Origin of the sequence: Ventrimonas sp. (assembly GCF_048380235.1) — a bacterium.
Classification (GTDB): Bacteria; Bacillota; Clostridia; order Lachnospirales; family Lachnospiraceae; genus Brotaphodocola.
Genome location: NZ_DBFCCJ010000028.1, coordinates 1 through 45,064, shown reverse-complemented (window position 1 = coordinate 45,064; position 45,064 = coordinate 1). Strand labels below are relative to the sequence as shown.

39 protein-coding genes are annotated in these 45,064 nt (G+C 47.7%); 5 read left to right on the top strand and 34 right to left on the bottom strand.

The features are described 5' to 3' along the window. Nucleotides 1-703: 703 nt before the first annotated feature. Nucleotides 704-1,453 (bottom strand): Sir2 family NAD-dependent protein deacetylase, encoded by a 750-nt coding sequence (locus tag ACMP1L_RS04895; RefSeq protein ID WP_418452186.1) that lies wholly within the window; start codon nucleotides 1,451-1,453, stop codon nucleotides 704-706. A 760-nt stretch (nucleotides 1,454-2,213) separates the two neighbouring features. Here ACMP1L_RS04895 and ACMP1L_RS04890 point away from each other — a divergent pair. Continuing rightward, a complete protein-coding gene (locus tag ACMP1L_RS04890) occupies nucleotides 2,214-3,467 on the top strand; it encodes an ATP-binding protein (RefSeq protein WP_418452185.1) in 1,254 nt (417 codons plus the stop codon). A gap of 319 nt (nucleotides 3,468-3,786) precedes the next feature. Here ACMP1L_RS04890 and ACMP1L_RS04885 read toward each other — a convergent pair whose 3' ends face one another. Genes ACMP1L_RS04885 through ACMP1L_RS04875 form a run of 3 tightly spaced genes read right to left on the bottom strand, consistent with a single transcriptional unit; the run spans nucleotide 3,787 to nucleotide 7,822 of the window. Beyond that, nucleotides 3,787-5,124 carry a M20/M25/M40 family metallo-hydrolase gene (locus ACMP1L_RS04885; RefSeq protein ID WP_418452184.1) on the bottom strand — a complete coding sequence of 446 codons (1,338 nt, stop codon included), beginning with the start codon at nucleotides 5,122-5,124 and terminating at the stop codon, nucleotides 3,787-3,789. 25 nt (nucleotides 5,125-5,149) lie between these two features. After that, a complete protein-coding gene (locus tag ACMP1L_RS04880; protein WP_418452183.1) occupies nucleotides 5,150-6,238 on the bottom strand; it encodes a M24 family metallopeptidase in 1,089 nt (362 codons plus the stop codon). 9 nt (nucleotides 6,239-6,247) lie between these two features. After that, nucleotides 6,248-7,822 (bottom strand): AbgT family transporter, encoded by a 1,575-nt coding sequence (locus tag ACMP1L_RS04875; RefSeq protein WP_418452181.1) that lies wholly within the window; start codon nucleotides 7,820-7,822, stop codon nucleotides 6,248-6,250. 159 nt (nucleotides 7,823-7,981) lie between these two features. Between ACMP1L_RS04875 and ACMP1L_RS04870 the strand changes: the two genes are divergently transcribed. Further along, nucleotides 7,982-9,412, top strand: a complete 1,431-nt coding sequence (locus ACMP1L_RS04870) for a transposase (RefSeq protein ID WP_418452179.1) — start codon at nucleotides 7,982-7,984, stop codon at nucleotides 9,410-9,412. A 599-nt stretch (nucleotides 9,413-10,011) separates the two neighbouring features. On the opposite strand, the gene ACMP1L_RS04865 is transcribed toward ACMP1L_RS04870, so the two are convergent. After that, complete coding sequence (locus ACMP1L_RS04865; RefSeq protein WP_418452178.1) at nucleotides 10,012-10,656, bottom strand: TetR/AcrR family transcriptional regulator; 645 nt, start codon at nucleotides 10,654-10,656, stop codon at nucleotides 10,012-10,014. Nucleotides 10,657-10,826: 170 nt separating this feature from the next. Here ACMP1L_RS04865 and ACMP1L_RS04860 point away from each other — a divergent pair, with 170 nt between their 5' ends. Next, nucleotides 10,827-11,684 (top strand): DMT family transporter, encoded by an 858-nt coding sequence (locus tag ACMP1L_RS04860; protein ID WP_418452177.1) that lies wholly within the window; start codon nucleotides 10,827-10,829, stop codon nucleotides 11,682-11,684. A gap of 192 nt (nucleotides 11,685-11,876) precedes the next feature. Here the strand turns inward: ACMP1L_RS04860 and ACMP1L_RS04855 are convergent, their stop codons facing one another. From ACMP1L_RS04855 to ACMP1L_RS04765, 19 genes are all read right to left on the bottom strand, one after another. Beyond that, entirely contained in the window at nucleotides 11,877-12,686 is an 810-nt protein-coding gene (locus tag ACMP1L_RS04855; protein WP_418452175.1) for an ExeA family protein, read from the bottom strand. After that, nucleotides 12,679-13,101: a Mu transposase C-terminal domain-containing protein gene (locus tag ACMP1L_RS04850; protein ID WP_418452174.1), complete on the bottom strand. Its 423-nt coding sequence runs from the start codon at nucleotides 13,099-13,101 to the stop codon at nucleotides 12,679-12,681. Before ACMP1L_RS04850 ends, ACMP1L_RS04855 begins: the two co-directional genes overlap by 8 nt. A gap of 72 nt (nucleotides 13,102-13,173) precedes the next feature. Continuing rightward, complete coding sequence (locus ACMP1L_RS04845; RefSeq protein ID WP_418452172.1) at nucleotides 13,174-13,416, bottom strand: type II toxin-antitoxin system Phd/YefM family antitoxin; 243 nt, start codon at nucleotides 13,414-13,416, stop codon at nucleotides 13,174-13,176. A gap of 209 nt (nucleotides 13,417-13,625) precedes the next feature. Beyond that, a complete protein-coding gene (locus ACMP1L_RS04840; RefSeq protein WP_418452187.1) occupies nucleotides 13,626-14,270 on the bottom strand; it encodes a zinc-ribbon domain-containing protein in 645 nt (214 codons plus the stop codon). Between the two features lie 153 nt (nucleotides 14,271-14,423). Then, on the bottom strand, nucleotides 14,424-14,948 hold the full coding sequence (locus tag ACMP1L_RS04835; protein ID WP_008119059.1) for a flavodoxin family protein: 525 nt from the start codon (nucleotides 14,946-14,948) through the stop codon (nucleotides 14,424-14,426). A 222-nt stretch (nucleotides 14,949-15,170) separates the two neighbouring features. Continuing rightward, complete coding sequence (gene lysS, locus ACMP1L_RS04830; RefSeq protein ID WP_475544516.1) at nucleotides 15,171-17,114, bottom strand: lysine--tRNA ligase; 1,944 nt, start codon at nucleotides 17,112-17,114, stop codon at nucleotides 15,171-15,173. Between the two features lie 235 nt (nucleotides 17,115-17,349). Next, on the bottom strand, nucleotides 17,350-17,835 hold the full coding sequence (gene greA, locus ACMP1L_RS04825; protein WP_118733576.1) for a transcription elongation factor GreA: 486 nt from the start codon (nucleotides 17,833-17,835) through the stop codon (nucleotides 17,350-17,352). Between the two features lie 110 nt (nucleotides 17,836-17,945). Further along, complete coding sequence (dusB, locus tag ACMP1L_RS04820) at nucleotides 17,946-18,950, bottom strand: tRNA dihydrouridine synthase DusB (RefSeq protein ID WP_418452169.1); 1,005 nt, start codon at nucleotides 18,948-18,950, stop codon at nucleotides 17,946-17,948. Beyond that, on the bottom strand, nucleotides 18,947-19,288 hold the full coding sequence (locus ACMP1L_RS04815; RefSeq protein WP_418452168.1) for a DUF6145 family protein: 342 nt from the start codon (nucleotides 19,286-19,288) through the stop codon (nucleotides 18,947-18,949). The genes dusB and ACMP1L_RS04815 overlap by 4 nt, the downstream gene beginning before the upstream one ends. Nucleotides 19,289-19,478: 190 nt before the next feature. After that, nucleotides 19,479-20,453, bottom strand: coding sequence for a 6-phosphofructokinase (gene pfkA / locus ACMP1L_RS04810; protein WP_118733579.1), 975 nt, complete (start codon nucleotides 20,451-20,453; stop codon nucleotides 19,479-19,481). A gap of 136 nt (nucleotides 20,454-20,589) precedes the next feature. Further along, nucleotides 20,590-24,057 (bottom strand): DNA polymerase III subunit alpha, encoded by a 3,468-nt coding sequence (locus ACMP1L_RS04805; protein WP_418452167.1) that lies wholly within the window; start codon nucleotides 24,055-24,057, stop codon nucleotides 20,590-20,592. Between the two features lie 114 nt (nucleotides 24,058-24,171). Beyond that, nucleotides 24,172-24,429, bottom strand: a complete 258-nt coding sequence (locus tag ACMP1L_RS04800) for an HPr family phosphocarrier protein (RefSeq protein WP_118733581.1) — start codon at nucleotides 24,427-24,429, stop codon at nucleotides 24,172-24,174. A 46-nt stretch (nucleotides 24,430-24,475) separates the two neighbouring features. Then, entirely contained in the window at nucleotides 24,476-25,441 is a 966-nt protein-coding gene (whiA, locus tag ACMP1L_RS04795; RefSeq protein ID WP_118733582.1) for a DNA-binding protein WhiA, read from the bottom strand. Between the two features lie 63 nt (nucleotides 25,442-25,504). Further along, nucleotides 25,505-26,362, bottom strand: a complete 858-nt coding sequence (gene rapZ / locus ACMP1L_RS04790) for an RNase adapter RapZ (RefSeq protein WP_177303466.1) — start codon at nucleotides 26,360-26,362, stop codon at nucleotides 25,505-25,507. A gap of 16 nt (nucleotides 26,363-26,378) precedes the next feature. Then, nucleotides 26,379-27,287 (bottom strand): UDP-N-acetylmuramate dehydrogenase, encoded by a 909-nt coding sequence (gene murB, locus ACMP1L_RS04785; protein ID WP_418452166.1) that lies wholly within the window; start codon nucleotides 27,285-27,287, stop codon nucleotides 26,379-26,381. Nucleotides 27,288-27,344: 57 nt separating this feature from the next. Continuing rightward, nucleotides 27,345-28,268, bottom strand: a complete 924-nt coding sequence (gene hprK / locus ACMP1L_RS04780; protein ID WP_118733585.1) for an HPr(Ser) kinase/phosphatase — start codon at nucleotides 28,266-28,268, stop codon at nucleotides 27,345-27,347. Between the two features lie 100 nt (nucleotides 28,269-28,368). After that, the gene (gene uvrC, locus ACMP1L_RS04775) at nucleotides 28,369-30,252 is read right to left on the bottom strand and encodes an excinuclease ABC subunit UvrC (protein ID WP_418452164.1); all 1,884 of its coding nucleotides are present in this window, start codon (nucleotides 30,250-30,252) and stop codon (nucleotides 28,369-28,371) included. Between the two features lie 66 nt (nucleotides 30,253-30,318). Continuing rightward, nucleotides 30,319-30,861, bottom strand: a complete 543-nt coding sequence (locus tag ACMP1L_RS04770; protein WP_118733587.1) for a DUF1653 domain-containing protein — start codon at nucleotides 30,859-30,861, stop codon at nucleotides 30,319-30,321. A 67-nt stretch (nucleotides 30,862-30,928) separates the two neighbouring features. Next, nucleotides 30,929-32,389, bottom strand: a complete 1,461-nt coding sequence (locus tag ACMP1L_RS04765; protein ID WP_418452163.1) for a putative glycoside hydrolase — start codon at nucleotides 32,387-32,389, stop codon at nucleotides 30,929-30,931. Between the two features lie 244 nt (nucleotides 32,390-32,633). On the opposite strand from ACMP1L_RS04765, the gene ACMP1L_RS04760 reads away from it, so the two are divergent. Then, nucleotides 32,634-34,112 (top strand): DUF1846 domain-containing protein, encoded by a 1,479-nt coding sequence (locus ACMP1L_RS04760; RefSeq protein WP_177303464.1) that lies wholly within the window; start codon nucleotides 32,634-32,636, stop codon nucleotides 34,110-34,112. A gap of 181 nt (nucleotides 34,113-34,293) precedes the next feature. On the opposite strand, the gene ACMP1L_RS04755 is transcribed toward ACMP1L_RS04760, so the two are convergent. From ACMP1L_RS04755 to ACMP1L_RS04715, 9 genes are all read right to left on the bottom strand, one after another. After that, nucleotides 34,294-35,244 (bottom strand): bifunctional riboflavin kinase/FAD synthetase, encoded by a 951-nt coding sequence (locus ACMP1L_RS04755; RefSeq protein ID WP_418452162.1) that lies wholly within the window; start codon nucleotides 35,242-35,244, stop codon nucleotides 34,294-34,296. A 2-nt stretch (nucleotides 35,245-35,246) separates the two neighbouring features. Beyond that, nucleotides 35,247-36,224, bottom strand: a complete 978-nt coding sequence (gene truB, locus ACMP1L_RS04750) for a tRNA pseudouridine(55) synthase TruB (protein ID WP_418452161.1) — start codon at nucleotides 36,222-36,224, stop codon at nucleotides 35,247-35,249. Continuing rightward, nucleotides 36,224-37,192 carry a DHH family phosphoesterase gene (locus ACMP1L_RS04745; RefSeq protein WP_418452159.1) on the bottom strand — a complete coding sequence of 323 codons (969 nt, stop codon included), beginning with the start codon at nucleotides 37,190-37,192 and terminating at the stop codon, nucleotides 36,224-36,226. The genes truB and ACMP1L_RS04745 overlap by 1 nt, the downstream gene beginning before the upstream one ends. 17 nt (nucleotides 37,193-37,209) lie before the next feature. Next, nucleotides 37,210-37,575: a 30S ribosome-binding factor RbfA gene (rbfA, locus tag ACMP1L_RS04740; RefSeq protein WP_118733592.1), complete on the bottom strand. Its 366-nt coding sequence runs from the start codon at nucleotides 37,573-37,575 to the stop codon at nucleotides 37,210-37,212. Between the two features lie 136 nt (nucleotides 37,576-37,711). Then, nucleotides 37,712-40,582, bottom strand: coding sequence for a translation initiation factor IF-2 (infB, locus tag ACMP1L_RS04735; protein WP_418452158.1), 2,871 nt, complete (start codon nucleotides 40,580-40,582; stop codon nucleotides 37,712-37,714). Next, nucleotides 40,569-40,904, bottom strand: a complete 336-nt coding sequence (locus ACMP1L_RS04730; RefSeq protein WP_118733594.1) for a L7Ae/L30e/S12e/Gadd45 family ribosomal protein — start codon at nucleotides 40,902-40,904, stop codon at nucleotides 40,569-40,571. Before ACMP1L_RS04730 ends, infB begins: the two co-directional genes overlap by 14 nt. Then, complete coding sequence (gene rnpM, locus ACMP1L_RS04725; RefSeq protein ID WP_118531989.1) at nucleotides 40,897-41,166, bottom strand: RNase P modulator RnpM; 270 nt, start codon at nucleotides 41,164-41,166, stop codon at nucleotides 40,897-40,899. Before rnpM ends, ACMP1L_RS04730 begins: the two co-directional genes overlap by 8 nt. A gap of 81 nt (nucleotides 41,167-41,247) precedes the next feature. After that, nucleotides 41,248-42,402, bottom strand: a complete 1,155-nt coding sequence (gene nusA, locus ACMP1L_RS04720; RefSeq protein WP_418452156.1) for a transcription termination factor NusA — start codon at nucleotides 42,400-42,402, stop codon at nucleotides 41,248-41,250. A gap of 23 nt (nucleotides 42,403-42,425) precedes the next feature. After that, complete coding sequence (locus ACMP1L_RS04715; RefSeq protein WP_118733596.1) at nucleotides 42,426-42,890, bottom strand: ribosome maturation factor RimP; 465 nt, start codon at nucleotides 42,888-42,890, stop codon at nucleotides 42,426-42,428. A 197-nt stretch (nucleotides 42,891-43,087) separates the two neighbouring features. On the opposite strand from ACMP1L_RS04715, the gene ACMP1L_RS04710 reads away from it, so the two are divergent. Further along, the gene (locus tag ACMP1L_RS04710; protein ID WP_118656522.1) at nucleotides 43,088-43,852 is read left to right on the top strand and encodes an ABC transporter ATP-binding protein; all 765 of its coding nucleotides are present in this window, start codon (nucleotides 43,088-43,090) and stop codon (nucleotides 43,850-43,852) included. Here ACMP1L_RS04710 and ACMP1L_RS04705 read toward each other — a convergent pair. After that, on the bottom strand, nucleotides 43,806-44,834 hold the full coding sequence (locus ACMP1L_RS04705; protein WP_118656524.1) for an MBL fold metallo-hydrolase: 1,029 nt from the start codon (nucleotides 44,832-44,834) through the stop codon (nucleotides 43,806-43,808). The genes ACMP1L_RS04710 and ACMP1L_RS04705 overlap by 47 nt on opposite strands. Nucleotides 44,835-45,064: the final 230 nt, after the last annotated feature.

The window sequence follows — 45,064 nt, the reverse complement described above, 5'->3', positions numbered from 1 at the left end:
CATAACACTCGCCATATCGCATTACATGATATTGTCTTCCGCACCAGTTAAGACGTCGACCGACTGAAGTTAACGTTTCGAAGCTCAATCACTATTCAACCCTGCTTTCTTGCTGTCTACGCTTGTCAGATGCCGTTACCGACATCATCCCAAGACTCGCTATTATCTGGTTGGCTAAACCTTGGATAAACCGGAATCCCACCGGCTTGACTACACACCCTTAGCTGGGCGCACAACTGGGATTGAACAAAATTATGGGCACTAAATATCCCAACGAAACCTCAAGGAAAACCCTTTAAATATTGGACTTTTGACATAACGGCTTTTATATTTATTAGCTATTGTACGGATTTTAGGTTATATTTCAAAATACTTGTTTGAATCTTCCGGAGCATCAGACCGTTCTGTCATCGTATAACTGCGCAGAGGAGTTACAACCGTGATCTTATAATCCGCAAAGTCATTCATTCTACCGCTGGCCTGCGCCATCCTATGAGCGGCAAGATTGCGCCACTTTGTCACGCTTTCTTCATCACGCCACTCAGGATTTACTCAAAATCTTATCAGGAACGGCAAGCGATGTAAAACGTTCCGATCCTATAAATCCTTCAGTCTTTGATAGTTCTTCCTTTAATCCTGCGGCAAGTTTCAGATAATCATCCCTCCTTCTGACTGTACTGATATAGAACTCTCAGTATCTTATTCAAGCTGAGATAGCGTCAGCTGCTGCCGGATAGAGCTGAGGCAAGATATCCCGCGGTTTTCCATAATATGTAAAGTCAGCCATCCTGTCTGACAGATGTTTGCTCTCATTGACCAGAATCACCAGATTGCCATGGAAATAGGGAAGCATGTTGGAAACAAGCGGTGTTTCCATATGCCCTCCCAGAATCAGCAACGTATCAGCCTTTGCCAGTTCTGCTGCAGCCATGGCAATCCGGGCGCTGCTCATCCTGTCTCCGATCAGGTTCACTCCGGGCCGGATGGGAACTTTGCACTCCGGGCATAGGGGAACCCCCTCTGTCTCAAGCATATATCCGATGTCAAATGCTTTTCCGCACCTGGGACAATAATTTTCATAGATGCTTCCATGAAGCTCTACTACATTCTGGCAGCCTGCCCGTCTTGGCAAGCTGAACAGTTCTCTGGTGATGACCGCTTTCAGTCTGCCATCTGTCTCCATCCGGGCCAGCGTCTTCATGCAATCATCCGGCATTCCTGTTCTTTTCAAAATCTCCGTTTTATAGAAATCAAAAAACTGCTGCGGGCGTGTGCTAAAGAATACAGAAGAGAATATCTCCTCTGGTGCATGGCCGTACTTCTGTTCCAGATCATACAGCCCATCTTCCTGACGGTAATTCAGACATCCGCAGTCCATGCTGGTACTGATTCCCAGCAGACATACCAGATTAGAGGCCTCTTCGATCCGTTTCCTTACATAAGTCATTTCCATGAAAATACCTCCCATAAAACACAGAAAAGGGCATAGCTCAGACGACTATGCCCTGGTTTACATGAAATAATATGAAATTGTACTTCAATAACACTTATATGGAAAAAGTATACCACCCGAATTCTGTTTGTCAAGTATAGTGGTTCAGTTGTCAAGACAAAAATTTAAGCATTTTATGGGTATCCGAATTTTTAGGTTGAAAAACGCCAATTTGGATACAAACTCACTAAGGTAGAATTCTCAATATTTGGTTGAAACTTTGGTTGAGCTGGGTACTGATTATGTAGAAATGTCATCTGATTAGCGCTAATTCATAGGTTTGTCGGCGATGCTGTTGGCTGCTGCAAAGGTTGTAAATACAGCATATTCATGCATGTGGTCAAATACTTGACATCTTACCTTATATCAATAGAGCAGATAGTTATGCCAGTTCCATACAGTATACTTTTCAACCAGTATGTGCATTTTCATACCAGCAAGGGCTATGAATTTTCAACCAGATATTGCGAATACCCCTTTTTACTTTCCGAGACGGGCATTGAGGATATTGTGAACGTATTGTTCCATTGGAACTCTACAGCTCTGGCTCTCAGGATTCCATCCATGGATGCAGCTACGAGGTTCGCTCCTTTTTTGTTTTCGTGACATAAAAATGTGCAGTTGCACATAAAATAGGAATGAATATTGAAAAGTAATCCGTTCTGTGTTAGAATGATATTACTAAAAAATGTGCAGTTGCACGAAAAAAGGGAGCGATACCATGGATATTAAGAGAGACGCTTATCTGCAGCAGCTGATTGAGCGAAAAGATAACGGCATGATAAAGGTAATTACAGGCATTCGCAGATGTGGAAAGTCCTTTTTGCTCTTTAACATTTTTAAGAGATACCTTTTGGAAAATGGTGTTGATGCAGAACATATCATTGAGATTGCGCTGGATGGTATTGAAAACGAGGAACTGCGAGATCCGAAGGTGTGTTTCCGCTATATCAAGGATGCAATGAAAGATTCCGGTAGATATTACCTGCTTCTGGATGAAGTTCAGTTTATGCCCCGTTTTGAGGAAGTGTTGAACAGCCTGCTTCGTATCAGTAACATTGACGTTTATGTGACTGGCAGCAACTCCAAATTTCTTTCCAGCGACATCGTGACTGAGTTCCGTGGCAGAGGTGATGAAGTCAGAATTTACCCGCTCTCCTTTGCAGAGTTTTATTCTGCTTATGATGGTGACTATGATGATGCCTGGAATGATTATATGACCTACGGCGGACTTCCGCAGGTTGCAGGCTTTCAGAATGATCGGCAGAAAGCAGAATATTTGAGAAACATCTTTGCCAATGTGTATCTGAAGGATGTTATTGAAAGAAATAAACTTCAAAGCGTAGATGAAATTGGTATTCTGGTTGATGTGCTTGCTTCTGCAATCGGCGCACCGACCAATCCGTCAAAAATTGCAAACACTTTCGCCAGTGAACGTCAGATGAATTATACCAATAAGACGATTTCTCACCATATCGACCTATTAGCTGAAGCATTTCTGATTTCCAAAGCAAGCCGATATGACATTAAAAGCAGAAAATATATCGGAGCAAACTTGAAGTATTATTTTACCGATTTGGGCCTCAGAAATGCCCGTCTGAATTTCAGACAACAGGAATCGACCCACATCATGGAGAATATCGTTTATAACGAGTTGCTTCTCCGTGGCTACAATGTGGATGTGGGCGTTGTCGATGTGTATGATAAGGACAAAGAGGGAAAGCGAATCCGTAAGCAGCTGGAGGTCGATTTTGTTGTAAACCAAGGAAGTCAGCGTTACTATATCCAAGTAGCCTACGATATGACTTCAGAAGAAAAACAGACGCAAGAGTTCAATTCTCTGCGTAACATTCCAGATTCATTCAAGAAAATTGTCATTGTCAATGGCACTAAGAAGCCTTGGCGTAATGATGAAGGGTTTGTCATTATGGGAATGAAGTATTTTCTGTTGAATGCAGATAGCCTGGAATTTTAAAGAATTAAGAAAAGTTCAGCTGCAGAAATGATAAGGGAAAGAGTAGGGAAATCGTTGACTGTTGATTATTTTTTCGAAAACGAGCTTTGAATCAGGGGAAGGTTCCACAACTTATAATCTTGATAAAATAACCGTGAAAGTATATATATCTAAAACATAACCTAAATAAGGCTGGGAGCGCTTAAACTCTCAGCCCTTTGTCTTAATACGTGTTATAAATTTTTGAAGCGTTAGCGGCTCATTTTTGGCTTTTAACTGCTTTACTATACGCTTAAAATGGCTCTGTGTGGCATACCATTATTAAGTAAAAAAACACAAATCAATAATTCTTCAAATAGCTATAAATGAATTCAGGAACCGCCCGAATAGTGCCTAATGAAATTCGTTCATTTATGCCGTGAGCCGGACCGTTTTCAGGAACTCTGTTTTCCCCTGAAAAGCGAAATACATAATCAGATATATCATAGTAGTAATAAGCATCTGTCCCGCCAAGACAAATCGATGGAAGAACATGGATTTCCGGATACAGTTCCTCTATCGTTTCCTTAAGACACTGGTACTGAGAATTATGACAATCTGTCACAGGCGATGGATCCCGTCCTCCCAGAACCAGAAGTTCTGTTCCAAACTCCTCTGTCAATTCTCGCAAAGCTTCTGAGGCGCTTTCAATCGTTTCTCCCGGTATCGGACGGCAGTTAATCCTGACACTGACCTTATCCGGCATAACGTTGGGACGGTAACTTCCTTCTGCCATTGTCATCGCCGTTGTTGTATGGAATTTTGCCGTCACACTAGGGTCGTTACCCAGCGAAGCAAAAAATTCCTTGCGATTATTTGTAATATCCTCATACAAATGCTGTTTGCCTGTGGCAAAGGGAGCAATCAGCTGATACTGCTCTGCTAACTCAGGCAGGATCCGGTAAGGGAACGGATTCTCTTCTATTTTAACCACTGCTCTTGCCACCTCTGACATCAGGCTGGGTGTATAGGGACGGGCCGAATGACCCGCTTTTCCAGTCTTATATAGCAGAAAATCTCCGTAACCCTTTTCAGCTAAACCAATATTTGCCACCAAGCCTTCCATTCCCAATGGCTTTGCCGGAACAATACAACCTCCTTCATCCAGAACCACGCCTAATCTGACCTGCTTTTCCTTCAGCTTATTTACAAGTAACTTTGCAGAGGGATGTTCACTTGAAACGCTGATTTCTTCATTATATCCATAAGCAAGCCAGATGTCATAATCCGGCTGAAAGCCTTCTTTTATCAGCGCTTCCAAAGCTTCCATATGTCCCATAATAGAATTTTTACAGTCCAGCGCTCCTCTTCCCCACACAAAACCATCCGCTATTTTTCTCTCATAGGGAGGATATGTCCACTTCTCTTCCTCTCCCGGCGGAACCACATCCTGATGGGCCGCAAGAAGCAACGGTTGTTTTTCGCTCTTTTTACCGTTTTTCCAGTGATAAAGCAGCCCTGCCTTCCCAACAACTTCCCGTTGAAAAGTTTTGTGCACCATTGGATATGTTTCTTTCAGATACTGATGCAGCCTGAAAAAAGGTTCAAAATCCATCTGCTCCTCTTCCTCCACAGAAACTGTGGGACAGCGCACCATTCCCGATAAATGCTCCGCTAAAATATTCCTATCCGGTATCATGCCAATACCCCCCTTTCAATCTGTTTTACCCTATAATCTCCAAGTCCTTCGGATAATTATTTAAACGCTCCATTCCATTTTCAGTTACCAGGATCAGATCCTCTATGCGCACCCCAAGCCTTCCTTTCAGATAAATTCCAGGCTCGCAGGAGAATATATTTCCCGCTTTAAGCATTGTATGGTTCGCCGGGTTTACATCTCCCGGCTCATGTACTTCAATTCCAATGGAATGTCCCAGACGGTGCGTAAAATTTTCCCCATAACCAGCTTTCTCTATAAGATTTCTAGCTGCATAATCCACCTCACAGAAGCTCTTTCCTGGTCGGATAATTTCTTCCGCGGCAAGATTTGCCTGTTTCACAATTTCATATATTTTTTTTGCTTCCGGGGACACTTTCTTGTAAAAGAAGGTTCTTGTCATATCCGAGCAGTAGTAATCTTTCCGGCAGCCTACGTCAAAGAGTACGCAATCCCCTTCCTTTAGAACTGTATAATCCGGCTTATGATGCGGATCTGACGCATTTGCCCCAAAGGATACAATCGGTTGAAATGACACTCCATCTGCTCCCAGGCTGCGATAAATCGGCTCAATATGTGCTGCCGCCTCTTTTTCAGTAATTCCAGGCCCGATTAATTTTTTAAATCGTTCCATTGCCAAATCATTTATCGCTGACGCAGCTTTCATCAGTTGCTGTTCTTTCTCATCTTTTTGCGAGCGAACCTGTTCAACACAATAGGATGTGTTCAAATAGCTTTCTGCTGCTCCAAGCCTTTGCAGATCGATTAAATAACCAGCCGGCATCCTACGATCAATCCCTAACGGCTGCTTCTTCGCTATATAGCTGGAAACAAGAATTGTAATATCATCCGTATCCGAAAAGCCGGCCAGCTCAACCCCCTTTATATCCGGTTCAGAATACAGGCGGTTAAGAAACAATACCGGCTGTCTCCCCCTCCGAATGAAAAGAGCCATAAACCTTGAACCGCAATAAAGCATACATCCAGTAAGATAAAAAATTGCATTTGCATCCGTAATGAGCATCTGATTCGTGCCGCATAAGCTTAAATTATCATATATTCTTTCCAGTCTATTGAAATTGAGCTGCAAATCCATACCTCCATTCTATAGCAACGCAGATACGCCTGGTCCTAAAGGTAACCCAAATATTCCCCAGATAATAAGCAGTGCTGTCCAGAATATTAAAAATGACATAGAATACGGTAGCATGCAGGATACAAGAGTGCCAAAACCGCTGTCTTTTTCATATCGCTTCATAGAGGCGAGTATGATTGGAAGAGAGGACAGTACCGGACAGAGAATATTCATACTGCTGTCAGAAATACGATATGCGCACTGTGTCAGCTCTGGAGATATTCCCAAATTCATAAACATCGGAACAAATACAGGAGCAAAAATTGCCCATTTTGCAGATGCCTGAGGCATCATTAAATTAATAAAGCCGCAGAATATAATAAATACAATAAGAAGCGGAATCCAGCCCACATTAAGAGCATTCAATACCTCAGAGCCTTTAATTGCAAGTACATTTCCCATTAAAGTATATTTAAAATAGTTTGTAAACTGGCTTGCGAAAAAAGCCGTTGCCAGGAAACCGGAAATAGTGCGGAAGGAGCCTGTAAATGCATTTCCCAGCTCACGCTGCGTCTTAATATTACCGCTAAGTTTACCATAAACAATTCCTGGGATCAGGAACAAAATGGTAAAAATAGGAATAATTGCGTTAATCAGAAGAGAGTTATTAATCAAACTTCCTGTTTCTTCATTTCTCATAAAGGAATTAGAAGGAATACAGCTTACAATCAAAAGAACAACCATACCTACAAAAAGCCAATTCGATACTTTAAGTGCTTTCTCTTCTTTTTCCGTAAGATATTCTCTTGTTTCAACTAAAGAGCCATCTCCGTTTCCTTCTTTGTAGGAACCAAGCATGGGAATTACAATCTTTTCCGTAACAAAAGTGCCAATTCCAACTACAAGGGCAACGGAAGTAAACATAAAGAACCAGTTACAGGTTGGATTTACTATATAATCTGCATTCATTGTCTGCGCTGCCGACTGAGTCAATCCCGCAAGGCTTGCATCAATGGAACCCATCAGCAGATTCGCTGAATATCCGCCTGAAACACCTGCAAAGCCAGCTGCGATACCAGCAATCGGATGCTTACCGCAAGCCTTAAAAATCATTGCGGCCAATGGAACAAAGACCATATAGCCCGCATTTTCGCAAATATTGCTCTCTACCCCGATAAATACAACTAACGGGGTTACCAACATAGAAGGCGTAATGGATACCGCCTTACGAATCAGGCCATCCATCCAGCCGGACTGTTCCGCAACACCAATTGCCAGCATAATAGTACAGGTAGAGCCTACCGATGGAAAGCTGGTAAAGTTGCTTGCTACATGGGTTAGCATATACTTTAATCCATCAATACTTATCAAACTTTTTACATTCAATGTTGTTTCCGCTAATTCCTTTGTTTTTGTGTCAAGCACCATTCCTGTGGCGCTCCACCCTAAAAGCCCTCCGATGCCTGACAGCAAAATAATGAATGCACATAGACAGATAAAAATAATTGACGGAGGTGGCAACCGATTTCCCACAGCCTCTACCTTTCCTAAAAAGATCTGGATTACTGACCTTTTTCCTTTGTGCACTTCCTTGTTCTTTTCCATACTCTTTCTTCTTTCATAATCCACTTATAGGCATTTGTTAAATGCCAAAACCCATTGATTTTATTGGGTTTTCTTGCTTGATTTATATAAATTTTCTCTCCGCTCATGGTAAAATAGAATCACGACAAACCACCTTACACACAAACGAGGAGAAAATTTATGGCTACTAAATATCATCAGATTTCCTTAAAAGAAACCTTTGATTCCTGTCAGGATATGTTCATTGACGATACCCCTTCTTTTTTCAGACTTTTATCTGAGCACATGAATCTTCATGATTTTATTCCGGTAGAGTTCTTTTCTGCTTTTTATCAGTCTCTCGGTCGGAAGCGCATCTATCCTTTGCATGGTTTTCTCTGTGCGCTTATTCTACAGAAGATTTTTTCCTTCCCTACCGATTCCCTGCTTATCCTTCTGCTATCTATTTGCAGGGAATTACGGGATTTCTGCGGGTTTTCCAAAGTTCTTGATGCTCCGCTCTTCACACGCTTCAAACAGGACTTTTTCCCTTTTCTGGAGTTGATGTTTGAACGCATGGTCGATTATACAGAGCCCATCTGCCACGCTATCGATGCTTCCCTTGCTCAGATGCTTACTTTTGACACCTCTGGCATTGAACTCTATGTTACCGAAAATAACCCCAAAACCCTCAATGCCCTCATCAAAAAGCTCAAAGCCTATTACAAGGACAATCCCGATGTCGATCCTTACAAGATGGCTTACGCTCTTATGCCTTCGCAGGCTGCCGCCTGCCCGGATGCTAAACAGCTCTATATCAATGGACATTTCTGCTATGCTGATAAATTTGCCATACTCACCAACGGGCTTGGTATCATCCGACATATCGCTTTCTTAGACGATGATTTTAAACAGCAGCACCCTGAACTCATCGTAAATAAGAAGTCTGACTCTCCGGACGTGGATAAATCCATTGGCGATTCCTCTTCACTTAAGCCGGTTCTTTCTGATTTTTTTGCCCGGCATCCTGATTTTCATCCAGTCACTTTCCTGGGGGACTCCGCTTTTGACAGTTATGACATCTATGGATTCTTAAAAGATGAATTTCATTTCTCAAAAGCCCTGATTCCTTACAACCCCAGAAATGAAAGCACACTTAAGGAAGTCGGGTATAACGATTATGGCTATCCGACCTGTCCGAACGATAATTCCCTCGCCATGAAGCATCTGGGAGTCACCAAAGAATCCGGTCGTTCTGACCGCATCAAATGGGGTTGCCCTAAAATGCAGTACAAAAACGGTCAATGGCATTGTCTCTGCAAGGAGCCATGCAGTACCGCAAAGAAAGGCCGCACTACTTATACAAACGAAAACATGAGCTTCCGCATGTTCCCAGGTCTCCAACGGGATACGGAAGAATGGAATCGGCTTTACAAAATCAGAACCATCGTAGAACGTGCCATCAATCACTTTAAAATCAATATGTGCGTAGCGGGACGAAAAACCCGGAATCACATCACTACAAAAGCAGATGTCTTTCTGGCAGGCATCGCCAGTCAGTTTACTGTCATCATCGCAAGCCGAATGAATTGTCCACAATACATCCGGAGTCTCAAACCATTAATTGCCTGAAAAAGTATTCAATTGTCATAGTTCTTTTCGAGGCTTAGTAAAATATACTCTGAAATCGAATGTTGTATGTCAATTCAGAAACAATTCTGAATAGTGACCTTTTTTCTCCTTATATAGCGGATGAGTTATCCACATTCCAGGAGAATTTTATTTAACAATTACCTATAATCCACTTAATTTTTATACATTTGTAAAATGTAATAAGGTACATAGAACTTTACAAACCATTTCACCGTAAAAAATACAAAGCATATTTAATTTTATGAAAACCCCAAGCCGCTAATCCCAGTGCAACAATAATTCCTTTTTACTGTTTCAGCATGTAATCATAGCTGACTTATAATCACGATTTTGTTATATTCATGATTGTAGTCTAATATATACTTTTTGTCAATCCATTTTTATATCTGTTAATAGTATCTTTGACAATGTATAAAAAACCGCTAACTTCCTGTTACTCCTGAAAGTTAGCGGTTATCAGTATATTTTTAAATAATCGAATCTTATGATTCCGAAAGTTCCGGATTTCCGCGATTCAAGTTCTACATTGCTTTGCCAAAGATGCTAAATATTTATAAAAAAATTCACCCTTTAACCACTTACTTTGCAGCCTCCAAAAGATATTCAAATAATTGATTAAACTTCTGTTTGTGTTTCTCAATATCCAACTCACCGTTCTGAATGTATGCCTGATAAAGAAAACTTTGATGGACTGCAATTATCAGATCCAGTGTCATATCCTTTTTCTCCAAAGCCACAAATCCATCCTCTACCATTGCCTGCATTGTCACAGAATCTCGTTCCCGCATAGTACCTGCAACCATCATCCTTTTCATCGGTTCGCCAAGTCCATCTAATTCATCCGGAAACAATTCATAGTAATAGGTGTGCAGAACTTCTCCCAGCAATGAGCTGTAGCGACCAAAAAACATATGATAAAAAATATCCGGGTTTTGAAAAGCAATTTCATTAAAGCAATGATAAATTGTTTGAAAACGCTCTTTAGAAGTCATCTCCGAATTAAGTGAGCTTGCCAAAGCTAATACATACTCTCTCAGATAGCATACTGAACCAAACATGATCAGATGCTCCAAATCATAAAAATAATTGTATAGCGTAGCACTGTTATAGCCTGCGGTATTCGCAATTTTTCGTATGGACAGGCTATCCATCCCTTCTGTCCGGATAAGTTTCTGTGTAGCCTCGATAAAATAAATCATGATTCGCTTGCGTTTGATATCCATAAAATATGCCTCCTCGTATTATATAGTTATAATTATCCAAATAAAAAACCATTCCATTTTTCAGGTTCACAATATACATGTAAGAATACTGTTGACAAATTTATCCTCTTTCATTACAATCTAATCACGATTAATTTGCAATCATGATTTTAAAAATAAGGAGGGATTTTATGTTCAGCTCAGTTTCCGGAAAGACTCTTGTTTTCCTTGGCGCACTCTTCTGGAGTTTGAATGCACCTATTGTTAAATTTCTCAATCTAGATTCGCTGCTTATTGTTAGTGTACGCTCCATTATCGCGTCCATAGCTCTAGCAGCCTTTATCCGGCCTAAACAGTTGAACTGGAATGGTTGGATGCTTTTATATGTATGTTCTTATGCAGCGCTATGTTTGGCTATAATCGTATCTCTGGGTCTGACTTCCTCTCCAGTAGCTCTTGGAATGCAGTACACCGCTACAATCTGGCTATTTATACTTAATTGGATTAAAACTAAATCTTTCGCTTGGCAACATTTTTTTCCTATCTGCGTAATCATAATAGGCGTAGTTTTTTTTATGAGTTCAGGAACAAATTCTGATACCTTTACAGGCAATCTGATTGCCCTGAGCGAAGGAGTGTTTTTTGCTGCTATGACAGTTAGTTCAAAAAAGGCGGCTGGAAATAATCCTCTTGGTCTCACTGCTATCGCCAATATCTTTACCGGCCTTCTATTTTTTCTGCTCTTTCCCGCCTCCTCAATCCAAATTACCCAGATGAGCCTAAGGGATTGGGGGTACATGCTGCTTCTCGGGAGCGTTCAGACAGCATGTGGATATGGTTTTTATAATCTCGGTGTTCAGCATGTATCTGCCCAAAAAGCATCTATCTTTTCACTATGGGAATTGATTCTCGGTCCTTTATGGGTATTCCTATTTTTAAACGAATACCCTTCTGTTCCAGTCCTGATCGGCTTAATCATTATTCTTGTGGGGATGTATCTGGATGCTAAGTTCTCTGCAACATGCACTAAAATTACAAAAAATGCTTAACCTTCAAAGAGGTTTTATTATTGAATCATCACAAAGCAATCGTACATCCTAACCTAAAAACGGTTATGCTTATATTATTGTTGCTGATTTCATAAGCTGTCACTGGCTTGCTTTTCCGACTTGTCACTGACCTGCTCTTATTGTTGTCATCCAGATGCTTGTGGATGCCGGGGCGCATGCCCCGGCCAATACCTACCCATTAATGAGTTCATGCTCTGCAACGTACTTCACCATGTAATCATCAATCAGGCGGTTTTGCTTCTGAAAAGCATACATGAGCGTCTTTTCGCAAACACGGTTGATCATTCTTGGGATACCGGTTGAAATGCGATGGACCTCATCAAGTGCTTTCTCGGTAAATATCGTTTGTGTACATCCTGCGTATTCTAGATGGCTGTTTATGTACCGCTCTGTTTCAGCTCGGTCCAGATGTGGCAACGTACAGTACATGTCGATGCGCTGCCGGATTGCTGAGTACTTTTGAAGTTTCAGCTTGTTGTCCCAAAGTTCTGTCTGGCCGACTAGCACCACGACCATTGGACTCATGGAATCAAAACGGTAATTCAGCAGGAAACGGAACTCTTCCTGTGTTTCTTTCTCCAGCAGATGTGCTTCATCAAGAATGCAGACCACCTTTTGATGGCGCACACCACGGATGATTTCAATCTCCTGTTGAAGCTGCCGCTTGGAATCACCACGATAAAAGCGGGATTCCAGGCCAAGCTGATCTAGCAGACCTTTGTAGAACCATCTAGGTGTCAGCTTTGAATCCGACAGGTACAGCACGATATATTTTTCCTTGGGAAGTTCTTCGTAAAACCTCCTGATCAAAGTGGACTTTCCGCATCCAGGCTCTGCAGTTACAACGGCAAAGAGCTGTCGGTCAGCAGCATAACAGAGGCGCCCCAGGGTTTCCCTCATAGCCTGACTTTCGAACAACTGATCTGCGGGTACGTTTCTCGTGAAAGGCGTGTGCTTCATGTCAAAGAACTGCTCATACATGGCTCTGTTCCTCCTTCCTCAGTGATGCATAGGAAATAGCATCTGCCAGTCGTTCTTTCGATTCCTGGTGTCTCTTTTCCAGTGCGTCCAGAAGGCGCGACGTTTCCGGCTGCACCGGAAGCATGCTTGCCGGTATTGCCTGTTCCTGACTGCAATAAGAGCCTATCTGCAGTGGTGCGGCGGCAAATGGTTCCATACCTGGATATCGTATTGTCAGTGTATCCGGAGCCATTGGATCGTAGGAAATCTCTACGGTATGTCCAATCAGAGCTGGCTTTGTCTCATACTTTTTGCCGCGGAAACTGATGCATCCGCCATTATCTACTTTGCGGTTCTCATGATGCAGAAATGCCTCCGCGACAACAGACACATCAAGGAAGGTCAGTGGTCTGGTATCCCGGTTGAATTCCTGCAATGCCGTTGCTGCCGCCGGTTACTTCGATCAACTTTTCGTGAAGCATAAGAATCTGCGGCTTACTCAGGGTTTTCATTTCGCAAGCACCTCATACGCTTCCATATTTTTCTGAATCAATCGTTCTGATACAGAAAGGACATCTTCTGTAGACGCTACTTTCGTTTGTTCTGCTTTGCTGAAATCAATAACCAGATATCTAGGAACATTATTCTTCAAAATTACAGCCGTTCCATGTTCGTCTACTACTCTAGCTACTTTAGAAAAATTCTGATTCGCTTCTGTGATAGAAATCATTGTGTTTGTATCGATTGTCATAGTTATAAACACCTCTCTTTCATTTATATTATATTACTATTCTAGCTAGAATACAACCTATTTATTTTTCGTTTTTTCGATTACCGTAACGAAATTCCATCTTTTCTGATATTTGCAAAAAGCAGCCCTTTCTCTAATCTCCATTCATCTTTTGTAACTAAAAGTGGTAAACCAGCATTTAACAAGGCTAATAACACAAGTGCAGCTATCTACGAAAAAATATAAATAATAGGGCGGTATGAAATACCGCCTTTTCTATTATTCATGTTCATACTGAAACGGGTAGAAATAAGGGTGTTCCATTCTCTGTCGCAATCCTTACACTTCCACCAAGCCTTACGATTGGCAAAGACCGTAACCTGAGTTGGAAGTAACGGATAATTTCTGTCCGACCACTCGGCTGCTATATCCGGCAGAAGCGTTGCAAGGTCATTAAATCCTGCCAACACTTTATTATGGGAACAATACGGGCAACCTGTTTTATTTATTGTTCTGCTCTTAACGGCAGTTTCCCACTCGTGTCCTTTCTCACATCTCCAAATCACTTTCTTATGAGAACCAATAGAAACCTCTGTCGGTTTTATCTTATTCTTTTTCGACCACTGCTTTACCAATAATGTCTCTAATGTCGCCAAATCGTTAATCCCTGCAATCACTCTCGCACCGGAACATATCGGGCATTTTTCTCCATTGGAACGAGCCTTAACGCTTGTCTGCCATTCGTGACCACAAGCACCTTTCCACCATACTTTTTTATTTGAACCGAAAGTAATGTCATTAGGTGTAAACGGTAAGTTCTTCTCCGACCACTCCGAAACAAGCTCCGGATGTACTTCTGTTAAACTGTTGTTCATAGCCAAACCTCAACCTCCTTGTGCTTAGAGTATATGAAGTTTTGGCTTTATCTTGTAGTTTGCGAATATCCGTATAAATAGAAAAAGCCCTTTGAGAAAAGGATTTCTCCTCTCTCAAAGGGCAAGTTGACAAACTTGAATTTGGAACGTGCTTTATAAATTTTTTCCGATCCCCTCAAGTTCGTTCATGGAATCCTTGTTTTTTTCAAGTTCATCTCTGGCTGTTGCGTAATATGATTTTTTGAAAAGCATATCCCATGAAAGATATTTTGCCATACAGTCAAACTGCTTATCAATCAGCTCATACTGGATACTGTCTACGGGAGAACCGCCTACAACAATCGTGCCAACTTTTTTATTTTTTAACTGCAATCCACGGCAGTAGCACTTATCAATGATAAGTTTCAATTGTGCTGACATTCCCCACCAATAAACTGGTGTAGCAAAAAGAATCATATCTGCGGCAGCAATTTTATCAATTGTAGGATTTGTATCATCCTTATCGACGCATCCCTTAGAGCATTGACAGACACCACATCCCTTGCATGGTGCAATGTTGAGTTTGTCAGGTTCAATGATTTCAATTTCATTCTTTTCTGATGCTCCTTTTATAAATGCATTGATTGCTGTCAGCGTGTTTCCTTTTCTGGCACTTCCATTAATGATTACAATTTTCATGCGTGTATCCTCCAACTTCCGATTTGTATTTCTGTTTGTTTTAAAAATGGGCAATCCCGATTGGAATTGCCCACTCTTTGTACTAATTATGCGATTTTTTCTTGCCTGCACTGATTTCTGCATCAAATGATGTAAGTTTGATGTAAATCGCTGTTTTTTCAGTTTTTTATCAAATGAAGTACGTCCCGTCTGTTTGGTAAAACGGGACATCTTTACATCATCTTAATAGAGCTTTGCACCTGCTGGAATGTGGTTATCAACCATCAGAAGATGAAGTTTTTCTTCGCCCTCTTCCTCATGAATTGCACTGAGAAGCATTCCACAAGATTCAATGCCCATCATTGCTCTCGGCGGAAGATTTGTGATAGCGATAAGAGTCTTTCCAACCAGTTCTTCAGGCTCATAATAAGCGTGAATACCGCTTAAAATCGTACGATCTGTGCCTGTTCCGTCATCCAGAGTGAACTGTAACAGCTTCTTGGATTTCTTAACTGCTTCACATGCTTTTACCTTTACAGCTCTGAAATCAGACTTGCTGAAAGTATCGAAATCAACCATTTCTTCAAATAATGGCTCAACTTTTACTTTGGAAAAATCAATCTTCTCAACTGTTTTTTCAGCCTCTGCCGGAGTTGCTTCGGAAGTCTTATTTGCCTTCTTGTCAGCATCCAGTGACTTCATTGTCGGGAACAGTAATACGTCACGGATGGCCGGGCTGTTGGTGAACAGCATTACCAGACGGTCGATACCGTAACCAATACCGCCTGTCGGAGGCATACCGATCTCCAGTGCGTTCATGAAGTCTTCATCGGTGGTGTTTGCCTCGTCATCACCGGCTGCCAGTGCAGCCTCCTGTGCTTTGAAACGCTCTCTCTGGTCGATCGGGTCGTTTAACTCGGAGTATGCGTTACACATCTCACGTCCGTAGATGTACATCTCGAAGCGTTCTACATACTCTGGTTTATCCGGCTTTCTCTTGGTCAGCGGTGAGATTTCTACCGGATGATCCATGATAAAGGTCGGCTGGATCAGGTTTTCTTCTACGAACTCTTCGAAGAAGAGGTTGATGATATCGCCGCGCACATGACGGTCTTCGTAGTGAACGCCCTTCTCATCTGCCAGCTTCTTAGCCTCTTCGGTGGTCTGGATCTCGTCGAAGTCAACTCCTGCATATTTCTTAATCGCATCTACCATGGTCAGACGCTCAAACGGCTTTCCTAAGTCAATCTCAACATCTGCGTATGGGATGGTGGTGGTGCCCAGAACCTCGTTCGCGATATGACGGAACATATTCTCGGTTAAGTCCATCATGCCGTAGTAGTCGGTGTATGCCTGATACAGCTCCATGAGGGTGAACTCCGGATTGTGACGGGTATCAAGGCCCTCGTTACGAAATACACGGCCGATCTCGTATACACGTTCCATGCCGCCTACGATCAGCCTCTTTAAGTACAGCTCCAGGGAAATACGAAGCTTTACATCCTCATCCAGTGCGTTGTAATGGGTCTCAAACGGTCTTGCAGCAGCGCCGCCTGCGTTTGCTACCAGCATCGGGGTTTCTACCTCTAAGAAGCCCTGTCCGTCTAAGTAACGGCGGATGCAGCTGATGATGCGGGAACGCATCACGAAGGTTTTCTTCACGTCCTCGTTCATGATCAGGTCTGTATAGCGCTGACGGTAACGCACGTCCGTGTTGGTCAGACCGTGATACTTCTCCGGAAGGATCTGCAGGCTCTTGGAGAGCAGCACCATGGAGGTTGCGTGAATTGAGATCTCACCCATCTTGGTGGTGAAGACGATACCTTTAATGCCCACGATATCACCGATATCCATACGCTTGAAGTCTTTGTATGCTTCTTCACCCAGGTCATCACGCGCAACGTAGCACTGGATGTTGCCCTTTAAATCCTGAACATTGCAGAAGGATGCTTTACCCATAACACGCTTGGACATCATACGTCCTGCGATGGATACTTCTTTGCCTTCCCATTCTGCATAGTCTGCTTTTACGTCCTCGCTGTGTGCGGTTACGTCATACTTTGTGATCTGGAACGGATCCTTGCCTGCTGCCTGAAGCTCTGCCAGTTTTTCACGGCGAACCTTCAGAAGCTGGTTGAGGTCCGGCTCCTTCGCATTCTGCTGCTTTGCGTTCTGCTGCTCTGCCATCTTTTCCCTTACTCCTTCGTTCTTGTTGTTGTTCACACACGGTGCAAACAGTTACATCTTTTCGTAACTGTTCAGTACCTTCACAGTCACGAGCAAAAATCCATGAAAAATTGCCTGCGGCAATGGGATTTTTGCCTACCCGCCTATGTTTTCTTACGGTCAGCGCAGTAAATGCGCAGACCTACTGAACAGTTACATCTTTTCTTCTATAAATTAATAAAACAGAATACTGTTTTTATGATACTCTCCGGATCTCCAGAACCTTGTACTGAAGCACGCCGGCCTGAGTCTCTACATCGACAACATCGCCAACGCTCTTGCCGATCAGTGCTGCGCCTACCGGAGACTCATTGGAAATCTTGTTCTGCAAACTGTTTGCCTCGGTTGAGCCAACGATCTTGAACTCCATCTCTTCATCAAAATCTACATCGTATACCTTTACCTGGCAGCCAATGCTTACTTTGTCTAAGTCGATCTCGTCCTCGTCTACAACCTCTGCGTTCTTTAACAGCTTCTCCAGCTCTTCAATACGCAGCTCGATGTCTCTCTGCTCGTCCTTGGCTGCATCGTACTCAGCATTCTCGGACAGGTCGCCCTGCTCACGCGCCTCTTTGATCTTCTGCGCGATTTCCTGTCTGCGATGGATTTTTAAATCCTGTAACTCATCCTCATACTTTTTTAAACCTTCATAGGTTAAAATGTGTTTCTTGCTATCTGCCATGACACTCATTTCCTTCCTTATTTACACTGCCGCCGCGCGGAACCTCCGCCTCCGAAGCAGTTATTTTGGCACCTGAAACCACAGTCTGAGCTAACCCCCGGAACCTGTGATCATACATTCTGAATATTATACTTGAAAGCACTTTCCTTGTCAAGCATCCCGTGCTGTTTCAGCAGCTCCACCAGTTCTTCTTCTGTTTCCAGCATATTGCATTCTCTGCGGATCGAGGAAGAATGCGGAAGCCCTGCAGTATACCAGGCAATGTGCTTACGCATCTCCTTCATGCCAATATACTCACCCTTAAAGGCTACATGGATCCGAGTGTGGCGCAGGATCATCTCTCCCACCTCCACCGGTCCAGGCGGCGGAAGCACTTCCCCGGTTTCCAGATAATGTTGGATCCGTTTGAAAATCCATGGGTTTCCTCTTGCACCGCGGCCTATCATCAGGCCGTCACAGCCTGTTTCCTCTAACATCCGCTTCGCATCCTGCGGCTCAAAGATGTCTCCGTTTCCGATGACCGGAATTTTCACAGCTTCCTTCACCTGACGGATGATATCCCAGTCTGCCCTGCCGGAATAATACTGTTCTCTGGTCCGTCCGTGCACCGCCACAGCAGCCACACCACAGCTCTCAGCAATCTTCGCAATCTCTACGGCATTCACGTGATCGTCATCAAAGCCCTTGCGGAACTTGACCGTGACCGGCTTGTGTACCTTTCGCACCAGTGCAGATAACAGCTCCTCCACCAGCTTCGGATTCTTCATCAGGGCAGAGCCCTCACCGTTTCCGACAATCTTCGGCACCGGACATCCCATGTTCAGATCAATGATGTCATAAGGCCCGTCCTCCACCTGGTGGGCAATGTCACTGACGATTTCCGGATCCGAACCGAACAGCTGTAAAGACACAGGACGCTCACCCTCGCCAATGGCCATAAGCTCCTTCGTGTTACGGTTCTTATAAAGAATGGCTTTTGCACTCACCATCTCAGTGACAAGAAGTCCACAGCCCTGCTCCCGGCACAGCTGCCGGAAGGACATATCCGTAACGCCTGCCATGGGAGCCAGTATCAGGTTGTTGTCCAGCTCTACATTTCCAATCCTCAGCTTCATGCTTCCGGTTCCTCGCCAAGATAGAATACCTTAAAGTACAGTTCCAGGGCCTTTAAGAACTCCTGCCCCTCCTGTCGGTACTGCTTGATCTTTAAGTCTGCGCCGATCTCATCGCAGTAGCCATCGTACTCTGAAACGGTATGCCTGAACTCCAGCGTGCCATCCGGCTCAAATTCCATGGTCAGAATACCGCCGCATTCCTCCGTAAACCAGACACACATCACGTGAAGCTGCTTCTTCACTGCCTCCGGGAGGCTGTCAAACTCTTCATTAAAATAATACTTTTTTTCATAGCTGTTAGAACCACAAAGAACGATATTTCCGTCCTGTCCTGTCATCCGCGATTTCCTCCTGAATCTGTTTCCTGCTGCCTTCTGATCTACCCGCCAGATCTGCAGCTGCAATTTGTCAAAATTTTCTCATATCCATAAACACGAAACACGCCCGGCGGATATGCTGCCGGGCGAAAATTTCTTTTTCGATTGTATTATGCAATCCTGTTCTGTCAGCCTGCTTCCATGATGCTTCCTATTTCGCAAGCATCTTTGCGATCTCAAACTGCTCCTCGGAGATGTCCTTCTTCATCTGAAGTGCTTCCTGGATGTCAAAATCTACGAACTCACCGTGCTTATAAGCGACCAGGCGATTGCTCTTTCCTTCGCACAGAAGCTCTGCTGCCCTTGCCCCCATAATGGACGCGTACACACGGTCCTTACAAGTTGGGGTGCCGCCTCGCTGCATGTGGCCCAGAATGGTGGCTCTTGTCTCAATACCGGTTGCTGCCTCAATGCGGCGTGCCATGGAACCAGAATGTCCGATACCCTCCGCATTGATGATGATATTGTGTTTCTTGCCGCGCTTGCGGTTCTCTATGATGCGGTCGATGAGAGCCTGCTCATTGCCGTCATAACGTTCCGGAAGCAGAATATCCTCCGCGCCGTTTGCAATACCACACCACAGTGCGATATAACCGGCATTGCGGCCCATAACCTCAATGATACTGCAGCGCTCATGAGATGTAGAAGTATCACGTACCTTATCGATTGCCTCCATGGCGGTATTGACTGCCGTATCGAATCCGATGGTGTAATCGGTGCAGGCAATGTCCAGATCGATGGTTCCCGGAACGCCAATGGTATTAACGCCAAGGGCTGCCAGCTTACCGGCTCCCCGGAAAGAACCGTCACCGCCGATGACTACGATGCCGTCAATACCGTGCTTGTGGCAGATCTCCGCGCCCTGCTGCTGACCTTCCGCCGTTACAAACTCCATACATCTTGCTGTGTACAGGATGGTACCTCCACGGAAAATGATATTGGACACATCGGTACTGCTCATGTCTACGATCTCTTCTTGTAAAAGTCCTGCGTAGCCACGCATGATTCCTTTTACCTTCATACCCTTACTGATGGCAGTACGAACCACTGCACGGATGGCTGCGTTCATGCCTGGAGCATCTCCTCCGCTTGTCAGGACACCGATTGTCTTTACTTGCTTTGCCATAGTTGTCTCCTCCTGTTACCCTTCGTTTTCGCGATGAACTCTCTGTCTCGTGCAGAAAGCGCTGCGCGATTTCAATTCCGTTTATTTTATATAGATGCACTTTTTTTCATACAAACTGTATTCTAAAACATTTTTTCTATCTTTTCAATCCCTTTTCCACAACTTTGACATTCTTTTCACCAATTATTTTCATCAGCTTTTCCGTCACTTCTGTTGACGCTGCCACATGCCAGTTTGCGGGAAGAACCTTCTTTGCCCGTTCCTTTTCCAGATAAATGATCACGGTATCATGGCCATCAGAGCCCCTCAGAATTTCCGTCACTTCCGGCCACCGGGCATCATACTCGGTCTTATCGGCAAACTTCAGCCACAGATCCTTCGGAACCTCGTCAAAGGGGATCACCTGCTCACAGATCAGCCGTCCTGCCGGGTCATCCCCAATGGAGGTACGTCCGCTGATAAACACCTTTGCATCCTCATTCAGGAGCTGCTTCTTATTCTCATAATCCCGCGGGAAGACGATGACTTCCACGGAACCAACCATATCCTCCAGAGTCACAAAGGCCATCTGCTGGCCATTCTTCGTAAGCTTTACGGTCCTGGCTGTTATCATGCCGCCAATGGTCGCCCGGGCGCCGTCTTCCACAACAGCTCTTCCTGTCTCCTCATCCACCATAAAATCGGTTGTTTTGGCGGTAATGCTGTTTTTCCAGGTTTCAAGATACTCATCCATCGGATGACCACTGACATAGATGCCAAGTGTCTCCTTCTCGAAGGCCAAAAGCTCTCCCTTCGGAAACTCCGGCACCTTCGGCATGGTGATCTGGTATTGCTGCTTTTCTTCCTCTGCCGCAAAATCAAAAAGGCTCAGCTGACCCTCCAGCACATTTTTGCGGTCCTTATTTTTCTGATCCAGAAGTTCCGGCGCAATCATGGTCTTCTGTCTCCGGTTGCCCGGAAGAGAATCCATGGCACCGGCCTTGATGAAATTCTCCAGGGTACGCTTATTCACCTCACGGCCGCCCATGCGCTCCACAAAATCATCAATGGAGGTAAAAAGGCCGTTATTCTGACGCTCCCGGATGATCTCGTCCACCACATTGCGTCCAATGCTCTTGATTGCCGACAAACCATATCGGATCGCATCACCGGAAACAGAGAAACCGCTCTGCCCTTCGTTGATGTCAGGCGGCAGGATACGAATGCCCATCTGGCGGCAGGTCAGAATGTACTCCGACACCTTACCCACATTGTCCATAACAGAGGTCATAAGTGCCGCGAAGAACTCCTTCGGATAATAGTATTTCAGATACGCCGTCTGATATGCAACCACCGCATAGCAGGCTGCATGGGATTTGTTAAAGGCGTACCTTGCGAAATCGATCATCTCATCATAAATATGATTTGCAGTCTTCTCATCAATGCCATTCTCAATACAGCCCTTTACGTTTTCTTCCTGATTGCCGTACACGAAATTCTGGCGTTCCTTCTCCATGACCGCCGCCTTCTTCTTGGACATGGCACGGCGCACCAGATCGCTTCGGCCCATGGTATAGCCCGCCAGATCGCGAACGATCTGCATAACCTGTTCCTGGTAGACGATACAGCCATAGGTCGGTCCCAGAATATGCTCCAGCTGCGGACATTCATATGTGATGGAGTCCTTATCATTCTTTCCTTTCAAATAACGCGGAATGAAATCCATCGGTCCCGGACGATAGAGAGAAATCCCCGCAATGATATCCTCCAGGTTTTCGGGCCGCAGCTCCTTCATGAAGCTTTTCATTCCCGAACTCTCCAGCTGGAAGATGCCATCGCACTTTCCGGTGCCAATGGATGCCAGGACATCTTTATCATTATAATCAATTTCTTCCATAACCAGATGAACGCCGTAGTTTTCCTCTGCCTGACGCACCGCATTCTGAATGACAGTCAGGGTTCGGAGGCCTAAAAAGTCCATCTTTAACAGTCCAAGCTCCTCCAGCGTCGTCATGGTAAACTGTGTGGTAATGGTACCGTCTGATGCGCGGGAAAGCGGAACAAACTCATCCATGGCCCGCTGGCCGATCACCACGCCGGCCGCGTGCATGGAGGTATGGCGCGGAAGGCCCTCCAGGCGCTTGGCCATGTCGATGAGGTAGCGCACCTCATCATCATTCTGATAGGCCTCACGCAAATCCGGACTCTGCTTTAAGGCCTTTTCCAGGGTCATGCCGAGATCTCCCGGGATCATCTTTGCGATCGCGTCACAGCGGGCGTACGGAAGGTCCAGAACACGTCCCACATCCCGCACAACACCCTTGGCCGCCAGGGTACCGAAGGTAACGATCTGTACCACCTGATCCTTTCCGTATTTCTCGACCACGTAATCGATGACTTCCTGCCTGCGTTCGAAGCAGAAGTCAATATCGATATCTGGCATGGATACCCGTTCCGGGTTCAGGAAACGCTCAAAGAGCAGATCATAGCGCACCGGATCGATATTAGTGATCTCCAGACAGTAGGAAACGATACTTCCCGCTGCGGAACCTCGTCCCGGACCGACCATGATGTCGTGGGATCTTGCGAAATGAATGAAATCCCATACGATCAGGAAGTAATCCACATACCCCATATTGTGGATTACGCCCAGCTCGTAGGAAAGGCGTTCCTGCAGGGTTCCATCATCATTTGGGTAACGCTTCGCCATGCCATCCTGGCACAGCTTATTCAGATAGCTCCAGGAATCGTATCCCTCCGGCACCTCGTACTTCGGCAGCTTTGTCACGCCAAACTCGATCTCAACGTTGCAGCGCTCCGCGATCTTATGGGTGTTATCGATGGCTTCCTGGGCGTATGGAAACAGCGCCCGCATCTCCTCCTCAGATTTCACGTAATACTGACCGCCCTCGTAACGCATACGGTTCTCATCAGAGACTTTTTTCCCGGTCTGGATACACAGCAGAATGTCATGCGCTGCCGCATCCTCCGCGAGAATATAGTGGATATCGTTGGTTGCCACCAGATCCATGGACAGTTCCCGGCTCATGCGCATAAGTCCCTGGTTTACGGTTTTCTGGGTCGAAATTCCATGATCCTGCAGCTCTAAAAAGAAATTGCCCTTTCCGAAAATATCCTCATAATGTCTTGCGGACCTGCAGGCTTCCTCATACATGCCCCGGGCCAGATAGCGCTGTACCTCACCCGCCAGGCAGGCACTTAGGGCAATCACGCCCTCATGGTAGGTTTCTAACACCTCATAGTCCACGCGGGGCTTATAATAAAAGCCATCCACAAAGCCCCTGGATACGATCTTCATCAGGTTGTGGTATCCGGTATCATTTTCTGCCAGCAGGACCAGATGGTAATATCGGTCCTCGCCATTTGAAGTTTCCCGGTCAAATCGGGATCCCGGCGCAACATAGACCTCACAGCCGATGATGGGCTTAATGCCCACCTCCTTTGCCGCACGGTAAAAATCGATGACGCCATACATGACTCCATGATCGGTGACGGCCATGCTGTCCATGCCAAGCTCTTTCGCCCGCGCTGCCAGCTCTTTGATCTTGCAGGAACCATCCAGCAGACTGTACTCTGTATGGACGTGCAAATGTGTAAATGCCACTGTTTTCTCCTTTTTATATCTTATTTACAAAAACAGGGCGGAAATGTTATTTCCACCCTGCTGCTTCAGCATCTTTTGTATAGATCAACTTTTGGGGAAATGATCGGTATGATCTTACTTTTCACCCTTTAAGTACTTTTCAATATTGTCAAGTGCCTCTTGTTCGTCTCCTCCATCAGCAGAAACGGTAATATCCTCACCAGCGCCCATGCCAAGTGTCATCATACCCATAATGCTCTTTGCATTGACCCGGGCATTGTTATTCTCTACATAGATCTGACTGTCAAACTGGCTCGCAATCTGAACCAACATAGCTACTGGTCTTGCCTCAAGTCCGGATGAAAGCCCAATGGTGATTGTTTTCTTTAACATAATTATCCTCCTCGTTTTCGGGTATGATCGCATGTTTTCTTTCTGCTTATACCCCTGTGTCCGGCCGTTCCTGTCTCAGCAGTTCTGCCATACTCCCCAATTTTCTGAGACGATGGTTTACCCCTGATTTACCGACCGGCGGATCCAAAGCCTCTCCAAGTTCCTTTAATGTGGCCTCCGGTCTGGCCAGCCTTAACTCTGCGATTTCCCTCAGGTTATCCGGCAGACTGTCCAATCCTGCCTTATCCCTGATGTATATGATATCTTCCATCTGCTTGACTGCCGCCGATACCGTTTTGTTGATATTGGCTGTCTCACAGTTTACCTGCCGGTTCACACTTCCGCGCATCTCCTTGAGAATGCGGATGTTCTCCAGCTCCATAAGGGCAACCGGTGCTTCCATAACGTTCAAAATATCTACGATTTGGCTTCCCTCTTTGATGTAGACCACGAAATACTTCTTTCGCAGCACGATCTTGGCTTCTATCCCCATGGAAAGGATGAGACCCTGGATCTGCTTTGCCTTTGCTTCAGTAGCACAGGCAATCTCAAAGTGGTAAAACTTTTCCGGATCGCTGATCGAACCTGCTGCCAGAAACGCTCCACGGATGAATGCGCGCTTGCAGCAGTTCTGCATAAGAACCACATTCTGGGCCAGTGACAGATTTTCCTCAATCTCCCCGTACTGGTCGATGAGTTTGACTGCCTGAAGCACCCGCATGGCATCCTCGTGATGAGTGACTGCAACAGTGCAGGTCCTGTTTCTGTGGTTCCCGATGCTCTGCCGTATGGAGACATCAATTCCTATATTAAATGTTTTTTTCAATAATGTAAAGTACTTTCTTGCAACTGCTTCATTTTCCGTGTGAATCTTCACCCGGTAACGGTCATTCTCTGAAATCTGGATACGGCCGCAGAGGCTTAAGATTGCCGCGATCTCCGCGATCTGGCAATGTCTGGCCGAAGAAAGCTGCCTTGAAAGTTCTTCCTTTACCTTAGAAGAAAATGACATATCCTGCTCCTGTATTCCGATTTCTGCCCGGGCATTCCGAGACAGAAATCCACCATTGTCCTGCTACCGTCCGATATCCCGGTGCTCAATCTTCAGTCCGTATTCCTCCAGACCGCTTAAATGCTGATACAGCGCATTGGCCACAGTAACGGAGCGGTGTCTGCCCCCGGTACAGCCAATGGCGATCACCAGTTGGTTCTTTCCTTCCTGCACATAATTGGGGATCAGGAAATCCAGCATCCCGTACAGCATGGAAAGAAAGCGGTCTGCTGTACCGCCCTGGCGGACATACGCCTGCACCTCCGCCTCCTGACCGGTGTGGCTGCGCAGTGCCTCCACATAGTAGGGATTTGGAAGAAAACGTACATCGAAAACAAGATCTGCGTCATTCGGGATGCCATACTTAAATCCAAAGGACAGCACCGTGATAAACAGGTTCTGATACCTGCGGTCCTGGACAAAGATTTTTTCCAGCTCACTGCGCAGTTCCCGGGTAAGAAGACTGCTGGTATCCAGGATCATATCCGCCTGCTGTTTGATAAACGCAAGCTTTTCCCGCTCCAGCTGGATGCCGCTGTCCACACGGCCCTTCCCGGCCAGTGGATGCGACCGCCTGGTTTCTTTATAGCGCTTTACCAGTGTCGCATCGCTGCTGTCCAGAAACAGGATCTCGTAAGGCACCTGCTGCGCTTTCCAGTTTTCCAGAACCTGCTCCAGCTGCGGCAACTCCTCTCCGCTGCGGATATCGATGCCCAGTGCCACTTCCTCGTGGGCTGCCGGCTTCTGCATGACCAGTTCTACAAATGCCTCCATCAGGGGGATCGGCAGATTGTCCACACAGTAAAAGCCAAGATCCTCCAGCATTTTGAGAGCCGAGGTTTTTCCGGCTCCCGACATTCCCGTCACGATTACCAGTCTCATCTGTTTTCTCCGTTTCTCAAAACTCACCCAAAAGCTTTACTTCCAGTTCCAGCTCCACACCAGACTGCGCTTTCACCTTTTCCTGTACCTGTCTGCACAGAGAAAGGATATCTGCAGAGGTGGCATGATCCCGGTTGATCACAAAGCCGCAGTGCTTCTCTGACACCTGGGCGCCGCCCACACGGAAGCCGCGAAGCCCTGCATCCTGGATCAGTCTGCCTGCGAAATGGCCTTCCGGGCGCTTGAAGGTACTGCCTGCACTCGGGTATTCCAATGGCTGCTTTTCACGGCGTTTTGATGCCAGATCATCCATGACCGCACGGATGTCATCAGCGTTTCCCGGCTGCAGCTGAAGCACTGCCTCCAGCACAATATAACCGTTTTTCTGGACGCAGCTGGTCCGGTAGCCCAGTTCCAGTTCTTCTGCCGGAAGTGTTTTCACCTCTCCCTCCGGAGTCAGGACCGTTGCATCCCTTAATACCTGACATAATTCTCCGCCGTACGCGCCCGCATTCATGACCACGGCACCTCCGATGGTGCCCGGAATCCCAGCTGCAAACTCAAAGCCGGTCAGTGATGCGTTCAGCACCTGCTTTGCCACAGCGGAAAGCAGGGCACCTGCACCGGTCCTCACCTGAGCTCCTTCTATTGTCACCTGGGCAAACGGTTTTCCGAAAGAGATCAGTACTCCGCGGTAACCCCCGTCGCCCACCAGCAGATTGCTGCCGTTTCCGATGATGGTATATGCCACATTTTCTTCCCTGCAGATATCCAGCACCTGCTTTAATTCTTCCACACCGGATGGCTCAATATAAATGTCTGCCGGGCCTCCTGTGCGGAAGGTGGTATGGCGGCTCATTGGCTCATCGGTCAGAAATATTCCCGCGCCCACCGCCTGTTTCAGTCTTTCTGCTGCCTGTTTCATAGTTTTTGTTCTGCCTTTATTCATTTTTGCTGTTAAGCGATGTTCCTGGCACTGTTTTTACTTGTTGCCAAGGTTTGCCTGTACGCGGTTGTACAGTTCCTGAGCCGCATTGTATCCCATCTTCTTCTGACGATAGTTAACGGCTGCGGACTCTACGATGATGGCCAGGTTTCTGCCCGGACGGATCGGGATGTTATGGCAGACCACCTGATTGCCGAGAAACTCCGTGTAGCGGTCCTCCAGGCCCAGCCGGTCGTACTCTTTGTCCTTGTCCCAGTCCTCCAGCTTAATGACCATGTCGATATTCTGGGTATCTTTTACGCTCTCAACACCGTACAGGGACTTCACATCAATGATACCGATACCTCGCAGCTCGATGAAGTGCTTGGTGATATCCGGCGCACTTCCTACCAGAGTCGCGTCACTGACTTTGCGGATCTCTACAACATCATCGGATACAAGACGGTGTCCGCGCTTGATCAGCTCCAGGGCTGCCTCACTCTTTCCGATACCGCTCTCGCCCATGATCAGCACACCTTCACCAAATACGTCCACCAGCACACCATGGATGCTGATACACGGAGCCAGCTTGACCTTCAGCCAGCGGATGACTTCTGCCATCAGATCAGAGGTGCTCTTTTCAGATACCATCAGAGGGACCTGATAGTGCAGGCACAGATTCTGCATATCTTCATCCGGCTCCTGGCCGCGGCTGTAAACCACACACGGAATCTCACTGGAAAGAAGCTTGTCATAGCGTTCCATCCGCACCTCGCGCGGCAGGGTATTGATGTATGCCTGCTCCACATATCCGATGATCTGGACACGCTCCCGGTCAAAATGATCAAAAAAGCCCGTTAACTGAAGCGCCGGACGGTTTACATCCGGGTGACTCAATACCACCTTGTCTGCGTCAATTTCCGGAAGTACATTTTTCATTTTCATCTTTGTGATCAGTTCTGTAATTGTTACTCCGTACATATTGCCCCGCTCCTTTATCTTGTTTATTCAGCCCGATTCAAGCCCACAGGCTGTATCTGTTTTCAGAATAAGTTCATCATACCATAAATTCGGATGGTTGTCATCCGCGTTGGCAGGTTTCGCTGCTGTGAAAGAACCGGTACACACTTTCCGCCGCGGCGCGGTTCATGCCGGGGACCTGGGAAAGTTCTTCCTCACTGGCAGCCTGCACGGCCTCGATCGATCTAAAATGCTTCATCAGTGCCTTTCTCCTGGTATCTCCGATTCCGGGAATGTCATCCAGCACAGAGTGTACCTGGCTCTTGCTGCGCAGACTCCGGTGATACTCAATAGCAAACCTGTGAGCCTCGTCCTGGATTCTGGTAATGAGCCGGAACCCTTCGGAGTGCCGGTCAATGGGGATCTCCACATTCCGGTAATACAATCCGCGGGTCCGGTGGCTGTCATCCTTTACCATGCCGCATACCGGGATGGAAAGACCCAGCTCTGCGAGCACCTCCTGTGCAATGTTCACCTGTCCCCGCCCGCCATCCATCATCAGGATGTCCGGAAATCTGGTAAAGCTTCCGAATTTCTGTTCTTCTCCCTGTTCCTTTAACTGAGACATTTCTTCCAGTCCGTGGGTAAAGCGGCGCATTAATACCTCACGCATCGAGGCATAATCATTCGGCCCGGTAACGGTCCTGATGCGAAACTTTCGGTAATCACTGCGCTTCGGCCTGCCGTCCTCATACACAACCATGGAGCCGACTGACTCGTAGCCGGAAATGTTGGAGATATCAAAAGCCTCCATCCGGCGCACGCCGGTGAGCCCCAGCCAGGATGCCACCTCATTCATGGCGCCTATGGTGCGCATCTCATCCCTCTGGTTGCGCTCCAAATCCTGCCGCAATACCATGGACGCATTTTTCTGCGCCAGCTCTACCAGGCGCTCCTTCTGCCCTTTCTTTGGAACAACAATGCGGACCTTCTGGCCTTTTCGGGCACTGAGCCACTGCTCAATGACCTCCATATCCTCGATTTCCCTCTGGATCCACAGCTCTTTTGGCAGAAACGGCGTTCCGGCGTAGAACTGCTTTACAAAGCTGGTGAGGATCTGACTGCTGTCTTTTTCCGCGCCGATACGGATGCCGAAATGATCCCGTCCGATCAGTTTGCCCTCGCGCACAAAGAAGACCTGCACCACCGCATCGGTATCGTTCATGGCCATGGCAATGATGTCCCGGTCTTCCATACTGCTGCTGGTGATTTTCTGCTTCTGCGCCACCTTCTTCACGCTGGAAAGCAGATCCCGGTACTCCGCCGCTTTTTCATATTCCATTTTTTCAGCAGCTTCCATCATCTGTTTTTCCAGGCGTTTCAGCAGATTGTCATAATGTCCGTTTAAAAATTCAAGCACCTGCCTGATGTGCTCTGCGTACTCTTCTTTCCCGATGTAGCCCTGGCATGGCGCATCACACTGCCTGATATGATAGTTTAAGCAGGGGCGGTCTTTGCCGATATCCCGCGGGAGCAAACGGCTGCAGGTACGTACCTTATATAGCTTATGGATCAGATCAATCGTATCCTTAACCGCTCCGGCACTGGTGTACGGGCCAAAATACCGGCTCCTGTCCTTTTTCATGGTACGCGCAAACTGTACCCGGGGAAAATCCTCTCCCACTGTAACACGGATGTACGGATAAGCCTTGTCATCCTTTAACATCGTGTTATAACGCGGCTGGTGCTCTTTGATGAGATTGCACTCCAGCACCAGTGCCTCCAGCTCGGAATCGGTTACAATGTACTCAAACCGTGCGATGCGGGACACCATCTGCTGGATCTTGGCGGTTTTACCGCGGCTGCTCTGGAAATACTGGCGCACCCGGTTCTTTAAGCTGATGGCCTTGCCCACATAGATGATCTCATCCTTCGCATCGTGCATGATGTATACGCCCGGCTGGGAAGGAAGTTTTTTCAGTTCTTCTTCAATGTCAAATAACATAATTCCTCCTGATGGCAGTTCTGTCCTGTTCTGCTGCCCGTATGCTCTTTTTCCGCTGAAATAAAATCAGCGAAGGCGGCTGCCGTCATAGCGCTTCTGCATGGTGAGGAAACGGCGCACCGCATAAAGCTGTTCCTGTAAAGAGCCCTGCTCCGGCTTCATATCCAGTACCAGATAGATACTGTCCAGTTCCTGCTGGGTGACGCGCTCCTCCAGAGCTTTCAGACATTCCATGCGCAGATCAAAATCCTCGGTGTCTAAAAACTGCAGAAATGCCGGGTCCGGGGTACGGTCCGCGTAATACCGGCGGGAATCTTGTCCGTTTCCCGCTGCGGCCTGTCCGCATCCTGCTGCCATTCCTGCTGCGTTTTGCTCCGGCTCTACCCGCTCAAATCTCCACTGCTGGGTCACCTCCGGGTATTTTTCATGATCCACCTCACTGGTAAACATATCGTATGGCCTCACATACACTCCGTAGTCCCCGTATAGTGCCTGGTAAACCACCATACTTTCGCCGGTTTCCGAGTGTCTGGCCACCGCCACGATCTGGTAGAGTTTATTTTTAAAATGCCGGTAAAATTCCCCCGGTCTTACGATTCGTTCTGTCATGTCCGTTTCCTGTCTCTTTCTGTTCTGGTTTCTTTCTATTCTGGTCTCTTTTGCTTTTTTCTCAGCCTTAAACCGTAGGCGGCAGCGTGGTTCCGGTCTCCGGCGGAGTTCCCGGCTCTTCTGCCGTCTCCATTGCTTCGGAAAGTGCCCGGGAAGCCGGAAAGCTTTTTCCTGCCAGATCTTCTCCGCCCGTTACGGTCAGGGCATCGTGTCCCGTTTCCTCCGGTGCATAGGTCGTTTCCGGGAGCTGTGCACGAGAAGCCGCGATCCGTTCATCCTCTTCGCTTGCTGCCTCCGGTGTCAGAAGGCCCTCCCAGTCGTAGGTACAGGCCGCATCCCACAAAAGCCACTCATCATAACCACAGTCATACACCGCCCGGATCTGTTCACGCACCTGGTCTCCTCCATAGGGGATATGATTCTTCAGCCAGCTGGCTGTAAAATCCTGCAGCCACGGACGCACTGCCGCCACATGACTTCCGTCGAGTCCTGCGAAATAAAGCTCCTTGCGTGATTCTGTCAGCGCTGCGCAGATGGTATCATACGGACGCATATCCGGGTGGTCAATACCATAATTTCCGTCCGAATAATGGGACGGGTAGATCATGGGACTGATGTAATCCAGATGCTTTGCCATCTCTCCGTAAATCTGTCCCACGGAATCCGCATTCACATCACTGTTGATGATAGCGCCAAACACATCCGCGGATACAAAGAGTCCGGCTGCGCTCAGTTTCTCATACTCATATTCCATAAAGTCGAGGATCGCCTCGGTCCGGCTGCGGCCCTTGGTATCCTCCTCCGAAAATACCGCATCCTGCATTCCCTTTTCTGTACAAAAGCGCACATAATCAAACTGGATCTCATCGAATCCAAGCTTCTGCGCTTCCAGGGCGATCTCTGCCAGATACTCCCAGGCTTCCTCTTTATAAGGATTCACCCAGGCGTGGTTATCCCTGTCCTGAAACACCGTGCCATCCGCTTTCTTCACACACCAGTCCGGCTGCGCCTCAGCAAGCCACGCATCACGAAAAGCCGGAATCCTCGCAATGGCATAGATATGATGATCCTTTAATTTCTGCATCAGCCCAGCAATATCCTCAATATAAACCTTTGTGGAGCCAAGCTGCTTCACAAGAGGTGACTCCGTCTCACATACCACTCGCCCAAAATCATCCTTAAAATCAATGACAAGGGCATTCGCCTCGGTCCGGTCAAACTCGTTGATCAGATTGTCCACCAGGGCCGGAGTTCCTGCCACATAGGCGGAAATATAAATACCCTTTGCCCGGGTTTCCTCACGTTCCGGTATGTTGGAAATCCGGATTTCTGAAATCAGTTTCTGCTCTTCTGCTTCCGCTTTCTGCTCTGCTTTTTCGGCCTCTGAGGCTTCTTCTGCGTCAGAGCCTACCACGACCGGTTCCGGCGTCGTTGCGATTTTTTCCGCATTGCGGAGAAAACCACAGCCGGTGATTGCAAGAACAGTCAGCAGCAGACCGGCCAGAAGCCATCTTCGTTTTCCCTTCATAGTTCACGTTCCTCTTCTGTTTTTTATTATGAAATTATCTGTCCGGAAAATTCCGGTCATACACGATAACTAGAGTATACCACATATTACATTTTTTTGACAAATCCGGGTGCAAAACTCTCTTTTCTATGGTACAATACAACGAGCGAAAGAGAGCCATAACCATGCAGGCATGGTTATGGCGAACGGCGAGGCAGGCTCGTGACGAAGTCACGAGCCTGCATGGAAAGGGGTATTAACAACTATGAAAATTGGATTTGACAATCAAAAGTACTTAAAAATGCAGTCTGAACACATCCGCGAGCGGATCAGCCAGTTCGGAGACAAGTTGTACCTGGAGTTCGGCGGAAAGCTGTTCGACGATTATCACGCTTCCCGTGTCCTGCCAGGCTTTGCGCCGGACAGCAAGCTGAACATGCTTCTGCAGCTGGCAGACCAGGCTGAGATCGTCATTGCCATCAATGCGGCAGACATTGAGAAAAACAAGATCCGCCACGATCTTGGCATCACCTACGATGCGGACGTACTGCGTCTCATCCAGGAATACCGTGATAAGGGTCTCTATGTGGGCAGCGTGGTCATCACCCGCTACACCGGCCAGACATCCGCAGATGTCTTTAAAACAAAGCTTGAACATCTCGGAATCAAAGTATACCGTCATTATCCGATCGATGGCTACCCGAACAACATTGCCCACATTGTAAGCGATGACGGCTACGGAAAGAACGATTACATCGAGACCACCAAGCCGCTTGTCATCATCACGGCACCAGGACCGGGCAGCGGAAAGATGGCAACCTGTCTCTCCCAGCTCTACCATGAGAATAAGCGCGGCATCAAGGCCGGCTACGCAAAATTTGAGACCTTCCCGATCTGGAACATTCCGCTTAAGCATCCGGTCAATCTGGCATATGAGGCTGCTACCGCAGATTTAAACGATGTCAACATGATCGACCCGTTCCACTTAGAGGCATACGGCGTGACCACCGTCAACTATAACCGTGATGTTGAGATCTACCCGGTACTGGCTGCCATGTTTGAAGGCATCTACGGCTACTGCCCGTACAAATCCCCGACTGACATGGGCGTGAACATGGCCGGAAACTGTATCATCGACGACGAAGCATGCCAGGAGGCATCCCGCCAGGAGATCATCCGCCGCTACTATCAGGCATTGAACCGTGTCGCCAAAGACAAAGGCAGCAAGGATGAGGTATACAAGATCGAGCTGCTCATGAAGCAGGCCAGGATCACCACCGACATGAGAAGCGTGGTTCCGGTTGCTGTGAACCTCGCCAAAGAGACCAACGCACCGACCGCAGCCATGGAGCTTCCGGATGGAAAGATCGTCACCGGAAAAACCACTGCCCTGCTTGGCGCTTCCGCAGCAGTCCTGTTAAACGCAGTCAAGGAGCTGGGCGGCATCTCCGATGACATCCACTTAATCTCCCCGACTTTCATTGAGCCGATCCAGGGATTAAAGACCGGATATCTGGGAAGCAAAAACCCGCGCCTTCACACCGATGAGGTTCTGATCGCCCTCTCCATGTGCGCAGCCACCGACCCGAACGCAAAGCTTGCCTTAGAGCAGCTTCCGAAGTTAAGAGGATGCGAGCTTCACACCTCCGTCATGCTCTCTTCTGTTGATACCAACACGTTCAAGAAGCTGGGCCTGAACCTGACTTCCGAGCCGATCTACGAAAACAATCGGTTATATCATTAATTTACAGATAAAAGAATGTGCCTTGGCACATTCTCGCGCCGAGGCGCGGTTGCTTCGGCAACCATCTGCCTTTGCGCCGAGTGCGCATCCTCGCGGAGCATTTTTGTATGATAGGACGCAATTTCCTATCATACGAAAAATAGCTGGGAAATCAAATGCTTCCCAGCTATTTTTCTGTCTTTTATTTTTCCGCGAACAGCTCCGGATGTGCTTCCATGTATTCCGCGGCATATTGCTTGTCTTTCCCGATCCGCTCCTTGAGCGCATCCAGGGAATCGAATTTCTGTTCCGGGCGCTCGAAGTTCAGGAGCTGCACCTGGATGTCTTTTCCGTAAAGATCTTCTTCCAGTCCCATGACATAGGTTTCCACCCCGATAGGATTTTCGCCCTGAATAGTCGGTTTTCTTCCGATGTTACTGACTCCGCCGTAAAACATTCCATCAATCAATACGCGGGAAACATAGACACCAAAGGGCGGCAGGTGTTTCTCCGGCGGCGGAAGGATATTTGCAGTTGGAAAGCCCAGAACGGCGCCGCCAATGTGGTTTCCATGCACGACCTTTCCGTGAATGGCATAAGGTTCGCCCAGAAGCTCATTCGCCTTCTCGATATTGCCCCGGTCCAGTTCCTCCCGGACATAGGTGCTGCTGATATCCCGATGATCGTCCTGCTTTTTCTCGATGACGATCGTCTCAAAACCATATGCCGGACCGAGCTTTCGCAGAAGCTGCGCGTTTCCGGCTCCCTTATACCCAAAGCTGCAGTCCGGTCCGACCACCACGGCCTTCGCATGCATCTGCTTTACCAGCACCTCGGTGACAAAATCTTCCGGTGACATGGCAGCCACTTCCCGATTGAATGGATACTCTACCAGATAGTCCATACCCATGGTCCTCATGTTGTTGCGGCGTTCCTCATTGGTGGTAATAACCGTTGCCCGCTTTCCCGACACAACTCCCATGGGTGCCATATCAAAGGTAAAGACTGCTGTCTTCCATCCGTGGTTTTCCTTCTGCTGCAGCATCTTTTTTAACAGCTTCTGATGACCCTGATGCCGTCCGTCAAATTTCCCAATGGTTACCACAGTTGGTTCTTCTATGCAAAACTCTCTGGTCCCGGTAATCACCTTCATAGCTAGTTTCCCCCAAGAAATATTTTCTGCGGCTGATAACGCCGTTTTTCTTCGTTGTAACGGTAAATACCGATAAACTGATGTTCACTGTCGTAGACACGGACACCATCAAAACGATCTGCCAGAGATACAGCCAGATTACATTCGGTTTCTGACCTGCCTTCCGGTTTTGCAGACGGATCTGCTCCTTTTGCAGTCTCTTCCGGCTCTGCAAGCTCCGCCGGGAACGGATTTCCGTTATGTACCAGTTTGTCCCCGTCTCCCGGTTTTGTGGCAAGGGCCGGAAGTCCCAGAAATACGCCTTCCACCGGAACCACATGCTCCTCCACTCTGCCGGCATCCCGGAGCTTTTCGATCTGGGATAAGGTCAGGCTGTCTTCCAGAACGAAGCAGTCCACGCGGGTCCGCAAAAGAGATTCCATGCAGCCTCCGCATCCAAGCCTTCGTCCGATATCATAACACAGGGTACGGATATAGGTTCCCTTGGAACAGCTCACGGAAAAGGTAACTCGCGGCAGCTCGATACTCTCAATCTTAATATCCAGGATCTGCACCGGACGAGCCTCTCGCTCCACCTCCTTGCCCTGGCGTGCCAGTTCATAAAGCTTCTTGCCATTCACTTTCAGTGCGGAGTACATCGGCGGAATCTGCATATAGTCACCAAGAAAGCTTAAGATAGCTTCCCGTACCTCCTCTTCTGTCACATGCACCGGATACTCGGCCTGCACCGCGCCTGTAGTGTCCTGGGTATCAGTTTCCTTTCCAAGCAGCAGCACGGCCCGGTATGTCTTTGTCTTGTCGGTCAGCATGTCACAAAGTCTGGTTCCCTTTCCCAGGCAGACCGGAAGTACACCCTCCGCTGCCGGATCCAGGGTTCCGGTGTGGCCGATTTTTTTCATGCGCAGGATACCGCGCAGCTTCGCTACCACATCGTGGGAGGTAAAGCCTTTTTCCTTATATACGTTGATGATTCCGTCCACTAGGCTTCATTCTCCTTTATCTGCTTTTCGATCAGTGCGGAAAGGTTGTTAATGACATCGTGGACGCTTCCGCTCATCGTACATCCGGCTGCGCGGATGTGTCCGCCGCCGCCAAAATACGCAGCTACCTGGCTCACATTGACAAGGTTGTTGGAGCGCATGCTTACCTTGTATACATGATTCTCGGTCTCATACAGGAAGATTGCCACCTCCACGCCCTCCGTAATCCGGAGCTGATCCACAATGCCGTCCAGATCAGAGGCTTCTACGCCGTAAAAATCCATATCCTGTTTTCGTACCACGCTGAAAATGCACTTTCCCTCCAGAAACAGCACACTCTCCAGCACAGCACGTCCCATGATCTGATTCTGGACATAGGTTTTTCGATAAAAGCTCTCGTCAATGATGCGGGAAAAATTGATGCCCTTTGCCATCATGGCTCCGGCCACCTGCATAGTCCGCTGCGTGGTATTGCTGTTCTTGAAGACGTTGGTATCATGAAGGATCCCGGTATAGATACACTCTGCCACATCTCTGCTGATCTTTTCCTCATCCAGAAAATCATAAAGTACCTCACAGGTTGCGCTGGCATCGGCCTTTACAAAATTCGCCGCAGCATACCCCTGATTTGTGATGTGATGATCGATGCAGATGCTGGTCTTTGCGGTATTCAGATACACCACATTCTTTCCAAGACGCTCGCGGTCTCCGCTGTCAAGACAGATGCACAGGTCATACTGATTTCCGGTATCCGGATCAGAGCAGATCCGCTCAAACTGCTTTAAGTAGGAAAATTTTGCCGGAGGCGTCTCCAGATATACATCTACCGTTTTCTCCGGATACTGCTCCGTGATATAGTTGCACACAGCCAGACAGGAGCCTACACAGTCCCCATCCGGTCTCACATGGCCCACAATGGCAATGTTACCTGCTGCTTCTGCCAGTTCCATCAGTTTGCGTTCCTGCATCCTCCGTCACTCCTTTCTCAGTCTTTTAAATCTCTGGTTACCTCGTCGATCAGTCTGGACATGTTCACACCATACTCTATGGACTGATCCAGAACAAATGTGATCTCCGGGGTATTGCGCAGATTGACGCGGTGCGCAAGTTCTCTGCGGATGTAGCCCACGGCGCTCTTAAGGCCGGTCAGCGCATCCTTCGCGCGCTCCTCGTCGCCCAGCACACTGATGTATGCCTTGCAGTATTTAAGATCCGGCGTAACTTCAACAGCCACAACGGAGGTCATGGCGCCGTTTACCCGCGGGTCCTTGATCTCGGTGCGGATGATCTCGCTGAGCTCTCTCTGCACTTCCATATTAATTCTTGTATTTTTGATGCTGTTTTTTCGCATTCTATTTCATTCCTCTCTCTAAATACTCTTAAAGGAAGCACCGAAAATTCAGTGCTTCCTTTCCAAAGTTCAGGGAACCCGTGACTGTCTCTTTTGTGCGCAGTCACATGGATTTTCAGGTCATCACCGCAAAAAACTAGCGCGGTACCTCTACCATCATGTATGCTTCCACCATATCGTCTTCCTTGACATCGTTGAACTTCTCGAATACAAGACCGCACTCGTAGCCAGTTGCAACTTCCTTGACATCGTCCTTGAAACGCTTTAAGGAAGCCAGCGCGCCTTCGAAGATCTGCTCACCGTCGCGGGTGATGCGGCAGGAACATCCTCTCTGGAACTTACCATCCATCACGTAAGCACCCGCAATGGTGCCAACGCCGGATGCCTTGAAGGTCTGACGGACAACTGCATGACCGATCACCTGCTCCTCGAATACCGGATCCAGCATACCCTTCATGGCTGCCTCAACATCCTCAATGGCCTGGTAAATGACGCGGTACAGACGCAGGTCAACCTTCTCGCGGTCTGCGATGGACTTCGCAGTAGCGTCCGGACGTACGTTAAATCCGATGATGATCGCATTGGAAGCGGATGCCAGGGATACATCGGATTCGTTAATAGCACCAACACCACCATGGATCACCTTGACTACAACCTCCTCGTTGGACAGTTTTACAAGACTCTGTTTTACTGCCTCTACGGAACCCTGTACATCTGCCTTTACAATGATCGGAAGCTCTTTGACATTACCAGCCTTGATCTGACTGAACAGATCATCCAGAGACAGCTTTGCCTTGGTGTCTTCCAGTAATTTATTCTTGCTCTCAGAGATGAAGGTCTCTGCGTAGCTTCTTGCCTCTTTCTCGTTCTCGGTAGCCATCAGCACGTCACCTGCGCCCGGAACATCGTTTAAGCCCAGGATCTCAACCGGCATGGACGGACCAGCCTCTTTCACTCTGCGGCCCTTATCGTCCATCATGGCACGGACTTTACCGTAGCACGGACCTGCAGTTACGTTATCACCGACACGAAGAGTACCCTTCTGTACCAGAATGGTGGCAACCGGACCTTTGCCCTTATCCAGCTCAGCCTCGATCACAAGACCTCTTGCACGGCGGTTCGGATTAGCCTTTAACTCTTTCACTTCTGCAGTCAGAAGGATCATCTCAAGCAGCTCCGGGATACCTTCCCTGGTGTGTGCGGATACCGGCACAAATACGGTATTTCCGCCCCAGTCCTCCGGAATCAGCTCATACTCAGCCAGCTCCTGTTTTACTCGGTCTACGTTTGCGGACGGCTTATCAATCTTGTTGATGGCAACGATGATCTCAACCCCTGCTGCCTTTGCGTGGTTGATTGCCTCAACCGTCTGCGGCATAACGCCATCATCTGCTGCGACTACCAGGATCGCGATATCTGTGGACTGTGCACCGCGCATACGCATTGCGGTAAACGCCTCATGTCCAGGGGTATCCAGGAAGGTAATCTGCTGGCCGCGCACATCTACGGTATATGCACCGATGTGCTGGGTAATACCGCCTGCCTCGCGTGAGGTAACATTGGTCTGACGGATGGCATCAAGCAGGGATGTTTTACCATGGTCAACGTGTCCCATAACGCAGACAACCGGCGGTCTGGAAACCATGTCCTTCTCATCCTCTTCATCCTCTTTTAAGAGCTCGGCAATGACATCGACCTTCTCTTCCTTCTCGCAGAGTACCTCATACTCCATTGCGATCTCCTCTGCCTGATCGAAATCGATCTCAGAGTTTAAGGTTACAATCTTGCCCTGTAAAAACAGCTTCTTAACGATAGCGGACGGCTGCAGCTTCATCTTGTCTGCCAGCTCCTTAATGGTCAGAACCTCAGGAATGGTGATTACCTTTACGGTATCCTCCACCTTCTCCTCAGCCGGCTTCTGCGGCATGATGAACGGATGCTTGGAAACCTTTCCGTTCTTGTTTCTTGGTCCGTCTTCCATCATTCTGGTCTTATCGTATTTGTCTTTCTTATGCGCATTGTTGGTCTGCTGACGGTTGTTGGTCGGCTTGGTCTGGATCGGGGTATCGTAATTCTTGGAACCTCCGTCTTTCTGACCCGGTCTTCCGGAACCGCCCTGGCGGTTTCCGCCAAAGCCGCCACCCTGACGGTTGTCTCTGTTTCCGCCAAAGCCGCCGCCCTGACGATTATTATCGCGGTTAAAACCACCCTCGCGGTTTCCGTTAAAGCCGCCCTGACGGTTATCTCTGTTTCCGCCAAAGCCGCCGCCCTGACGGTTGTTATCACGGTTAAAGCCACCTTCCCGGTTTCCGTTAAAGCTACCCTGGCGGTTATTATCACGGTTAAAGCCGCCACCCTGACGATTGTTATCACGGTTAAAGCCGCCCTGACGGTTATTATCACGGTTAAAGCCACCCTCGCGGTTTCCGTTAAAGCCGCCCTGGCGGTTGTTATCTCGGTTAAAGCCACCGCCCTGACGGTTGTTATCACGGTTGAAGCCGCCGCCCTGGCGGTTATTATCGCGGTTAAAGCCACCCTGACGGTTGTTATCACGGTTGAAGCCGCCCTGACGGTTATTATCACGGTTAAAGCCACCCTCGCGGTTTCCGTTAAAGCCGCCCTGGCGGTTGTTATCGCGGCCCACACTGCCCTGACGGTTCTCACCGTTCTGGGCCGGTCTTGCCTGCTGCGGTGCTGCATTCTCAGCTGCCTGCTGCGCCGGAGCAGAAGTGCTCTGTGCCTGCGGGCGTGCTGCCGGCTTCGGCTGAGCCGGTCTCTGCTGGGAATTCTGCGGACGATATACCGCTGCCAGCTTCTTCTTCGGTGCCGCACCGTCTGCCTTCGGCTGCTCGGAAGCACCGGCATTCAGTGCTTTCTTTACCATGCCGATCTGTGCCTCATTCACATTAGAGGAATGAGATGACACATCCTGATTATTTTTCTGTAATACATCTAATACTTCTTTGCTGGTTTTCCCCAGCTCTTTTGCCAGTTCACTTACTCTCATACACACTACCTCCGATTATATTCATTTGTTTCACGATTGCCTTTGCCAGTCCTGCATCCACAACAGCCAGAGATGCGCGCATCTGCTTGCCCATGGAATGCCCAAGCTCCTCTTTGCCGCCTAAAAACAGGATGGGAACTTTATAGTAAGTACACATATTGGTAAACATCTTCTTCGTGTTGTCGGAAGCCTCCTCTGATACAATGACCAGGTGGGCTTTGCCGCTCTTTACGGCTTTCTCTGTAGAGAATTCCCCGCTTGCGGTCTTTCCGGCCTTGGTAGCCAGTCCGATCAGGTTCAGGATTTTCTGTCTGTTATCCAAGCTGTTCCATCTCCTTTTCCAGTGTCTCGTACACCTCTTTCGGGATCGCCATTTTAAAGGAACGCTCCAGTCCCTTGCCCTTCACTGCCTTTTTGAAGCAGTCCATGGACGGGCAGATGTATGCGCCGCGTCCGTTCTTGCGTCCGGTCGCATCCACAACGAATTCTCCTTCCGGTGTTTTCAGTATACGGATCATTTCTTTTTTGTTTTTCATTTCACCGCAGCCGATGCACTGTCTCTGCGGAAATTTCTTCGCATTCACCAATTGCTGTTCACTTCCTATCTGCCGCTGTTCACGCGTTGCGTAAACCAGACGTTCTCTCTATTTTTCTGCTCTTTGCAACTAGAACTCGGTATGATTGTCTGAATAATCATCGGTAGCGGACACTTCAAAATCAGCGTCGAGATTGTCATAGACGCCCTCTTCCTGATAATCAATGCCCATCTCCTCGAACAGGCCAAGCTCTCTTGCCTGCGTTTCACTCTTGATATCGATCTTGTAGCCGGTCAGGCGTGCTGCCAGTCTTGCATTCTGTCCCTCTTTACCGATTGCCAGGGAAAGCTGGTAATCCGGAACAATCACCTGTGCCTCTTTGCTCTCTTCATCTGCCACAACACAGATTACCTTTGCCGGGCTTAACGCATTCTCGATCATAAAGGCCGGGTTCTCATCCCAGGTGATGATATCAATCTTCTCACCACGCAACTCATTAACGATGGAGTTGACACGGGCACCATTCATTCCGACACATGCTCCCACCGGATCTACGTTCGGGTCGTTGGAGCATACAGCGATCTTGGTTCTGGAGCCTGCCTCACGGGCAATTGCCTTGATCTCAACGATGCCGTCCTTCACCTCGGCAACCTCTTCCTCAAACAGACGCTTTACCAGGTCCGGATGGGTGCGGGATACGGAGATGCGCGGTCCCTTTGGTGTATCCTTTACTTCCAGAACATATACTTTGATACGCTCTGTCGGCTTGAACACCTCGCCCTTTACCTGCTCAGCCTCATTCAGGATAGCATCAACCTTACCAAGGTTGATGCTGACGTTCTTGCCTAAGTAGCGCTGAACAATACCGGTTACCACATCCTTTTCTTTCTGATACCACTCGTTGAACTGCATGCTGCGCTCTTCCTCACGGATTTTCTGCAGAATGACGTTCTTTGCGTTCTGGGTAGCGATACGGCCAAAGGATTTGGACTCGATCGGGCAGTTAATAATATCGCCCAGGAAAAACTTCGGGTTTTTCAGTCTTGCTTCCGCGTAGCTGATCTGGGTTAACGGATCCTCTACCTCCTCTACTACCTCTTTCTCTGCATATACAGAGAAATCGCCGGTTTCCGGGTTGATGTTGACTTTGATATTATCTGCCTTGCCGAAATGGTTCTTGCAGGCGGTCAGCAGAGAATTTTCGATTGCTTCCAACAGAGTCGCCTTGCTGATATTTTTTTCCTTTTCCAGCAGGTTTAATGCCTCGATTAATTCCTTATTCATGGTTTTATCCTCCTAAATCCTATTTAAAAATCAAACGCCAGCCGGATCAGCGCAATGTCCGGACGATTAAATACCAGTTCGCCCTCTGCCGTTTCGATCGTCACCGTTTCCTTATCGTATGCTTTTAAGATTCCGGTAAATTCCTTCTGCTTATTCAGTGCCTTGTAAAGGCGGATCTCCACCTCTTCGCCAAGACTGCGTTCAAAATCACGCTCTTTCTTCAGCGGACGGCCAAGTCCCGGAGAGCTCACCTCCAGAATATAGCTGTCTTCGATGAAATCCGTCTGGTCCAGCCAGTCACTTAAGATACGGCTGATCACCTCGCAGTCATCCACCGCGATACCGCCCTCTTTATCAATGTAGGCTCGCAGATACCAGGTACCGGCTTCCTTTACATACTCCACATCCCAGAGCTCGAAATTGTGCTCCGCAAGAACCGGAAGCAGAAATGCTTCTGTACGGGACTCGTATTCTTCTCTTCTTGTCATGGTTGTCACCTCACTTCACGTCATGCCCTGACAGCAGTCACAAAAAATTGAGAGTGGACATATGCCCACTCTCAAACTGTCAGATTATCATGTTATCGTTTTTATTATAGCACCTGTTTTTCGTAAATGCAAGGGTTTTCCGGAACTCTTCGTTCTTTTCTTCATAAAATATGGTATAAAAACAGGGAGGACCGGCCATGGAACCTTTCTTACGCGTCTGTGACATCAGCTATGCTTATCACTCTCCGCTGGGTGCGACCCCTGCGCTTTCCGGCATCTCTTTTACCGTAAACAAGGGCGAATTTCTTGCCATTGTCGGCCCGTCCGGCTGCGGCAAGTCAACCCTGCTTTCCCTTCTCGCCGGCCTTTTGACTCCGGAAGAAGGTTCTGTCTATATAGGTGACGCTCCGCTCAAGGAAGCTCAGGCAGGGATCGGTTACATGCTCCAGCGGGATCATCTGTTTGAATGGCGTACGATCCGTGAAAATGCTGCCCTTGGTCTGGAGATCCGGCACCGGAAAACAAAGGCCGCCATGAAAACACTTGATGAAATGCTGGAAAATTACGGACTGGCTGAATTCGCGGACGCTCATCCCTCCGAACTTTCCGGCGGTATGCGACAGCGTGCTGCCCTGATCCGCACACTCATCTTAAAACCGGACCTGCTGCTTTTGGATGAGCCCTTCTCTGCTCTGGATTACCAGACCAGGCTCACCGTGTGCGATGACATTGCCACGATCATCAGGGAAACAAAAAAGACCGCCATCCTGATCACCCATGACCTTGCAGAAGCCATCAGCACCGCTGACCGTGTGCTGATTCTTTCTGCAAGACCCGGACAGGTAAAGGCAGAGATTTCCCTCACCTTTGCTCCTCAGTATGACAGTCCCTTAAAGCGCAGAAATGCGCCGGAATTTACCGGTTATTTTCAAAATGTATGGAGGGCGCTTTCCAGTAGATAATGCCGTCCCGCTCAGATCTCTCGACAAAGCCCTCCCCCATCATATATTCCATACAGGAAAAGGTCTTGGCCCAGATATAGGTACAGGAGGCAAAATGCGCGTAATCCGGCGGTCCCTGGCTCCGTCCATAAGTCCGTACACCAATATCCCGCGTGGTCAGCGCCGTTCCCGCTTCCTCCAGAACATGCTTCATGATCTCGCATTTTTCCAGATACCCCAGAATAATGCGGTTTACTTCTTTTTCAACATTCCTAATCTCCCCATAATGACAGGGCAGAAAATAACAGTCTTTGTAATTATGCTTCAGATCTCCAAGGGAATCCAGATAGCATTTCAGCATACCGAGATCTGTCTCCTGTGTTCCTACAATCGGGACAATTGTGGTCATGAGCTGATCTCCCACAAACATAAGCTTCTTCTCCGGCTCGTACAGACCACACTGTCCGAAGGTATGTCCCTTTAACAGCTTCACCTCAAAATGGTATCCGCCATACGAAAGGATATCTCCCGGGTGGATCGGAATAAAGGAAAGCTCCAGCGGACTCTTCTCGGATGCGTAAGCTTTTGTCGTATATTCCATGAAGGTATCATATACCTCCGGTGTTTCCTCTTTGGTTACCCCGACGATCCGCAGATTTTCAATCCGGGCACGCTCATCTGCCAGATAGCTGTGCAGCAGATCCACCCGCTTTCTTGTCTCATCCGGATTCATAAATGCCCTGGCTCCAAGCTCCTGCAGCTTCGGTACCAGGCCTGTATGATCCGGATGCTCATGGGTAATAAAAATATCCAGCTTTCTGCAATCAATCCCCAGCGCATCGATCATGCCCTTTAAGATGGTCCAGTCCCGTTCAGTATTGTTCGATGTATCGACCATCAGACTCCGCTCTTCTCCCCGAATGATATAAAGATTGCGGGGGCTCATATGGCGGTTCTCATATGAAATTGTCTCCAGAAATATATGCTTCTTGATTTCCCTCATGCTTCAGTCTCCTATGTGCTGACACTCACCTTTATTCTAGGCAGTTTTTCTGAAATTGTCAAACCCCGTTTCGCCCTGTTTCTGATATTTTATTAACACTTTTTATGCGTTCTTCTGGAATTTTTCCTGTTCATCCTGTATAATGGAATGTATGATGGCAAAGGAGAAAGGTTATGAATTTACAACAGCTTTATTACTTTCGAAAACTGGCTGAAGTTCAGCATTATACC

Excerpts from the sequence above, each read along its gene's own strand:
- rapZ (WP_177303466.1), bottom strand. The coding sequence starts at position 26,362 with ATGAGACTGGTAATCGTGACGGGAATGTCGGGAGCCGGAAAAACCTCG.
- ACMP1L_RS04885 (WP_418452184.1), bottom strand. The coding sequence starts at position 5,124 with ATGATACCGGATAGGAATATTTTAGCGGAGCATTTATCGGGAATGGTG.
- ACMP1L_RS04800 (WP_118733581.1), bottom strand. The coding sequence starts at position 24,429 with ATGTTAAAGAAAACAATCACCATTGGGCTTTCATCCGGACTTGAGGCA.
- rbfA (WP_118733592.1), bottom strand. The coding sequence starts at position 37,575 with ATGCGAAAAAACAGCATCAAAAATACAAGAATTAATATGGAAGTGCAG.
- ACMP1L_RS04760 (WP_177303464.1), top strand. The coding sequence starts at position 32,634 with ATGAAAATTGGATTTGACAATCAAAAGTACTTAAAAATGCAGTCTGAA.
- ACMP1L_RS04705 (WP_118656524.1), bottom strand. The coding sequence starts at position 44,834 with ATGAGGGAAATCAAGAAGCATATATTTCTGGAGACAATTTCATATGAG.
- hprK (WP_118733585.1), bottom strand. The coding sequence starts at position 28,268 with ATGTACGGAGTAACAATTACAGAACTGATCACAAAGATGAAAATGAAA.
- ACMP1L_RS04815 (WP_418452168.1), bottom strand. The coding sequence starts at position 19,288 with ATGACAGGACAGGACGGAAATATCGTTCTTTGTGGTTCTAACAGCTAT.
- pfkA (WP_118733579.1), bottom strand. The coding sequence starts at position 20,453 with ATGGCAAAGCAAGTAAAGACAATCGGTGTCCTGACAAGCGGAGGAGAT.
- ACMP1L_RS04745 (WP_418452159.1), bottom strand. The coding sequence starts at position 37,192 with ATGCAGGAACGCAAACTGATGGAACTGGCAGAAGCAGCAGGTAACATT.
- ACMP1L_RS04895 (WP_418452186.1), bottom strand. The coding sequence starts at position 1,453 with ATGGAAATGACTTATGTAAGGAAACGGATCGAAGAGGCCTCTAATCTG.
- ACMP1L_RS04840 (WP_418452187.1), bottom strand. The coding sequence starts at position 14,270 with ATGAACAACAGTTTAACAGAAGTACATCCGGAGCTTGTTTCGGAGTGG.
- ACMP1L_RS04860 (WP_418452177.1), top strand. The coding sequence starts at position 10,827 with ATGTTCAGCTCAGTTTCCGGAAAGACTCTTGTTTTCCTTGGCGCACTC.
- dusB (WP_418452169.1), bottom strand. The coding sequence starts at position 18,950 with ATGAAGCTGAGGATTGGAAATGTAGAGCTGGACAACAACCTGATACTG.
- ACMP1L_RS04835 (WP_008119059.1), bottom strand. The coding sequence starts at position 14,948 with ATGAAAATTGTAATCATTAATGGAAGTGCCAGAAAAGGAAACACGCTG.
- ACMP1L_RS04890 (WP_418452185.1), top strand. The coding sequence starts at position 2,214 with ATGGATATTAAGAGAGACGCTTATCTGCAGCAGCTGATTGAGCGAAAA.
- ACMP1L_RS04710 (WP_118656522.1), top strand. The coding sequence starts at position 43,088 with ATGGAACCTTTCTTACGCGTCTGTGACATCAGCTATGCTTATCACTCT.
- ACMP1L_RS04880 (WP_418452183.1), bottom strand. The coding sequence starts at position 6,238 with ATGGATTTGCAGCTCAATTTCAATAGACTGGAAAGAATATATGATAAT.
- lysS (WP_475544516.1), bottom strand. The coding sequence starts at position 17,114 with ATGGCAGAGCAGCAGAACGCAAAGCAGCAGAATGCGAAGGAGCCGGAC.
- ACMP1L_RS04855 (WP_418452175.1), bottom strand. The coding sequence starts at position 12,686 with ATGTATGAGCAGTTCTTTGACATGAAGCACACGCCTTTCACGAGAAAC.
- ACMP1L_RS04765 (WP_418452163.1), bottom strand. The coding sequence starts at position 32,389 with ATGAAGGGAAAACGAAGATGGCTTCTGGCCGGTCTGCTGCTGACTGTT.
- greA (WP_118733576.1), bottom strand. The coding sequence starts at position 17,835 with ATGGCAGATAGCAAGAAACACATTTTAACCTATGAAGGTTTAAAAAAG.
- ACMP1L_RS04845 (WP_418452172.1), bottom strand. The coding sequence starts at position 13,416 with ATGACAATCGATACAAACACAATGATTTCTATCACAGAAGCGAATCAG.
- ACMP1L_RS04865 (WP_418452178.1), bottom strand. The coding sequence starts at position 10,656 with ATGGATATCAAACGCAAGCGAATCATGATTTATTTTATCGAGGCTACA.
- uvrC (WP_418452164.1), bottom strand. The coding sequence starts at position 30,252 with ATGTTATTTGACATTGAAGAAGAACTGAAAAAACTTCCTTCCCAGCCG.
- ACMP1L_RS04875 (WP_418452181.1), bottom strand. The coding sequence starts at position 7,822 with ATGGAAAAGAACAAGGAAGTGCACAAAGGAAAAAGGTCAGTAATCCAG.
- ACMP1L_RS04715 (WP_118733596.1), bottom strand. The coding sequence starts at position 42,890 with ATGACAAGAAGAGAAGAATACGAGTCCCGTACAGAAGCATTTCTGCTT.
- ACMP1L_RS04755 (WP_418452162.1), bottom strand. The coding sequence starts at position 35,244 with ATGAAGGTGATTACCGGGACCAGAGAGTTTTGCATAGAAGAACCAACT.
- ACMP1L_RS04770 (WP_118733587.1), bottom strand. The coding sequence starts at position 30,861 with ATGACAGAACGAATCGTAAGACCGGGGGAATTTTACCGGCATTTTAAA.
- ACMP1L_RS04870 (WP_418452179.1), top strand. The coding sequence starts at position 7,982 with ATGGCTACTAAATATCATCAGATTTCCTTAAAAGAAACCTTTGATTCC.
- murB (WP_418452166.1), bottom strand. The coding sequence starts at position 27,287 with ATGAAACAGGCAGCAGAAAGACTGAAACAGGCGGTGGGCGCGGGAATA.
- infB (WP_418452158.1), bottom strand. The coding sequence starts at position 40,582 with ATGAGAGTAAGTGAACTGGCAAAAGAGCTGGGGAAAACCAGCAAAGAA.
- nusA (WP_418452156.1), bottom strand. The coding sequence starts at position 42,402 with ATGAATAAGGAATTAATCGAGGCATTAAACCTGCTGGAAAAGGAAAAA.
- whiA (WP_118733582.1), bottom strand. The coding sequence starts at position 25,441 with ATGTCATTTTCTTCTAAGGTAAAGGAAGAACTTTCAAGGCAGCTTTCT.